Below are 56,554 nucleotides of genomic sequence, written 5' to 3'. Positions count from 1 at the left end.
CTCCGCGCGACGTCCAGCGGGTCCCCTTGCTCTCCCCGGCGCGCCGGGTCACCAGCGTCACCTCGTCGGCCACCATGAAGCCGGAGTAGAAGCCGACGCCGAACTGGCCGATGAGCCCCTCGGCCCCGGCGGCGTCCTGGGCTTCCCGCAGCTCCTTCAGGAACGTGGCCGTCCCCGAGTTGGCGATGGTGCCGATGAGCTGCCCGACCTCGTCGTACGACATCCCGATGCCGTTGTCCCGCACGGTGAGGGTGCGGGCGTCCTTGTCGATGTCGATCTCGATGTGCAGATCGGTCACGTCGGCGTCGAGCGTGTCGTCCCGCAGCTTTTCGAGGCGGAGCTTGTCCAGCGCGTCGGAGGCGTTGGAGACGAGCTCGCGCAGGAAGACATCCTTGTTCGAGTAGACCGAGTGGATCATCAGCTGGAGCAGCTGACGGGCCTCTACCTGGAACTCAAACGTCTCGGTCGGCATGGTTCGCGACTACCTCACAGGTTCAGTCACCGGAACTGGTCGCAGTCACTGTAAGACACGAGGTCAGCGCGGAGTGCGGCGGTTCGGAAAGGAGCCCTGGGCGGCGGCCGGCCGAGGGGGTCAGGCGAGGTGGGCGAAGACGACCAGGTTCGCGGTGTAGTCCCTGGCCTGACGGTCGTAGGCCCCCGCGCAGGTGATCAGCCGGACCTGGGCCGTGGGGGTGTCGGCGTAGACCCGATTGCTCGGGAAGGTGTCCTTGTCGAACTGCTCCACGCTGTCGACCACGAAGGACGCCTTGCGCCCGTCCGCTCGCAGCACCTGGAAGCGGTCGCCCTTCTCCAGCTCGCTCAGGTTCACGAACACCGCGGCGGACGTCGCCGTGTCCACGTGTCCGGCGATGATCGCCGTGCCCCTCTCGCCGGGAGAGGCGCCTTTGGCGTACCAGCCGACGAGGTTGATGTCGTGGGCCGGCGGGGGTTCGAGCCGGCCCGAGGGGCCGATGGCGAGGTCGGTGAAGGGCGCGTTGACCGAGATCTTGGGGATGAGCAGGCGGATCGGCCGGGACCTCGGCAGGTGCTTGCCCAGGTCTTGCGGGGCGGACGAGGACCGCTCGGCCGCCGGAGCGGACGAGGCGACCGCGGGTGGAGCGTGGGGCGCGCGGTGGGCTTCCGGGGCTGCGTTCCGGCCGTCGGGCAGGGTCACCACCAGCACGACGGCGGCGACCGCGCTCCAGAACGTCGTCACAGCCGTCCGCCGTATCCGCCGTGAGAGCGCGGAACCCTCGTCCGAAGGGACCGGGTCGACATCGGGGGACGGGGGACGGCCGACGGCCATCGGGCACCACCTCATTCGGGCATGACAGCGGACACGACAAAGGGAAGAGGGAGTGAGGGCGGGAGCGGGGCCGCCGCGACGCGCGACGCACGTGCGGCGGCCTCAGCGGCTATGTCGTCGGGCATCGGTCAGGCGACGGTTCCTGAGGCCTTCTTGCGCCGCAGGGCGTAGATGCCGGTGCCCGCGACCGCCAGCGCGGCCAGGCCACCGGCCGTGACACCCGCCGGGTCGGCGAGGCCGCCGCCGCCGGTGTGCATCCCGCCGTGCGGCTTGCCGTGGTCGTCGCCCCACGACTCCTTGCCGTGGTCGCCGCCCCAGGAGTCCTCCTCGTGGTCGCCCTTCCACGAGTCGTCCTTGCCGTGGTCACCTCCCCAGGAGCCCTTGTCGTGGCCGCCGCCCCAGTCGTCCTCGCTGTTCACGAGGGCCAGCGCTCCGCCACCCGTGTGCATCCCGCCACGAGGCTCGTCGTGCTTGCCTTCCTTGCCGGAGCCCTTGTCGTGCTCCTTGTCGTGGCCGCCGCCCCAGTCGTCCTCCTCGTTCACGAGGACCAGCGCTCCGCCGCCCGTGTGAACTCCGCCGCGCGGCTCGTCGTGCTTGCTTTCCTTTCCGTGCTCCTTGCCGTGATCCTTGTCGTGCTCCTTGCCGGAGTCCTCTTCCTGCTTCTTGCTGTGGGAGGACGAGTCTTCCTGGTCCCAGTCACCAGCCGTGATGGCGTAGGCGGCGGGTGTGATCGCCAGTGCGGCCGTGGCCGTCGCGGTGGCGAGCAGCATGCGAACAGAGCGCATAGGTGAGTCCTTCCGTCACGGCCTGGGCGGCTGACGCTTCATCACCACTGGAGCCAGGCCTTGACGTGATCCACCGTCAGCCATGGGTTGCGGACGCACCATTCCGGAGCGTTCACACGGGTTACGACCACACCCCTACGGCCCTGTCCGCACGTCCTCCCGTGTGGATCACCGCCCGGCGAGGTTTACGCCGTCCGGAAGTGGTGAGGCGCGGGGGATGTCCCAGCACATCCGCACAGCCGTCGCTCTTGTCAGACCCGCACGCGAGCGCGTGGGCTTCCCGCGTGGCGCCCAGGGGGCCGTGTGGTGAGCGAAGCCGTACAGACCGCTCCCGCTCGCGTCACGACCCCCTCACCTGGGCCTTCGAAGCAGCGGGACGCGTTCTTCGACAACGCCAAGTACGCGGCGATCGTGTTGGTGGCGGTGGGACACGCGTGGGAGCCGCTGCGGGACGGCAGCCGGACCGTAACCGCCATGTACATGCTCGTGTACGCCTTCCACATGCCGGCCTTCATCGTCGTCTCCGGCTACTTCTCGCGCGGCTTCGACGGCCGCCCGGAGCGGCTGAAACGCCTGGTCACCGGTCTGGTCGTGCCGTATGTGATCTTCGAGACGGCGTACACCCTCTTCACCCGGTGGACCGATCAGGAACCGGACCGCCCGATCAGCCTGCTGGATCCGCTGTATCTGACGTGGTTCCTCGCGGCCCTGTTCCTGTGGCGGCTGACCACCCCGCTGTGGCAGCGGGTGCGCATGCCACTGCCGCTCGCGCTCGCCCTGGCGATGCTGGCCACCCTGTCGCCGTCCATCGGCAAGGACCTCGACCTGCAGCGCACCCTGCAGTTCCTGCCGTACTTCGTGCTGGGTCTGGCCTTGAAGCCGGAGCACTTCCGGCTGGTCCGGCGCCGTGCGGTGCGGATCGCGGCCGTGCCGGTGTTCGCGTGCGCGTTCGTGGTGGCGTACTGGGCGGTGCCGCGGATGACGGGCGGCTGGTTCTACCACCGTGACAGCGCCGAGGCACTGGGCGCGCCCGCGTGGTACGGGGTCGTGATGACGCCGGTGCTGTTCGCCTGCTCGCTGGTCCTCGTGGCCTGCTTCCTCGCCTGGGTGCCCGGGCGGCGGATGTGGTGCACCGCGCTGGGCGCGGGCACCCTGTACGGCTATCTGCTGCACGGCTTCGTCGCGCAGGGTTCCAAGTACTGGGGCTGGTACGACCCCGCCTGGATCCACGAGCCGCTGGGCGCGGTCGTCGTGACCGTCGTCGCCGCGGTGGTCGTGACCGTGCTGTGCACCCCGCCCGTGCGGCGCGCCCTGCGATTCGTGGTGGAGCCGGAGCTCGGGTGGCTGTTCAAGCCTCGCGGACCAGCCCGGCAACGTGCGTGATGACCGTGTCGAGGATGTCCTTCCAGGCGCCCTCGTCGCCGAGCACGAGGTGGTTGAGGGTCAGCCCGTCGGTCATGGCGGCCAGGTAGCGGGCCAGGGTGGGGGCGGGTACGCGCAGCCGCAGGCCCATGGTCTGCCGCAGCTGGTCGATGAGGTCGGCGTACGTCTCGGCGTACAGCTCGTACTGCCGTCGGGCCAGGTGCTCGAATCCGGGCTGGCGCAGGGCGTACTGGGTCAGCTCGTAGGTGAGCATGTGCTCGTCGGGGTGGGCGCGGACGTGGTCCCAGTACGCCTGGAAACCGGCCCGGATGGTCTCCTCCAGGGTGTCCCGGGGCCGTATCGCCTCCTTCACCAGCGTCACGTAGTGCTCGGTGATGGTGGTGATGACGGACTCGATCAGCTCCTGCTTGGAGTCGAAGCAGTAGTGGAAGACGCTCAGCGAGACGCCCGCCTCGGCGGCGATGGACCGGGTCGTCGTCCTGGGGACGCCGTCCCGGGCCATCGCCCTGATGGCCGCCTCGGTGAGCTGTCGCCGCCGCTCGGCGGACGGCAACCGTGCCATGGAGCCCCTCTCGTGGGTGTCAGCTGCTGTGGACGCCGACCTCGTAGAGGGAGTAGCCCCAGTCGGTGCCGCGGTCCAGCCCCTGGATGCGTACGTATCTGGCCGGTGTGCCGGTGAACCTGGCCGTGTCCAGGCCGCCGTCGCCGGAGGTCGTGGACCAGACGGTCCTCCAGTTCGCGCCGTCGGTGGAGAGGTCGATGCGGTACGACTTGCCGTACGCCCGCTCCCAGTCGAGGGTGACCCGCTTGACCAGCTGGGTGGACCCGAGGTCGAGCCGGTACCACTGGTCGTCGCTCCAGTCGCTCGCCCAGCGGGTGCCGCCGTCGCCGTCCACGGCGCGCTGCGGCTGGTAGCTGGTGAACAGGCTCCACTCGGACGAACTCGCCGACGCGGTGGCGCCGCGCGCGAGATTGACGCCGGCCTTGTGGTTCTCCGCGGCCGCCCAGGTGCCGAGGTAGGACTCGGCGCCGCGGAAGAGGTCGTCCACCGTGTCCTGGCCGCCGACGCGGCGGATGTCCTCGATCCAGTCCGGGACGAGGCCGTAGTGCGCGGCGCCGTCGGTGTTCAGGTCCCAGGTGCGCTCGCCGGTGGTCTGCCGGTCGATGACGGAGCCGCCGTCGACGCTCTTGAAGGGGTACGTCACCTTGTTGGGGGCGTCCGCACCGCGCGGGCCCGGCCAGCCGCCGACGCCGTTCATGTCGGTGCCGTAGCCGTAGCCGACGCCGTACTTGTCGCGCAGGGCCTCCGTGCGCTTCGCCTCCGCGACGAAGCCCTCGGAGCCGTGCATGTACTGGGCGATGAAGCCGCCGAGGCCGTAGACCCGTTCGGTCCAGTTCAGGTCCATCCAGCTGTGCGAGGAGAGCACGCCGGGGTACGACTCGGCCTCGAAGATGTCGAGTGCGCGGCCGGTGGCCTTGACGCTCATGTGGTCGATCTCGAGCATCATCTTGCGCTTCATCATGCCCCGCACGGCGTACTCACCGAGTTCGGTGAGCCCGCGGACGTTGCACTGGGCGTCCGAGCTGTACGAGGGGACCTCCACGCCCGCAGGGAGCTTCCCCTCGGCTTCGGCCGCCGAGGCGTTGCCGATGGGGTTGTCGTGCTGGGGGCCGGTGCACTTCTCGGTCTTCCAGAAGGTGCCGGTCGACAGGAACTGGCCCACGTTGATGGCCGTTCCGAGGGTGCCCGAGTCGAAGCGGACGCCGCACAGGGCGTTGTCGAACTTGTGGCACAGGAACATGCTGCGCACGCCCAGCGCGTACAGCTCGTCCAGCCCCTTGTCGATGTCCTCCTTGCTGCACTGCGGGATGTCGAGGATCTGCTTGCAGCCGAACGGCTCGGAGGTCTCGACGCCGAGAATGACCGCCAGCTTGCCCTGCTCGATGACCTGACGGGCCTGCGCGCTGTCGGTGACGACGCGGAACCAGCCCTTGCCGGTGCCGCCGTACATCTTGTCGATGAAGGCCTGCATGTCGTACGTCAGCTTGGCCTGCAGCCGGATGGAGGTCATCTCGTCGCAGCTGCGGTCCTTGAAGAAGTACACGGAGCAGATCACGCCGTTGGTGACGAGGTCGTTGACCAGCACCCGCTGGCCGCCGCGCCAGGCCCGCTCGATCCAGGCGTAGTAGTTCTGCTGGTGGGTCAGCGAGTCGTGCGCGGGCCAGTCCTTGAAGGTGGGCCAGCCGACCGGGTCGTGCTTGCCGTCACCGCCCTTGGTGATGAAGTCGAAGACCGCGAGCGAGCCGTCGGGGTAATGCTCCGGGCAGTCCTTGAGGGCATCGGCCACGCCCTGCTCGGAGAACGCCTTTCCGCAGATCAGACGGCCGCCGAAGGCCTCGTTGGAGAGGATGTGGTCGTGGGCGTCGACGAAGCCGCGCACCTCGCCCTTGGCGTTGGTGCCGGTGAAGGGCTCGCCCGTGACGTTGATCTGCGAATCCGGCGCGGGGCGTGCGGTCGGCTCCCACCAGTTGGTTCCGGCCGCCGAGCTGGGGGTCGGGCCCAGGGCGACGGACAGCACGAGAAGGAGGAGCGACACAACGGTGACGTTCTTGCGTCTGCGGTACGGGCGTCCGGCACTGGTCACGGCCCATGTCCCTCGGTCGGCGGGATGGCGGGGTCGGCTTGTCATGACCTCGCAATATGTGCGACGAGGATGGCCACTGGCGCATGCCGAGTCAAGAGTCCGGGACAGATGACCTACTGGCCGGTACTGGACGCAGTACTGACGGGGACTCCGCTGGGGAGTCCGGTGGGGGCTGCCTTCACGCCGCGTGGGTGACCCGGATTTTCGACTGGCCGTGCGGCAGTTCCTCCCAGTCCGTCATGAAGCGGGCCCGCAGGCCGTGCTTCTCGGCCAGGGCCACGAGGGTCTCGGTGCGGTAGTAGAAGTCCTCCCGCAGGACGTGGTGTTCCTCGCCCTCCGTGCGGTCGAAGGTGAAGTCGAACCAGCCGCCCGGGGCGAGCACCCGGCCGACGTGGGCCAGGCACTCCTCGATCACCGGGAGCGGCGAGTGCGAGAAGACGCTGTGTGCGTGGACGACGTCGAAGTGGGCGTCGGGCAGGAACCGCAGCGTCAGGTCGGGCACCGGGGTCAGCGTGGGGAGCCGCTGCTGCAGGCCCATCTCCACGATGGTGTCCTGCGCGGCGAAGAGGATGTCGGGCGAGATGTCGATGCCGTAGTAGTGACCGGGGTCGAGGTGGCGGATGAACCGCCAGCCGCCCCGCAGGTTGCCGCAGCCGATCTCCAGCATCCGGTGCTCGGGGCGCAGCCCGTGCCCGACGAGATAGTCGAACTGCATCGCCCCGAGCGCCAGCCACCGCGCGCGACTGTGACTGCCGACTGCGGCATCGGGGTCCGTGCGGGTGTCGGAGCGCATCACGGCGCGGTAGTAGGAGACATGGTCCGGGTGGCGGCGGCGCAGCCACAGGTCCCGGGCGGTGCGGGCCAGATGGCGGGGCACGCGGTCGGGGTGGCGCAGGGCGTAGGCGAGGCGATGGCCGAGGGCCGCGCGGTTGGCGGTGAGGTTCTTGGCCGGCATGGGCATCGTGCCTTCCTGCGGACATCGTGCCTTCCTGGAGCGGGACCCTCGGCGGGCGAACACCGTGCTGGACAACGCCACGTGCAGGGCCGTACCACCGAGGATGCTCAACGGGGCGTTGCGGCGCCACAGGTGCAGGCCGACGGTTGGCCCCGACTGCTCCGGCCGCGTCGCCGCTGCCGACCACGCCGGCCGCAACGCACTCCTCACCGGCATTCCCTGCAGCGGGGCATCCTGGAACCCGGATGCCGATCGCCTGTGCACTCACCGTTCTCGCCGCCGCGAACCTGCTGAACAACTGGCTCGCGCGCAGCCCCGTCCTGTACGTGGTCGTCTGCGTCGGCGCGACGGCCGTTCTGCTGCTCCTCGCCCGCTGGGACGGTCTCTCCCGGGCCGACCTGGGGCTCGACGCGGCGGGGTTGCGGCGGGGACTGCGGTGGGCTCCCGGCCTGGCGGGGATCGTGCTCCTGGTCCTGCTGCTCCTTGTGGCCGTTCCGGCCGGGCGCGAGGCGTTCCAGGACTCCAGGGCGGCGGGCCTGTCCGCGGGACGGCTGCTGTGGGTTGCGCTGGTGCGGGTGCCGTTCGGGACCGTGCTGCTGGAGGAGACCGCCTTCCGGGGCGTGCTGTGGGCGATGATCCGGCGCCGGCGCGGGACGGTATGGGCCACCGCCGGGTCGTCGCTGCTGTTCGGGCTGTGGCACCTGCTGCCGTCCCGCGGCGTCAACCGCTCCAACGCCGCCGTCGGCTCGGTCTTCGGCGACGGCCCGGCCGGCGTGGCCCGACCGTGGCCGTGGCGATCGCGGCCACGGCCGCCGCCGGGGTCGTCCTGTGCGAACTGCGCCGCCGCTCCGGCAGCCTGTTGGCGCCGATGGCCCTGCACTGGGCGGTCAACGGCTTCGGTTACGCATGCGCCTGGGCGGCGGCCCGCTGGTGGCTCGGCGACTGAAGCACCGGGCGGGCCACCGCAGCGGGCCTCAGAAGTTGATCATGTGGCCCGCGAGGCCGTGGACCGCTTCCTTGACCGCCTCGCCGAGGGTCGGGTGGGCATGGACGTTGCGGGCGACCTCATGCACGGTCAGGTCCCACTGCTGGGCCAGGGTCAGCTCGGGCAGCAGTTCGGTGACGTCCGGGCCGATGAGGTGGCCGCCGATCAGTTCGCCGTACCGCGCGTCGCTGATCAGCTTCACGAAGCCGGTGGCGTCGCCCAGACCGTGCGACTTGCCGTTCGCGGTGAACGGGAACTTCGCCACCTGCACGTCGTAGCCCAACTCCCGGGCCTGGGCCTCGGTGTAGCCGAAGCTGGCGATCTGCGGCTGGCAGTAGGTGGCGCGCGGGATCATCGCGTAATCCAGCTCCATCGTCTCGGCGTCCGCGATGGTCTCGGCGGCGACGATGCCCATCGCCTCGGCGGCGTGCGCGAGCATCAGCTTCGCCGTCACGTCGCCGATGGCGAAGATGTGCGGCACGGAGGTACGGCAGCGGCCGTCGACGTCGATCGCGCCGCGCTCGGTGACGGCCACGCCGGTCCGGTCCAGGCCGTAGCCCTCGACATTGGGCTGGAAACCGATCGCCTGCAGCACCTTGTCGGCCTCCAGGACCTGCTGCGAGCCGTCCTTGGCGGTGACGGTGACACGGACCTGCGGGCCGGACTCGTCGATGGCGTCGACGCGGGTGGCGGTCATCACGTCGATGCCCAACCGGCGGTACTGCTTGGCGAGTTCGGTGGAGACCTCCGCGTCCTCCAGCGGGGTCATCCGGTCCAGGAACTCGACGATGGTGACCTTCACGCCGTAGTTGTGGAGCACATAGGCGAACTCGACGCCGATCGCCCCGGCGCCCGCGATGACGATGGACTGCGGCAGCTCCTCGGCCAGGATCTGCTCCTCGAACGTCACCACACGCGCGCTGCGCCGGGTGCCCGGCAGCAGTTTCGGCGTGGCTCCGGTGGCGATGATGCAGTGGTCGAAGCCGATGGTGCGGGTGTTGCCCTCGTAGTCGGTGACCTGGAGGGTGTGCGGGTCGAGGAAGGTGCCGCGGCCGTCGTACTCGGTGATCTTGTTCTTCTTCATCAGGTAGTGGACGCCCTTGACCCGGCCGTCGGCGACCTTGCGGCTGCGGCGGAACGCCTCGCCGTAGTCGAAGCTGACCTGCCCGTCCACCTTGATGCCGAAGGTCTTCGCCTCGCGTGTGAAGATGTGCGCCAGTTCGGCGTTGCGCAGCAGGGCCTTGCTGGGAATGCAGCCCACGTTCAGGCAGACGCCGCCCCAGTACTTCTCCTCCACGACCGCCACCCGCTTGCCCAGCTGGGCGGCGCGGATGGCGGCGACGTAGCCGCCCGGGCCCGCGCCGAGGACCACGACATCGAAGCGCTCGTCCTGCTCGACCATGGAACGTCTTCCTTCCTGAGGGCGTCGTCCTGCTCTGCCGGAGCCGGACTCCGTCAGGGAACGGGGTCCGGCTTCTTCCAGCATGACCGCATCGACGGGATCTTGTGGCGATGCGGGAGAGTGACGGTGATCTCAGGTCGGCCGCGCTCGCTCGGTCAGCCGAGGCAGAGGACGTTGAGCACGCACAGCTGCGCCGGCGAGGTCTCCTCGGGCGCGGGGGCCGTCTGCGAGGGAGACGTCGCCGAGTCCGAGCCGTCCGTCGGCGTCGGGGTGGGAGTCGCCGTCTGCTGCTGCCCGGCCGACGTGCCACCGCTGTCGCCCGTGCTCGTTCCGCCGGACGCCGAGGTGCCGGTCTGCGCCTGCGGGGGCGTCGCCGCCGTCGTGAGCGGAGTGCCGGCCGCGTCCGGTCGGGTGAACTGCCGCGTGGTGCGCGGCGCGGTGTCGGACTCCCGGCGCCCGGTGTCGGACTCCCCACGCCCGGCGTCGGTCGGGGAGGGCTGCGACGTCCGCGTGTCGGTGCGCGAGGTCTTGTGGGTGTCCGGCGGGGTGGACGCCGGGCGGGTGAGCTCCGACTCCTGTTGCGGGAGCCCCACGTTCGGCCGTTCCGGGGCGGTGGCCGCCTGGGCCTTGTCCACGGCGCCCCGGTTCATCGCCGAGACGGTCAGTCCGCCGCCGACCAGTGCGACGGCGGTCGCGACCACGGCCCTGCGCTGGTTCTTCTTCCAGCGGGCGCGCTGGCGACGCCGTGCCGCCCGGCCCTCCGGCACGGCGGGTACGCCGTCCAGATCGGCGGACGGCTCGGCGGGAGCCTCTTCGGTGCCGGCCGACGACGGCGCCGTCTCGTCCCGGAAGTAGCCGTCGTACCAGGTGTCCTCGGCGGTCGGCTCCCACGCCGGTGTTCCGGTGTCGGCCGCGCCGGGCGCCGCCGACATGGCGGGACCCGCGACCGCGGAGGGAGCGATGTCCGGGGCGTAGGCGCCGCACCCGGGGCACACGAGGGCCCCGTTGAGATGCCGACGGCACGAGGAGCAGTAGTCCATCTGTGGTCTTTCTGGGTTGCTGCGCCTTCGGCCCGTGCGGCCGCGGCCTGGTCACATTCGTATAAACAGTTGAGCGGTCAAACGCTAACGAGCCTTTGGAGCGGCTGTGTGCAGTCCATGTGATGCTTCTGCGCAGATGTCCCAGGAAGCGCGTGGGGACCATGACCGGCTCACAGGTCACAGCAGCCCTCGCGGCGCATACGGCGGCTCACCTCCAGCCACTCCTCGGCCACCCGCCGCTCCGTCCCGGCGTCGAAGGCGTCCAATGCGCCGAAGGAGGCGACCAGTTCGGCCCGCTCGAACGGGACGCCGCCGCGCAGGACCGCCACCGTGCGGATCAGCGTGGCGAAGTCGGTGAACGGGTCGCCGTCCACGACCGTGAGGTCGGCGAGCTTGCCCTCCTCCACGGTGCCCAGGTCGGCGTCGGCGCCGAAGACGCGCGCGGGCAACAGCGTGGCGGTGTGCAGCGCCTCGGCCGGTGACAGGCCGGCGGCGTGCAGGGCGCGCAGGGCCAGGTGCAGATGCAGTCCGACCGGGACGAGCGGCTGGTCCGTGCCGAGGGCGACCAGGCCGCCGCCCGCGAGGATCCGCCGGTAGACGTCCGTCTCCCGGGCCAGCGTGGCCAGTTGGGCGTCGGTGGGCGGTTGTGCGGCCTGCCGGCGGACGAGCGCGGTGTCCCACGGCGGCATGAGGACGGTGACGCGCGGGTCGTCCGCGAGCGCGGGGTCGGCGCCGAGGAGGGCCCCTGCCGTGAAGGGCGTGGCGACGAGGTGGAAGTCGGTGGCGGTGTAGATCTCCACGACGTCCTGGCAGGCACGCCCCGCCGCGGAGGTCGCGTGCCCGAACTCCAGGCGCTGCGTGGCCTGCAGATGGGTCGTCAGGTCCTGCCCCACCTGCACGCCCGGCGTGCACAGATGGCTGCCGCTGCGCACCCCGAGCCGCTCGTGCCCGAACTGAGCGGCCTCCTTCATCACCCAGCCCGGAGCCCGTACGTACGTCTTCACGAAGTCCCAGTCCAGCGCGGCCCCGCGGGCCAGCGAACGGCGCAGTCCCTCGCGGGTGCGGTGGGCACGGCCCATGCTGTAGGCGACCCGCGCCCCGTCGAGCAGTTCGCCGGTGGTCAGCAGCCGGGGTCCGGCGAGGGCCCCGGCGGCGACCGCTTCCCGGATGCGGGCCTGCTCGTAGGCGAAGCCGCCCAGTGAGACGGCCGTCGTGATGCCGTACGCGAGTTGGAGCGCGGTCTGGCGGCCGCCGTACGTGGACTGCCAGGGGTGGGTGTGCGCGTCCCACAGGCCCGGGATCACCGTGCGGTCGCTCGCGTCGATGCGGCGTGCGGCCGGGCGGCGGCCGGCGCGGTGCGGGGCCACCTCCGCGATCCGGCCGGCGCGGATCACGACGTCGATGTCCTCGCGGACGTCAGGACCGGTGCCGTCCCAGAAGCGGCCCGCGTGCACGACCGTGTCGGCCGGGCGCGGTCTGCGGTGGTCCAGCGGGATGCGGACGGTACGGGTCCGGCCGGTGCCGATGTCCATCAGGCGCAGGGTGCCCGCCGAAAGGTAGAGCAGGGTGCGGGCGTCGGCGGACCAGGACGGATGATCGGCGGGCTCGGTGGTGAGCGGGCGGGGCTCGCCGTCCGGGGTGCCGTCGGACCGGACCGGCAGCAGCCACAGGGCCGACTCGGCGACCACGGCCATCCAGCGGCCGTCCGGGGACCAGACGGGCCCGGAGTCGTAGCGGTCGGAGAGGGAGGTGTGGGGGGCGAGGGCATGCAGGGCGGCGGCTGTGGTGGTCGTGTCGACGACCCGGATGAGGTTGTAGCCCTCACGGAAACGCTGGTTGAGGCGGTTGCGGTCGCACAACGCCACATACCGGCCGTCGGGCGACCAGCTGGGGCGTCCGGGCAGCCCGCCCGCCCCGAGCGGCGCGGCGAGGACCTGTTCGCCGCCGCCGGGCAGGTCGCGCACCACGAGGTTGCCGGACATGTCCAGGCAGGCCAGCCGCGTCCCGTCGGGCGAGAGGGCGGGGAAGACACGGCCGCCCTCGGCGAGCACGGTCTCCTCGCCGGAGCCGAGGTCACGGCGTCGTACGGCGAACAGCCCGTCCCGGTCGTCGGCGTACACCAGCGCCGTCCCGTCGGGCGTCCAGGCCGGCGCCGACACATAGCGGGTGGTGGGGACTTGGAGGACCCTGCGGGGTGGGCGGCCGCCCGTCGTGCCGCCGATCCACAGCGCGTTGAGCGCGGCGAAGGCGACGCGGCGGCCGTCCGGTGACAGGGCGGGCAGGTGCAGGGCGCGGACGGGGCGGGTGCCGGCGCCCTCGAAGTCGTACGCCTTTCCGCGGTAGCGCGGGCGGCGCACGGGCAGCGCGGCCGTGAACGGGATCTCCTCGCTGCCGCCCGGGGCCCGCGGGTCGAGCAGGCGGAAGTGTCCGTCGACGTTGAGGAGCAGCCGCTCGTCGTCCGTCCAGCGGGGCGGCGCGGGGAGGAGGTCGCCCGCCACGGCGACCGGTTCCCCGTCCACCACGAGGGTGCAGGATGCCGCGGGCGAGGCCGTGGTGCGCAGGTGGGCCAGACGCCCGGCGGGCGAGACGGCGGGGGTCATGAGCTGGGCGCCGGAGTCGTCGGTGCGCTCGGTGGTGACCGGGCCCGAGCCGTCGGCGGCCACCGACGCGACGGTGGCCGCGCGGAGGCCGCCCGTCGCGGTGACGGCGGCGCGCACGAACAGCACGCGCTCCCCGTCCGGCGACCACGCCGGGTCGAAGTCCTCCCAGCGGGCGTCCTGGCCGGGGCCCTGCTGTCCGGGGCGCCCGGTGAGCCGGGTCAGCGCGCCGGTACGCACGTCCACGGTCCAGATCCGGTACGGCGCACCGGTCACGGTGTCGCCGCCGCGCTCGGAGGCGAACGCGATCCGGGTGCCGTCCGGCGACCAGGCCGGACCCCGGTCGTCCCACGGCCCGTCGGTGAGCTGCCGCAGCCCGGTGCCGTCGGGCCGCAGCGTCCAGAGGTGGAAGCCTCCGCCGCGGTACGCACAGACGACGAGGCGGCTGCCGTCAGGCGAGAACTGGGGACGCGTCGGTTCGAGGCCGGGCGAGGTGAGGGGAACGGCGGTGCCGCCCTTTCGCGGAATGGACCAGAGCACGTTCTGCACCTCCGCGACCAGCCGGTCACCGGACGGGGCGAGGGTCGCGGATCCGCCGGTCGCGGCGGTGAGGGTCAGCGTGTCCGTACCGGAGGCGGCGGCCACGCCCGGCGCACTGGCGGTGCCGAACGCCGTCGCGGTGACGCCGGCGGTGGCGGTGGCCTGGAGGAATCCGCGGCGGGAAAGCGGGCCGAGGCGGAAGGGCGCGGCGGTGTCTTCGGTGTCCAAGGAGGCTCCCAGTGCGCGGAGTTGGCGGATCGGACGGGAGAGACCACTGGGGGCAACGTACGGGGCGAAGCGCGGTTACGGATCCCGCCGCGGCGTTTCTCGGCCGATCTCGGCCACTCGGCGCATCCGGTGTGCCGTATCCCGGTCCGGGTGCAGCGCCTGCGAACGTGCGGGGACGCCGGTACGCTCTCGATCATGGCTGGTGAACGTGACCTGCAGAAATTGCTGAACGGCATGCGCCCGGAGCTGAACCCTGGCCGCTATGTGTTCACCACGGTCGAGGGTCGCGTCCCCTCCGGCGTCACCCCGGTGGTCACGGTCGCCGAACCGGAGGGCCTCACCGTGGTCGCACGGCAGCAGGAGGCCGACGCGGCGGGGATGGCCTACGACTATGTGGCGGGCTGGATCACGCTGCGCGTCCACTCGGCGCTGGAGGCGGTGGGCCTGACCGCGGCCGTCTCGCGAGAGCTCGCCGACGCCGGCCTGAGCTGCAACGTGGTGGCCGGCTTCCATCACGACCACCTGTTCGTGCCGGCCGAGGACGCCGACCGGGCGGTGGCCGTCCTGGAGGACTTGGCGCGCCGCTCCGCCTGAGGCCGGACCGGAAAGATCAGACCAGAAAGAGCAGTTGGACGGCGACGAGGACGTCGATGACGCCGCACCACTCGGCGAACGTACGGGAGACGACCTTGTCGAGCCTCAGGTGCACGAAGTCCCATACGCCGTGGAAGAACCAGCCGGCCGCCAGCAGATGGCGGCCCAGGTCCGGGTCCACCGCCAGCCCGGCCAGCGCGAGCCCGCAGAAGACGAGCGCGCCGACGGCCTGCACACCGAACGCGGCCCGCCCGTGGGGTGTTCCGCGGACGGCTCCCCAGGCCAGGAGGACCAGCGCCAGGGCGACGAGAGCCGTCGAGGGGGCGACCACGTCCTGGAAGGGGAGAGCGAACACGGCCACCAGCCCGGCCCCGAGCACCGGCCAGGTGGCCTGCGGCTTACCGATCTGGTTGACGACCAGATAGATCAGAGGCAGCAACGGCAGGGTCTCGCCGAAGCCACCGACCGCGTCCGCCACGTCCTGCGAGCCGGATGCGGTCACGTTGAGGGCGACGACCGCGACGGCCAGCGCCGTGGGCCAGCGCCGCTTGAGCATCGCGGCCGGGTGGGGCCGGTCGGCGGCGGGGTGGGAGGCAGAGCTGGACATGGGGCGTCTCCTGGTCGACTGGTGGGGGCCCCGACTGCTGGACTGGTCGGGAAGGGCTGTGGTGACATCTCCAACCTGCTGTGCGGAGCAGCCCACCAGTAGTGCCGAATCCCCCTGTACGCGCGTGGCGTTGTCACGTTCGCGGATGACATTTGTCATGCGGCCTGGTCCACAATGACCGGGTGGGGGACGGGGCGATCGAGCGTGACGCGGCGGGGCTGAGGAGCTTCCGTCGCTATACGTGGTGGACCGTGCCGGGCATGACCGTGTGTGTCCTGGCCTTCTTCGTCGGCGAGTGGGTCCTCGACGGCGACGTCCCGCTGTGGGCCCGCGGCCCGGCCGCCGCCGCGCTGGCGGTCGAGGTGTGGGCGAGCGTGGCCCTGCTGAGCCGGCGCCTGGCGCTCCTGCCGGTGCCGGACGCACTCCCCGGCCGACTTCCCCTGGGCGGGCTGATCGCCGCCGTCGGGGCCGGAGTCGTGCTCGCGGCCTTCCCTCTCGCCCTGCGCGACTACGGGCTGTGGCCGGTCGCGCCCGCCCTGGTGGTGGCGATCGTCGCCACGTACCTCCCGCCGCGCCGCAGACGACTGCTGATCGCGGGCGCGGTCGTCCTCGCACCGCTGCCCGGGGGCCTGGTCAGCCTGGTCGAGGGAGACGGGGAGGTGGCGTACGCCGCACTGTTCCCGGCCGGGCTGGTCGCCTTCACGGCCTGGGTGACGCTCGGCCCTCTGTGGGCCTGGGACACCGCGCGGCGGCTGGACGAGGCACGGCGGCTGGAGGCTGAGCTGGCGGTCAAGGAGGAGCGGCTGCGGTTCGCCGCCGACCTGCACGACATCCAGGGCCACCACCTGCAAGTCATCGCGCTGAAGAGCGAGTTGGCGGAACGGCTCGTCGAGGTGGACCCGGCGCGCGCCGCCGCGGAGCTGAAGGAGATACGGCGGCTGGCGGCGGACGCCCTGAGCGACACCCGGGCCGTGGTGCAGGGGTACCGGCGTACGTCCCTGGACGACGAGATCGGCAATGCGACGCGGGTGCTGGCCGCGGCCGGCATCGACGCGAAAATGACCCTTGATCCCGCCGCCGTGGCCGCCGGCCTCACCGACTCCGTCCGGCACCTCCTCGGTCTGGTGATGCGGGAGGCCACCACGAACGTGCTCCGGCACAGCCGGGCAGGTCAAGCCGAGGTCGACTACCGGATCGCCGACGGGCGCGCCTGCCTGCGGGTGAGCAACGACGGCGCAGGGGAGCACCCCGCCGCTCCGGACGGCACGGGACTGCGCACGCTCGCCGAGCGGCTGGGGGCGGCGGGCGGCGAACTGACGTGGCGCCGGGACGGTGACCGGTTCGAGGTCGCGGCCGCGCTGCCCGCGCCCTCACCGGAGCCGAAGCAGCCGCCGGAATCAGCGGAGCCGAAGCAATCGACGGAGTCCCCAGAGCCGTCACGACCGCAGACATCACCGCTGTCGCCGAACCCCGCGGACGGAGCCGCCCGATGATCCGCCTGATGATCGCCGACGACGAGGACCTGCTCAGAAGCGCCCTCGCCGCCCTGCTCGCGCTGGAACAGGACCTCACCGTCGTCGCCGAGGCGGCCACCTCCACCGAGGCCGTGCGGCTGGCCCGCGAGCACCGCCCCGACATCGCCGTCCTCGACCTGGAGATGCCGCCCGCCGACGGACTGCGGGCCGCCGAGGAGATCCGGGCCGAACTGCCCACCCGGATCGTCCTGGTGACCCGGCACGCCCGCCCCGCCGTCCTGCGCCGGGCCCTGGCCGCCGGCGTACGTGGCTTCGTGCCCAAGACGACCCCGGCGGCCCGGCTGGCCGAGATCATCCGTGACATCGCCGCCGGCCGCCGCTATGTGGACCCGGACATCGCCGCGTCCGCGCTGACCGAGGACGACTGCCCCCTCACCGACCGCGAACTGGAGGTCCTGCGCGCCGCCCGCACCGGCGCGTCGATCGCGGACATCGCCACCGAGGTCCACCTGGCCTCCGGCACCGTCCGCAACTACCTCTCCTCCGCGATGTCCAAGCTGGGCGTCCCGACCCGGCATGCGGCCGCCCATCGGGCCTGGGAGCAGGGCTGGATCTGACAGCGCTGCCTGCTGTCACTCGTCCGTGGGACGCGGTCGGCGAACCCCCGCAGGCGCCGTTCGCCCGCCCCGAGAATCCGGCCATGGGGACTGGTTGGCGGACTCGGCGGGTCGGCGCGCTCTATCTCGCCCTGTCGATCGGCGGCATGGCCGGGGCGGTGTTCATCGCCGTCCGCTTCGACCTGCGGATGGCTGAGACGGTGGCCGCGCTGCTTCCGTCCGTGGGCGGCATGTACCTGTCCTGGGCGACCTTGCGCGTCGACCGGGGCGAGCGGGCCGAGGGCGACGACCTGGCCCGGATCGCCGACCGTCTGGCGGTGGCCGTGCGGCAGCAATGGGAAGCCGAGGCAAGGGTGCGGCGCCTGAACGACCCCTATCCGCTGCCGGTCTGCTGGCAGGCGGCCGATTCCCGCTTCGGCGAAGCCTGGGCCTTCCTACGGGAGTTGGCCGGCGATCTGTCGGCTCCACGCTCCGGCTGGGCCTCAGGACCGGACGGTCTGAGCGGCACCGGCGGGCAGATCACGCAGGTGTTCCTGGAGCGGGTGCCGACCCGCCGTCTGCTGATTCTGGGCAACCCCGGCAGCGGCAAGACGATGCTGCTGATCCGCCTGCTGCTGGCCCTCACCGCCGAACGCGCACAAGGCGGCCCCGTCCCGGTGCTGTTCTCGCTCGCCTCGTGGAACCCCGCCGAACAGACCCTGGATTCCTGGCTGGTGGAACAACTCGCCCGTGACTACAGCGGTCTCGGCGATCCGGAGGCGGGGCACGCCGACCGCGCCGGCCGGGCCGGTGCCGCCCGGTCCTTGCTGGAACACCGACTGATCCTGCCGATCCTCGACGGCTTCGACGAAATCCCCTCGCAGTGCCGCGCGATGGCACTGGACGCGATCAACACGGCGCTGCCGCCCGGGCGCCCCGTCGTACTGACCAGCCGCCTGACGGAGTACGGCGACACGCTCGCCCCGGCCCACGGAGTGCCGGTCAAGCTCAGCGGCGCGGCCGCCGTGGAACTGCTTCCCCTCAAGGCCCCGGACATCGCCGCGTACCTGCAACGGGACGCAGGCGGCCAGGACACCGCGGCCGCGCGCTGGGACCCCGTGGTCCGTCTGCTCGGCACCGAAGCGCCCGTGGCCCGTGCGCTCACGAGCCCGCTGATGCTGTTCCTGGCCCGGACGGTCTACAACCCCCGCCCGGGCGAGCAGAACACGGCCCTCCCCCGCCCCGCCGACCTGACCGACCGGATTCGCTTCCCCGACACCACCGCCGTGCGCACACACCTCTTCGACGCGTACGTCACGGCCGCCTACCGACCCCACCCGAGGTACCCGTGCCGCTGGTCCGCCCAGCAGGCCGAACACGCCCTGCGCTGTCTCGCCCGCCGTCTGCACGACAGCACCGACCTGGCCTGGTGGCAGCTCCGCCGGGCGTTGCCGCCACGGTTCGCCCAAGTGGCGACGGGGGCCGCCCTCGGCGTCGTGGCATGGGCCGCCGCCACCGGCACGGGCAGGCTCACGGCGCTCCTCGCGGGCCTCGACTCCGGCTGGCTGACGGGCCCGCCCGCGGCCATCGTCGGGGGCCTCGCCGGAGGGATCGCGGGCGGCATCGGCTGCGGCCTCGTGGCCGGCGTGACCGGAGGTGCCGCCGAGGGCCTGACTCATGCGCTGGCCACCGGCCAGCTCCAGTGGCCGGCGGCCACCACGGCCAACGGGCTCGCGTACGGCTTCGCCGGCGGCGTCGTCGGCGCGCTGGCCGGCAGACTCGCCTCCCCCGGGCCCCGGCCCCGTCGCACCTGGGACCGTCGCATGTGCGCCCTCGGCCTCCTCACCGGGGCCACTCTCTTCTTCTCCTACCGCCTCAACCACGACCCGACGACCGCGGCCGTGGGCGCCCTGGCCGCAAGCGCGGTGTACGCGTTGGCGGGGGGAGCACTCGGCGACCGGTCGTCCCGCCTCTCCGCACGCCGCCCGAGCCCCGTCCCGACGGTCCGCGCACGGTGGGCCTGGGACTGGCGGGGCTTCTCGACGGGCCTGGCCGGCGGCTGCGCCATCGGCGCCACCCACTGGGCCGTGCTCAGACTCCAGTCGTCCGTGGCGGGCACGGCCGCGTACCCCGTCTCCACAGCACTCACCTTCTCGTGTGCCTTCGGCCTCACGGTGGGCATCGCCCACGGCCTCACCGGAAAACCGGCCGATCTCACCACCCCGACCGGTCCGGTCGGCCTCCTGCGGCAGGACCGGAGGACCTTCGCCCGGATGTGGCTCGCCGTGGGCCTGGCGACCGCCGCGGCGTTCACCGCCAGCTACGGCATCGACCACATCGTCCAGGGCGGTCTCTCCTACGGCCTGGGTCGCGGCACCACGGACGGCAGGCCCATCTCGATGACCCCGGCGCACATCCTCGACCGGGGCCTGGCCTACGGTGTCAGCGTCGGCCTGGCGTCGGCGCTCCGCCAGAACGCCTGGTGGTACTACACCCTCACCCGCCACCACCTGGCGGCACACCACCGCCTTCCCCGGGACCTGACGGCCTTCCTCGCCGACGCCCACGAACGCCGCGGCGTCCTACGGCAGACAGGGGCCGTCTACCAGTTCCGGCACATCGACCTCCAGCGCCATCTCGCAGCACCGGAGCGGCCCCTCAGGGGGCTTCCAACAAGTCGTCGTAGCCAGGCGGCGGAGAGGTCGGGTCGTCGTACATGAGCTTCAAACCGCGGGCCCATTGCGCCTCTTCCCTGGAGGCGGCCAGCTCCCTGCGCAGCGCCAGCACCATGCTGGGCAGCTCAGCGGCACCGGTCAGGGCTTCCACTGCGCTGTGAACGCCGCTGTGGAACGCATCGGGGGCCACCGTGGCTGCGTCCCTGCCACGGCGCCACAGGACGATGGGATGGCCTGTCTGCCAGAGGGCGCGGAGCGCTGCGTCGTCGCTGTGGGAAAGGACGGGGAGCGTTTCTCGCGGCAGAGCACGCAGTGAGGCCAGGTCGTGGACACGTGGGTCGAGTACCTTCGGGACTGGTGGACGGCGGTGCAAGGTGTCCCAGCGCTCGAGACGTTCGTCGTCCCATCTGCTGACCTCCCCCATCCCCAACGGCTCCCATGGGCGTTCGCCGCACCGGACGACGACCGGGCGGGTGGCGCCCAGCGTCATCGCGCCGGCGGAGTCCAGCCGCCACGCGTCGACGTCCATCGACAGCAGGTCCGCGGGGAGGACGACTTCCAGGGTGGCCGGCCGATCAGGTGCGTCGCACCACCGGAACGCCTCCGCCAGCGGGGCTGCGACGCGGGCGTGCAGCTCAGCCCGAGGGACCATGTCGCCTTCAGCGAGGCGTAGCGGTGCCTCATCCCTCTGGCGGACTGAAACCGACCAATCGCAGCGGTCCGGCTCCCAGCCCCGGGAGAGAACCTCGAGCAAGGCGGTTTGCCGGGGCTCGCGCACACGAAGTCGCCCGTGGTACTCCTCCGCCAGCATCTGCCGGACGGCCCGAGGCAGTCCTGTTCGATCAGCGAGGTCCCTCGTCCATGCCCACAGCTTCCCTTCGACTCCGCCGCTCGCGGGGGCACTTTCCTGCGCGGTGGCGACGCTCACGGCGTAGCGCAGGACGGCTTCCAGCCGGCCGACGCCCGGAGCGTCGTACAACAGGCCGAGCCCGTCGCGCCAGGCCCGAGGCGCCAAGGTGTACCAGCGGTTCTCGGCCAGCACCCGGACGAGGCGCTCCACGCTCGCGGGGCTCGCCGGCGGCGGGACTTCCGCCAACAGGCCCAGGAGTTCGATGCGCTGGTCGGGGGTGAGGACGCGGCCGGCCGCCCCGATGTCGCCGAGAACGTCGCGCCAAGTGTCGTTCTCCGAGTCCTCGCGGCGGCGGGCTGCGTGATGACGGTCGTGGGCGCGAACAACATGCTGGTACAGGTCCCCGGATTCACGCCGCAGTTCTGTCACGGGCACCACGAGGTCTGCCGCCTCGCCCCGGCGGTGGACGCCGAGGACGCCGATCACCTCGCCCCTGGACACATCGACGACCGGGCCGCCGGCGGCGCTCCGGTACGGCGCGGCACCGTGCCCCAGGAGCAGCGCGGCTCCGGCGCCGATCCGGCCCCGGACCCCACAGCGTCCGCTCACCCCCACCTCACCGTCCTGGCCGCGGATGCGGCCTGCAAAGGCCACCTCGTCCGGGGGAAGCTCCAACGTCCGTTCGGTGAGCCAGACGCAGGTGTGTGCGGGGGGTTCCGACAGGCGGACAAGGGCGAGTCCGGAGACCGACACGTTGCCGTACCTGGCTGCGGGCTGCGTCCATTCCACGGTGCCGTCGAAGAGCTGACCACCGTGACCGACCCGGACCTCGGGTCGTGCCCCGTCCGGCACGACCTCGGCAGTCGTGAGCACCCAGCCCGGTGCGACGAAGAAGCCACTGCAGAACGGCGGCGATCCGTCCTCGTCCGGGTAAACGCTCACCGTAGCCGCTCTGGCAAGCGCGATGACCCGTCCCGCTCCACTACGGCGTACCGGACCGCTTTCGCTCGCCGTCCTTTCTTCCCTAGGCGGCGCCGCGACCGCCTCGGTCAGGGCCTCCGAAAGCGCCCTGTGCTCCTCACCGAAGCTCGCCAGCACCTCGGCTGCCACGCGGGCGAACGGGGCGCTGTCGGCCGGGATGCGCCAGTCGCCGTCCGCGTCGGCCGAGGGGACGAGTGCCCGGAAGCTGAGGCTGCCCCCGAATCGCCGGGCGACCTTGCCGGACACCTGGCTGAGTACGTCCAGCACGGTCAGCGACTCACGCCTTGTCAGCGTGCCGAGCAGCACCTCGCGCACCCCCGGCCGGAAGTCGTACAGCAACAGGTCGGGATCGTCGTCGCGGCCGAAGTCGCCCTCCACCGGGACGATCAGCCCGGAGAGGAAGACCTCGGCCAGGTGCGCGGAGTTCGACCCGGGCATCATCGCGCCCTGGACCAGCCGCATGACGGGCAGTACCAGTGGGGTCGCGGCGAGATACCCGGCCAGCTCGAACGCGCCGGCCGATGCCTCGCAGCGGAAGCGCTCGACCAGCTTCTCGGCATCGGCGCCGATGGCCGGCTCGGTGCTCTGTCGGGGCTGTCGTTCGCTCGCTTCCCGGCCGACCGGCATGGCCAGCAGAGGTGTCCAGCCGTCGGCCTTCCCCGCGACCACCTTCGCCCAGGGCTCCACCCAGTCGGGGGCCAGTTCAAGCACGGGAACCCAGCCATGAGCTCGACGACCGCGCTGCCGCGACCGGAAGAGCGCGGTGGCGTTGCCCTGTGCGACCGAGCGGGCCGAGACGGGTTCCGTGGTGAGGCGGGTGCGGTGCCAGAGCCTGTGCGGCAGCGTCTGGAGGACGGCCACCGGCTGGGTCCGCGACCAGCGATGGAGCACCGTGTCGAGGGCGGGGCTGTCCCACTGCGGCCCCATGCCGTCGGTGAGCAGGAGAATGAGCCGACGGCCGGTCGGATCGGCGAGGCGTTCCGGCGCGACGCTGCCCTGCGGCGCTCCGTGCGGCGCGCGCCGCGACCAGGAGAGCCTCGGTGAGCCGCCTACGGTGTCGAGACGCAGGGTGCGCACGACACGGAAGGCGCCGTGCCCTTCGAGCAACGACTGCAGTTCTCCGGCCAGCTGACGCCAGATCACCATCGACGGCCCCGCGTCGATCACGAGGTCGACCTCGAAGTGGCGTTCCTGCCCCGGCTTCCACGTCGGGAGCAGCAGGGCCGTCTCCCCCGCGGCCCGTGCCGTCGCCTCCTCGTCCAACTGCCTTTCGGCTGAGTTCCGTACGCGCTTGAGCGGGCGCAGGGCTCGGGCCAGCGCGCGCATTTGGGCCGACGCTCTCTCGCGGCCCAACCGCACCGGAAGGGCTGCGCGGGTGTTCGTGGGCCGGCCCGTGTCGTCCCGCCCGGGTGGCAGGGCCGCGTGCAGAGGGGGGTCCTCCGGGCTCGGGCCGGGGGCCGGAGCGACGGCGGAGGCCGGTGGTGGTGCAGTCGGTCGCTGCGGCCGCCGTTCCGGCGACGGCGGGCCCGGTACGGGATCGCTGCCGGGCTGTGCCTGGCCGGCAAACCGTGCGATCCACAGCACGTCGGCCAAGTCCTCGGCGGAGGCGTCGGATTCGTCCGCCAGAAGTCGCCTGAGGCTCGCGGCCAGTTCTTCGTCCACCCGTCAGCCTTCGTTGAGCGGGCGCAGGAGGTGGTCGACGACCAGTGCGCGTTCCTCCGGGTCGTTCCAGACGTGCTGTGCTGCCCGTACCGCGTTGAGGAGCTGGTCGCCCGCGAGTTCGGAGCCTTCCTGCTCCTGCCTGCGCAGGAACTCGTCGATCAGTGCCTCCCGCGCCGATGACACGGGACTGTCGGGCTCGGGCAGGTGGGTGGCGAGCAGCCGGGCGAGTTTGTCCCGGTCCGGGCGGCGGATCTCCAGGCGGATGCAGCGCCGCAGGAACGCCGGCGGGAACTCGCGTTCCCCGTTGCTGGTCATGACCACCACGGGAAAGTCGTGACAGCGAACCTGGCCGCGCGTCAGCTCCACCCACCCCTCTGGGTCGGCCGTCATGACCGTGGCCGTGCGCTGGTGCAGCCGGGCGAGTTCGAGGACGGTGAACTCGCCTTCCTCGAAGACATGGAGCAGATCGTTGGGAAAGTCGACATCGCTCTTGTCGATCTCGTCGATGAGCAGCACCCGCGGACGGCTCCACGGGAGCAGGGCCGTGCCCAGCGGACCGAGGCGCAGATAGTGCCCGACGTCCGGCGGTTCGGGTGTCGGTGCCGCGTCGCCGCCCTTCGGCTGCGTGTCCGCGAAGCGTGCGCGCAGTCCGACATCCTGAAGGCGTCCGATCGCGTCGTACTCGTACTGCCCTTCCCGGAGGGTGGTGCGGCTGCTGACGGACCAGCGCAGCACGGGCCCGAGCCGGAGTTCCCTGGCGATGCTGTAGGCAAGTGTCGTCTTGCCGACGCCCGGCGGGCCGGTCACCAGGAGCGGCCGACGCAGCAGAAGCGCCATGTTGACGAGGTGGATCTCCTCGCGTTCCGCCAGGTAGTGGGCGGCGCCGCGGTTCCGCCGTCCACCGGGCGCCGCCTTGCCGTCCGGCGGATCCAGGAGGACCTGGTCCGCCGCGCCGGTGAAGGAGCGCCACGTCGGCGGTGGCGGCAGGCGACGTATGCCGTCATGGGGCTCGGTGGCGCAGCGGTAGATCCACCAGTCGGGCGCCGCGTCCGGCGGCGTCTCCGGTGCCGAGCGGCCTGCTGTGCCCTGCGTGGTCATGCCCCTGATCCCCCCGTCCGTGTGGGCACGCTCAGCGGCCCTTCTCGCTGGACGCAGTCCGGATCGTCCCAGAACAGCGTCAGGTGGTTGTGCATGTCTGACTCGTCGTCACGCGGGGCGCTCCGCCGCCACTGCCGCAGGCGGGCAGGCAGGTCGGCGAACCGGTCCTGCCCGGACTCGCGCAACCGTTCCGCGAGTTCGGTGGGGTCTCCGTGGTCGCGCCGCCAGACCATGAACGGCACGCCCTCGCACACGGCTTCCTGGAGGGCGAGCGCGCACCGGGGGTTGCCGTGGTCGTACGAGAAGGCGAGGGCGATGCCCGCGCTGTCCGGGTGGTCGTCGAGCCAGGTCCTGACCTCGCCGTCCCGCCCGCGCAGATACAGCACGTCCCCGTGCTCTTCGAGGGCGGGGGCTCTCTCCAGTGCCAGCCAGCCGACCAACTGTTCCGGTCCGCACGCCACGCCGGAGTTCCGCAGCACCGTCCATCGGCGTTTCCAGTCGCGGTGCCAGGATCGCTGCCGTATGCGGTCCAGCGATCGCACGACCACCGGGTACTTGTGGCCGAGCAGGTACCCCTGGTCGTCGGTCAGCCAGCGCTCGACGGGATGGGCCAGCAACGACCAGGGCAGGAGGAACTCCACGTGGGCGTGGTCCGCCGCGTCCAGTCCGATGACCAGGTCCTCCCACTCCACCAGGCACGTTCTGCCGCACTGCTGCAGCTCGCGCACGGTGTAGACCCGCTCGCTCCCTCTCCTCAAGGGCCGGCACAGCCCTTCCTCGGTCCAGTCGAACAGGGCGGCCTCCACCGCGTACTCCTGTTGGCCCGGAGCGCTCTCGCTCAGCCGGATCTGCAGAACCCGGCGGTCGGCATGCGGCAACACCGCGGCCGGCCGCCCGGCCAGCCCGGCGCGGACGTCCGGCGGGAGCCCCAGTTCGTCGGCCGCGTGCAGGACGTGACTGCGCAGCACCTCGGCCACATCCTTGGCTGCGGATGCCGCCAGCTCGGCCAGGAAGCGGAGGACGACCGGCGCGGCGTCGTCGAACGCGGCTCCGGTTTCCTTGGCGTCGTTCAGCCTTCGCACCATGCCGGACACGTCTTCGGTCCCCCGCAGACCGGAAGGCTCGCCCGGCAGCAGGGCCCGCCGCAGTGCGTCGTGTGCCGCGACCAGCGGCACCGTCGTCTTCCTCGCGTCGAGATACTCGACGATCGCCCGGAGCCGTGTGCCGGAGAGCCGGCTCTCCGGGGCCAGTTGTGTGACGACCTCGTCCAGTTCCGTCATGGCGAGCTCATCACCCCGCAGAAAACGCAGTGTGTCCGCGAGTGCCCGCAGGGCTCTGTCCCGCTCCTGGGCGCGGTCGATCGCTTGGACCAGCGCGAGAACGCGGTTGCGGGGGTCGGCGTGGTACTGCACGGCGAACCGCCCCAGACGTTTGCCCAGCATGAAGCAGACCTGCCGGAAGAACTGCGGGTCGTCCAGATCGGAGAACGCGCCCAGCGCCCCGCACAGGCGTTCCAGGTCCGCCGCGTTCCAGCCGCGTCGTCTGCCCTGGCCGTCGTCGCCGCAGACCCCCGCCTGCGCGCTCTTCACCGGTGTGCTCCGATGAGCTCTCGCAGTTCGGTGGTGGCCGCCTCGTCGGGGCGCAGGGCCGTGATCGCGTCACGGAAGGCCGCGAGGGCACCCCGGGCGTCGCGGTGCGAACGGCAGCGTTCGACGATTTCCACCAGGTGGTCCCGAGGATGTTCCTTGTACGCGGCCGAGAAACCGCTGCCGGGCGACAGGGTACGGCGCATCTGGCTGACGATCGTGCGTCGGAAGGCGGGGTCCTCCATGTCCGGGATCCGTTCGGCGACCGCTACCACGGCGAACGTGTCCGGGAAGATGTAGGAGTCGCTCCGGGCGGCGTCCTCGCCCGCTGTCGGGTCGGCTGGGGAAGTGGAATCCGCCGGTTTCGTTCTCGACGGGGGTGGCAGTCGGAGCAGACGCCGCAGCGTCGTGTACGTGCGATGTGTGTGGCTGTCGGGACGAGCAATGCCGAAGTGGTCTCCGGGCAGGACAGCGGCGTCGGGGAACGTGCCGCGTGCGGAGGCCGGAGTGACGATGTTGTCGGTCTCGCCCGCATAGACCGAGAAGGGGATCGGGCACGTGTGCGGCGTCACCTCGCGGGCGTTGACGATGTCCCTCAGAACGGCGCGCTGGGTGTCGGCCACCTGCTCGTCGAGCGGGCGCAGCTCACGCTCCTGCGGGTTGTTCCGCACCAGGCGACGGCGCAGGGACAGGGCGATCTCCGAGCCGTTGTTCGGACACGCCAGCATCACGACCCGGTCGATGCGGGCCAGATCGTTTCCTCGTCCTTCGGCCGTCATTCTGGCCAGGTGGCGCTGCACGACGAGGCCGCCCTGGCTGTGCGAGACCAGCACCAGACGGCTGAACGGGCGCGCCTCGGTGTCGAGGAACTCCTTGAGGCTGTCCGCGATGGTGTCGAAGCCCGGTATCCGGCGACGTGCGTCGAGCGTCCACAGGCTCGTGGAGTAGGCGAAGGGAAGTGTGCCGACGAAGGCGAGACCCTCGTCCGAGCCGATGAGCCTGCACAGTGGCTCCCACATCTCCGAGGAGGAGTTGAACCCGTGGACGAGCACAACTCCCAGGCCAGTTGCCCCCACTCCTGCCCCTCCGCCGCATGAGCTTCGTGCTGACAAGCTACCCAGTTCGGCGGGCGCGCGTACGGAAAACCGCTTTCGTCCCGGTCGGACCCGCCCACCGGGACGCCGTCACCGCACCACCGGGCCCGGCTTCCTCGGCGCGCGCTCCGCCCCGGACGCCGCCGCCCTGAGGATGCGGCGGAAGGTGGAGCACTCCATGTGGCTCGGTGCGGGACAGGCCGCGGCGTGCCGCAGGGAGTCCCGCAGGACGCCCAGCTCGCGGATCCGCCTGTCCAGTTCCTCCGCCTTGGTCGCGAGCAACTGCCGGTCGATGTCCGGCTGTCCGTCCGGTGCGAACATGCCCGCGATCTGGTCGAGCGAGAACCCGGCGGTGCGTCCCAGGGCGATCAGCGCCAGGCGCTCCAGTACGCCGGGATCGTACTGACGGCGCAGGCCCCGTCGGCCGATCGGGGCGATCAGCCCCTTTTCCTCGTAGTACCGCAGCGTCGAGGCGGGAACCCCGGCGCGGCGCGCCACCTCGGCGATGTCCAGGTCCGTCATCCTCTTGACCTCAAGTCGGCTTGAAGTCGCACGCTGTCATCCCGGCCCGGTCAAAAGCAACCCCAGGAGGCGATCATGAATGTCCCGCACGGGACCGATGACGAACAGGCGGCCCGGTGGAACGCGCTCGCCGGACATGCATGGGTCGAGATGCAGCCGGTGCTGGACGGGATGTTCCAACCGTTCGAAGACCTGCTCGTCGAGGCGGTGACCCCCGCGCCCGGCAGCCGGGTGCTCGATGTCGGCTGTGGCACGGGCGGCACCACGCTGGCCGTCGCGCGGCGGCTCGGCGCGGTGGGTCACTGCGTCGGGGTCGACATCTCCGAGCCGATGATCACCGTTGCCCGGGCGCGCGCCGAGCGGGAGGGCACACCGGCCACCTTCCTCCACGCCGACGCACAGGATCACGCCTTCGAACCGGCCGCCTTCGACGCGGTGATCTCACGCTTCGGCGTCATGTTCTTCCACGACCCCGTCCGGGCCTTCGCGAATCTTCGGCGCGCCGTCAAGGACAACGCCCGGCTCCGGTTCATCGCTTGGCGCAGCGCCGAGGAGAACCCGTTCATGACGACGGCCGAGCGCGCCGCGGCACCGCTTCTGCCGGATCTTCCCGCCCGTCGAGCGGACGGGCCGGGACAGTTCGCCTTCGCGGACTCGGGCACGGTCAGGCACGTTCTGGAGAAGAGCGGATGGACCGGGATCGACATCCGGCCGGTCGACGTGGAGTGCACCCTGCCGGAGAGCGAGTTGGTCCGATACTTCACCCGGCTCGGTCCGCTGGGTCAGGTGCTGCCCGAGACGGACGAGCGCACCCGCGCACGGGTCGTCGAGACGGTCCGCGCGGCGTTCGACACCTTTGTGCAGGGCGCCGAAGTCCGTTACACCGCGGCCTGTTGGCTGGTCGACGCCCGGGCGGACGCCCCTGCCGAGACGCGAAACTTTCGCGTTTCCGGCACCCCTTCCTGAGCGCGATCGACAGGACGCATAGTGAGGGAGCGGTGCAACGGGGTCGGCCACTGGAACGGTGATTCAACGACATGACGCAGAAGAAAGCCCTGGTGGTCCGAGGCGGTTGGGAGGGGCATCAGCCGGTCCGGGCCACGGAGCTGTTCCTGCCGTTCCTGCGCGGCAACGGGTACGCCGTCCGCGTCGAGGAGTCGACCGACGTCTATGCCGACGCCGACGAGATGGCCGCCACCGATCTCGTCGTGCAGTGCGTGACGATGTCGGAGATCAGCGCCGAGCAACTCGCGGGACTGACCGCGGCGGTCGAGGCCGGCACCGGCTTCACCGGCTGGCACGGCGGCATCGCCGACTCGTTTCGCGCCTCCTCCGACTATCTCCACCTGGTGGGAGGGCAGTTCGCGACCCACCCGGGCAAGGAGCCCTGCGAACGCCGGGGTGTCCAGGAGGACAACTACCTGCCGTACGCCGTCACCATCACGGAGCCGGGCCGCGAGCACCCCGTCACGGCGGGCATCGAGGACTTCGAGCTGCACACCGAGCAGTACTGGGTGCTGCACGACGACCTGATCGACGTCCTGGCCACCACGACCCATCCCGCCCGGCCGTGGCAGCCCTGGCACCGCCCGGTCACCTCGCCGGCGGTGTGGACCCGCAGCTGGGGTGCCGGGCGCATCGTGGTGACCACGCCGGGGCACAGCCTCGACGTGCTGGAGAACCCGAACGTCCGCACCATCATCGAAAGGGGCATGCTGTGGGCGACGCGCACCGCATCGGCGTCGTAGGTCTCGGGGTCATCTCCCGCGCATACCTGGACACGCTCGTCGGCCATCCCGCCGTACGGATCACCGCGGTCGCCGACCTCGACGCCTCCCGGTCGGCCGCGGTCGCCGCCGAGGTCCCCGGCGTGAAGGCGCTGACCGTCGAGGAGTTGCTGAGCAGCCCGGACGTCGACACGGTGCTGAACCTCACCGTGCCCGCGGCCCACGCCGAGATCGCTCTGGGCGCGATCGGCCACGGGAAGAACGTCTACGGGGAGAAGCCGCTGGCCGCCGCCTTCCCCGACGCCCGGGCCGTGTTGGCGGCCGCCGCGAAGGCCGGCGTCGGTGTCGGGTGCGCGCCGGACACCGTGCTGGGCACCGGCATCCAGACGGCTCGGGCGGCGGTGGGGGCGGGAAGCATCGGGCGGCCGCTGTTCGCCTCGGCCGTGATGGTCACTCCGGGGCACGAACGCTGGCATCCGCATCCCGACTTCTACTACGCCGCCGGGGGCGGGCCGCTGCTGGACATGGGGCCGTACTACCTGGCGTCCCTGGTCCACCTCCTGGGCCCGGTGCGGGCCGTGATCGGGGCGGCCAGCCGGCTGCGCGCCGAACGCGTCATCGGTTCCGGCCCGCGCGCGGGCGAGCGGATACCGGTGGAGGTGGACAGTCATGTCTCCGGGGTGCTCGAGCACGTGGACGGGACCCTGACGACGATCACGACCAGCTTCGACGGGGTGGCCGCCACCGCCGCGCCGATCGAGGTGCACGGCGACGCGGGAACCCTGGCGGTTCCGGATCCGAACCACTTCGACGGCGAGGTGCGGCTCTTCGAACTCGGCGGCGCGCAGTGGCGGCCGCTCCCGCCGTCCGCCGGCTATGCCGACGGCGCACGGGGCGTCGGCCTGCTCGACTTCATCGCCGCCGACGGGCAGCGGGCGGCCCGCGCGAACGGTGACCTCGCCCTGCACGTGCTGGAGACGATGAGCGCGCTCCTGCGGTCGTCGGCCGAGGGGCGGCGCATCGAGCTGACGACGTCGGCGCAGCCGCCCGTCCCCGTTCCGCTGACGGCCGCCGAGGAGTGGCGGGGCGCCGCCGCCGGCCGGGCCGCATAGCGCTGAGGGGCGGGTCAGTCCACGTCCCACGTGTGCGCGGGGGCGTTCAGGTGCATGTAGTCCATGTACGTCCTGGTCATCAGCCGAAGCGCCTCGGCCCGGTCGGCGGTGCCGCCCTTCTCCAGGTGGTGGACCGTCTCCGCCTGCCACAGGGCGCCGTTGCGGGCGGCGACGCAGCGCTGCTCGACGATGCCCAGCAGGGGTTCGCGCCATGCCGCGTCCAGGCCGGCCAGCTCCAGACCCCGGTGGGCCAGCGGCAGCAGGCGCCGCAACACCAGTTCCGTGACCGGCACTTCGCCCATGCCGGGCCAGTACAGGCGGGCCTCGATGCCGTCGCGGGCGGCGGTGTGGAGGTTCTCCTCGGCCACCGAGAAGGACATCCGCGTCCAGATCGGCCGGTCCTCGTCGACCAGGGCGCGGGTGAGGCCGTAGTACAGGGCACCGTTGGCGATGATGTCGGCCACGGTGGGGCCGGCGGGCAGGACCCGGTTCTCGATGCGCAGATGGGGGCCGCTGTCGGTGACGGCGTAGACGGGGCGGTTCCAGCGGTAGATCGTGCCGTTGTGCAGCGTCAGTTCGCCCAGCTGCGGCACGTCGCCCCGGTCGAGCGCCTCCTGCGGGTCCTCGTCGTCGCACAGCGGCAGCAGCGCCGGGTAGTAGCGCACGTTCTCCTCGAACAGGTCGAAGACGCTGGTGATCCACCGCTCCCCGAACCACACCCGGGGCCGTACGCCCTGGGCCTTGATCTCCTGGGGGCGGGTGTCGGTGGCCTGCTCGAACAGCGGGATACGGGTCTCGCGCCACAGTTCTCTGCCGAAGAGGAAGGGCGAGTTCGCCGCGAGGGCGATCTGCACGGCCGCGACGGCCTGGGCGGCGTTCCAGTAGTCCGCGAAGTCCTTCGGCGAGACCTGGAGGTGGAACTGGGTGCTGGTGCAGGCGGCCTCGGGGGTGATGGTGTCGGCGTACGTCGACAGGCGCTCCACGCCGTCCACCGAGATCCGCAGGTCCTCGCCGCGGGCCGCGAAGATCTGCTCGTTGAGCAGCCGGTAGCGCGGATCGCCGGACAGGGCGGCTTCGTCGACGTGCGACTCCCCCAGGGTCGGCAGGATGCCGATCATGATGAGGTGCGCGCCCACGTCCGAGGCGCGTTCCTCGGCGTGGTTGAGCGCGTCGCGGATCGCCTGCTCCCAGGCGCCGGGGCCGCCGGTGGTCAGCTCCCGGGGCGGGATGTTGATCTCCAGGTTGAAGCGGCCCAGCTCGCTGGACCAGGCGGGGTCGGCGATCGCCTGGAGGACCTCGGTGCTCCGCATCGCCGGCAGCCCGTCGTCGTCCACCAGATTGAGCTCGATCTCCAGCCCGACGCGGGGACGCTCGCTCTCGAACGCCGACTCGCGCAGCATCTGCGCCAGCACATCCAGGCAGGTGTGCATCTTCTCGCGGTACCGGCGGCGATCCTCCCGCGTGAACACCAGGGCCGGCACGTCACGTCCCATGCGCCCTCCCGAGTTCCCTCGGCGGATACCTCTCGTCCCAGGGTGGCACTTCGGGCGGCGTGCGGACAGTCAGGCACCGCAGCGGCACGGCCCCGTCGAGACGCGACGGGCACCCTCCCCTTGCTCCGCCTGCTGCACTCCGCCTAGCCTGACTTTGTGCCGCTAATAAACAAATCCCGATCGCACACCGCCGTGCCGGGCAACCGCAGCACCCTGACCCGTCTCCGCGCCGCCCTGACCACCTTCTTCGCCCTCGACGGCTTCCTGTTCGCCGGCTGGGTCGTCCGTATCCCCGCCATCAAGGAGCAGACCGGCGCCTCCGCCGGCACCCTCGGTCTCGCCCTCCTGGGCGTCTCCGCGGGCGCGGTGCTCACCATGACGCTCACCGGCCGGCTCTGCCGCCGCTACGGCACCCACCAGGTCACCGTCGTCTGTGCGGTCCTGCTCTCCCTCAGCGTCGCCCTGCCCCCGCTCACCCACTCCGCACCCGCCCTCGGCGCCGTACTCCTCCTTTTCGGCGCCGCCTACGGAAGCATCAACGTCGCCTTCAACAGCGCCGCCGTGGACCTGGTCGCCGCCCTGCGCCGACCCGTCATGCCCAGCTTCCACGCGGCCTTCAGCCTGGGCGGCATGGTCGGCGCGGGCCTCGGCGGGCTGGTCGCGGAGGCCCTCTCCCCGACCCGGCATCTGCTGGGCCTGGCCGTGATCGGGCTCCTGGTGACGTGCGTGGCGGGCCGTACGCTGCTGCGCCACGAACCGCCGGTCGCCGCGGACCCCGTACCCACCGCGAGCGCCGCCCCGCGCCGCATGGAGCCCGGGACCCGCGGACTGGTGGTCGTCTTCGGCCTGATCGCCCTGTGCACGGCCTACGGCGAAGGCGCCATGGCCGACTGGGGCGCCCTGCACCTCGAACAGGACCTGCACGCCTCGCCCGGCGTCGCCGCCGTCGGCTACTCCTGCTTCGCGCTGGCCATGACCGCCGGCCGCCTCACCGGTACGGCTCTCCTCGAACGGCTCGGCCACGGCCGTACCGTCATCGCGGGCGGCGCCACCGCGGCGTGCGGGATGCTGCTCGGCTCGCTCGCGCCCTTCCTCTGGGCGGCGCTGCTCGGCTTCGCGGTCACCGGGCTCGGTCTCGCCAACCTCTTCCCCGTGGCCGTCGAACGCGCGGGCACCCTCGCCGGACCCAGCGGCGTCGCCGTCGCCTCGACCCTCGGCTACAGCGGCATGCTCCTCGGCCCGCCCGCCATCGGCTTCATGGCCGACTGGCTCTCGCTGCCCCTCGCCCTCACCAGCGTCGCCGTCCTGGCGGCGATCGCCACGCTCATCGGGATCGCCACGCGACGTACGGCACCGAACTGAGCGTGCGCCGCACGCACCGGCAGGTCCCTTGGACCGCGCTTCATCCGCCACACTCACCCCATGGAGACAGCCGACTTCGTTCGAACCCTGGACCGCGAGGGTCTGCTGCTGGCCACGGCCGCCGAACAGGCCGGGGCCGGCGCCGAGGTGCCGACGTGCCCGGACTGGCGGGTGCGGGATCTGGTGCGGCACACCGGGATGGTGCACCGTTGGGCGGCGGCGTTCGTCGCCGAGAAGCACACCTCCCCCCACCCCGACGGCGGGCTGCCCGACCTCGACGGCGCCGAGCTGTTCGCCTGGTTCCGCCAGGGGCACCGCCACCTGGTCGACACGCTCGCGCACGCCCCCGCCGACGTGCAGTGCTGGCACTTCCTGCCGGCCCCGTCGCCCCTCGCCTTCTGGGCACGCAGGCAGGCCCACGAGACGACCGTGCACCGCTACGACGCGGAGACGGCACGCGGCGGGACGCCGAGCGCGATCGACCCCGGCTTCGCGGCGGACGGCATCGACGAGTTGCTGTGCGCCTTCCACGCCCGTTCCAGGAGCCGCGTGCGCAGTGCCGAGCCGCGGGTCCTGCGGGTGCGGGCGACCGATGCGGACGGCGCCGTGTGGACCGTACGGCTGTCCCCAGAGCCGCCCGTGACCGCACGGGACGAGGCGGGAGAGGCCGACTGCGAGATCGCCGGCCCGGCCGGGCAGCTGTACCTGTCGCTGTGGAACCGCGTGCCCTTTCCGCAGGTGACCGGCGACGCCTCGGTCGCCGCGCTGTGGCGGGAGAACTCCGCGGTCACCTGGAGCTGAGCGCGGCGCGTACGCCGCTCAGTTCGTGAGCATCCTCGTCAGCACCGCGCGCTGCACCGGCAGCACCGCACCGTGCAGCGTGCGCCCCTTCGCCGTGAGCGCCACCTTCACACCGCGCCGGTCCTCCGCGCACATGCCCCGCTCGACGAGCCCGTCCTTCTCCAGTCGGGCGATCAGCCGCGACAGCGCGCTCTGGCTGAGATGGACGCGCTCGGAGATCTCTTGGACGCGGTACGCGCAGGAACCGTCCGCCAGCACGTCGAGGACCTCGAAGTCGCTGGCGCACAGGCCGTGTTGGTTGAGGGCGCGATCGAGTTCGCACTGCGTGCGCGCATGCAGCGCCAGGATGTCCCGCCACTGGTCCACGAGTGCCTGTTCGGCCTTCTTCGCCGCCATGGGCGCACCGTAGCAGAGATCCGCGATTATTGCATCGGAATTAAATGCGCTTGCATTCGATGCATACGCATGTAGTGTTCTGGGTCATGACCTCTCCGCTCACCCGCCCCTCCTCCGAGGACCGTTGGACGCCCCGCCTGTGGGGCACGCTGCTGGTGCTGTGCGCCGCGATGTTCCTGGACGCGCTGGACGTGTCGATGGTCGGCGTCGCCCTGCCGTCCATCGGCGCCGACCTGGGCCTGTCCACCTCGACCCTGCAGTGGATCGTCAGCGGCTACATCCTGGGCTACGGCGGTCTGCTGCTCCTCGGCGGACGGACCGCCGACCTGCTGGGCCGGCGCCAGGTGTTCCTGGTGGCCCTCGCCGTCTTCGCGTTCGCCTCGCTGCTCGGCGGCCTCGTCGACTCGGGGCCGCTGCTGATCGCCAGCCGCTTCGTCAAGGGCCTCGCCGCGGCCTTCACCGCGCCCGCCGGCCTGTCCATCATCACCACGACCTTCGCCGAGGGCCCGGTACGCAACCGCGCGCTCTCGATCTACACCACCTGCGGTGCCACCGGCTACTCGATGGGGCTCGTCTTCTCGGGCCTGCTCACCGAGGCCAGCTGGCGCTTCACCATGCTGCTTCCGGCACCCGTCGCACTGATCGCCCTGCTCGTGGGCCTGAAGCTGCTGCCGCGCAGCGAGCGCGAGCGGGCGGAGGGCGGATACGACATCCCCGGCGCCGTCCTCGGCACCGCCTCGATGCTGCTGCTCGTCTTCACCGTCGTCCAGGCACCCGAGGTGGGCTGGGGCTCCGCTCGCACGATCCTGTCCTTCGCCGCCGTCGCCGTTCTGCTGACCGCCTTCGTCGCCGTCGAGCGGCGCAGCCCGAGCCCGCTGATCCGACTGGGCGTGCTGCGCTCGGGAGCCCAAGTGCGGGCGCAGCTGGGCGCGTTGACGTTCGTCGGCAGCTACATCGGGTTCCAGTTCCTGGTCACGCTCTATATGCAGCAGCTGCTCGGCTGGTCGGCCCTGCACACCGCACTGGCCTTCCTGCCGGCAGGCGCGCTCGTGGCGCTGTCGGCGACGAAGGTCGGCGCGATCATCGACCGGTTCGGCACGGCTCGGCTGATCGCGATCGGCTTCACGCTGCTGGTCGTCGGCTACCTGCTCTTCCTGCGCATCGACCTCGACCCGGTCTACGCGGCGGTGATCCTGCCCACCATGCTGCTGGTCGGCTCGGGCTTCGCCCTGACCTTCCCCTCGCTCAACGTCCAGGCCACCAACGGCGTCGACGAACACGAGCAAGGCATGGTCTCGGGCCTGCTCAACACCTCGGTCCAGGTGGGCGGCGCGCTCTTCCTGGCCGTCGTGACCGCGGTCCTGACGGCCCATACACCCGAGGAGCCCGCCTCCCCGCAGGCCGTCCTCGACAGCTACATGCCCGCTCTGGTCGTGACCACGGGCATCGCGGTGGCGGGGCTTCTGATCGCCCTCACCGGACTGCGCGCCCGCCGCAAGCAACAGATCGTCGTGGTCGCCAAGTCCCTTTCCCAGGAGGCGGAGCGCGTCACCGTACGCGACTAGGGGGCCGTCTCCAGCGTGCGCCCGGCGGGGCTCGCTTGCTCCGCCGGGCGCACGGCTGTGAAACTCGCCGTATGAGCACATACGGGGGACGGCGCAGTCAGGCCGAGCGGGATGCGATGACCGTCGAGATCGGGTACGCGCTGTGCAGCGCGGCGTTCGCGGCGGCACTGCTGTTCGGGGCCGCGGCGGGACCGGCGTTCGCCTTCGAGCTGTCGGCCGGGGCGCGGAGCACGCTCGTCGGCGCCGGGGCGACCGCGGCCGCCGTGCTGTTCGTCGCCCGCGTCGTCAGCGTGCTGGTCCGCTTCGGCAAGCGCGAAGTCGCCGGGGACGGGGCGGCTCAGCCCAGCCAGCCCGGGCGTACCAGTCCCGACTCGTAGGCCAGGACGACGAGTTGGGCCCGGTCCCGGGCGCCGAGCTTCACCATCGTACGGCTGACGTGGGTCTTCGCGGTGAGGGGGCTCACCACCAGGCGGCGGGCGATCTCCTCGTTGGACAGTCCGATGCCGACCAACGCCATGACCTCCCGCTCGCGCTCGGTGAGGTGGGCGAGGGAGCCGGCGGCCGCGGGCTCCTTGGAGCGGGCGGCGAACTCGGCGATCAGCCGCCGGGTCACCCCCGGCGACAGCAGCGCGTCGCCCTCGACCACCGCCCGTACGGCGCGCAGGAGTTCCTCGGGCTCGGTGTCCTTGACCAGGAAGCCGGAGGCGCCCGAGCGGATGGCCTCGAAGACGTACTCGTCGAGTTCGAAGGTGGTCAGCATGACGACCTTCACGCCCTCCAGGGCGTCGTCCTCGGTGATGCGGCGGGTCGCGGCGAGGCCGTCCAGGAGCGGCATGCGGATGTCCATCAGGACGATGTCGGGCCGCAGTTCGCGCACCTTGCGCAGCGCCTCCTCGCCGTCGGCGGCCTCCCCCGCGACCTCGATGTCGGGCTGGGCGTCGAGCAACGCCCGGAAGCCGGCCCGCACCAGTGACTGATCGTCGGCGAGCAGTACGCGGATCACCGGTCCTCCTTGGTCTCGGCAGGGCCCTTCAGCGGCAGGACGGCGAGCACTCGGAACCCGCCGTCGGCCCGTGGGCCCGCCTCGATCGTGCCACCCAGCGCGGCCGCCCGCTCCCGCATTCCGGCCAACCCGTTGCCGCTGCCGCCCGCGTCGGCGCCGGTCGCCGGACCGTCGTCGTCGATGCGCAACCGTAGCGTCGCCGCGTCCTCGTGATCGAGCCGCACGCGTGCGTGCCGCGAGCCCGAGTGGCGTACGACATTGGTGAGGGCCTCCTGGACGATGCGGAAGGCGGCGAGGTCCGTGCCGGGCGGGAGGCGGGGCGGCTCGCCCTCGACCTCCACGGTGAGGCCCGCGCTCGCCGCCTGCCGCACCAGTTCGGGCAGCCGGTCGAGGCCGGGTGCCGGGGTGCGGGGCGCGTCGCCGGGGGTGCGCAGCGTGTCGAGGACCTGGCGGACCTCGCCGAGCGCCTCCTTGCTCTTGGCCTTGATGGTGGTCAGCGCCGTGCGCGCCTGTTCGGGGTCGGTGTCGAGGAGGGCGAGGCCGACGCCCGCCTGGACATTGATCACGCTGATGCTGTGCGCGAGGACGTCGTGCAGTTCGCGGGCGATCCGCAGCCGTTCCTCGTCGGCACGCCGCCGCGCCGCCTGCGCCCGCTCCGCCCGCTCCCGTGCCCACTGCTCGCGCCGCGTCTTCGCCAGCTCCGACACCGCCACGATCGCCGCGACCCAGGCCGCGATCACACCCTCCTGCTCCCAGGGGGCCGCCGAGTCGCCGGACGGCGGCAGCCACTGGTAGAGCCAGTGCGCCACCAGGGCGTGCCCGACCCAGAACACCCCGACGGCCGCCCAGGCGGCCCTGCGATGTCCGGTGACGATGGCGTTGAAGCAGGCCACGGCCAGGGCCACGAAGACCGGCCCGTACGGGTATCCGGCGCCGAGGTAGACCGTGGCCGCCACCGCCGTACCGAAGACGACGGCCACCGGATACCGCTTGCGCCACAGCAGCAGTCCCGCCGCCACGAACAGCAGCACACGGGCGAAGGGGTCGAGGTCCGCCCTGCCCTCCTGCGCCTGGGCGGCGAAGTTCGAGCCGGCCAGCACGAAGGCCGTGATCAGCACGGTGGAGCGCCAGGGCCAGCGGGGGGCGTGCTCCTGGTCGTCGTCCCACCGGTTCCACCACGGCGGCCCGTGCCGCCACCACATCGGCGGTCCGCCGGCCCGGCGTTCCTGCTGCTCGTCCATGTCCGCCACGCTAGACGCGACGGCCGCCGGGCGGCGTCACCCGCGCGTGGTGATCACAGGTACTCCCCGCGGAGTACGTCCACGAACTGATCCGGCTGGTCGCGGCGCACCCTCATTGCGCCTCGCCCCTCAGGCCCACTCCCCGGGCGAGTTGAGCCACCGCATGCCGGAAGAACGCCTCCCGGTCCTCCACGACCCGGTTGAACTGCCCGAACAGCTCGAACCCGACGAGCCCGTACAGCTGGGCCCAGGAGGCGACGAGGGCCGTCACGGTCTCGGGAGGCAGGTCGGCCGCGAGGTCGGCCGCCATCCGCTCGGCCTCGGGCCGCAGGTCTGCGGAAAGCTGGGGCCGGGTGAGGCCGGGGCCGTGGTGGGCGTCGCGCGCGATGCCGATGAGCAGGAGGCCGACGCGGGAGGCGGCCGGGACGGTGGTGTCGGGGGCGGTGTAACCGGGCACGGGCGAGCCGTAGATCAGCGCGTACTCGTGCGGATGCGCCAGCGCCCAGGCCCGCACGGCCTCGCACACCGTGATCCAGCGCCGCACCGGCCCGGCCTCGGCGACCTCGTGGTGCGCGGCCTCGGCGGCCTCGCCGAGGGAGTTGTAGGCGTCGATGATGAGTGCGGTCAGCAGGTCGTCCCGACTGGGGAAGTAGCGGTAGAGCGCGGAGGAGACCATGCCGAGCTCGCGGGCCACGGCGCGCAGCGAGAGCTTGGCGGCGCCGTCGGCCGCGAGCTGTCTGCGGGCCGCATCTTTGATGGCCGCGGTGACTTCGATGCGGGCTCGGGCGCGGACGCCGTGCGTCGTGCTGTTCATGCGGACCAGTGTTCCATGAAATCAGAGCAGTGCACACAAACGAGAGCACCGCTCTTGCAATCGACCGCCGGCCTCGGGCACACTGTCACCAAGCGAGCGAGAGCAGTGCTCACAAAAGAGAGCGACGCTCCGCCTGGAGGAGGGGGTTCCCATGTCCACGCACGTCCAGAAGCCCGGCTGGTTCACCGTCAACGTGTTCAACCGCATCGTGGCCTGGATGACCCGCCGCGGCCTCAGCGTCTGGGGCTCCCGGGTGCTGGCGGTCCGCGGCCGCAAGAGCGGCCAGTGGCGGACCACCCCCGTGAACCTGCTGACCGTCGACGGACAGCAGTACCTCGTCGCCCCGCGCGGTCACGTCCAGTGGACGCACAACATGCGCGCGGCCGGCGGCGGTGAGCTGCACCTCGGCAAGCGTGTGGAGGTGTTCACGGCGACCGAGGTGGCCGACGACGACAAGGTCCCGCTCCTGCGCGCCTACCTCAAGCGCTGGAAGGCCGAGGTCGGCGTCTTCTTCAAGGGAGTCGGCCCCGACTCGCCCGACGCCGACCTGCGCCGAATCGCCCCCGACCACCCGGTGTTCCGGATCACGGTGCAGAACTGACGCCGTCACCCGTCGACGGCCGGCGGTCCAGCGCGGTCAGGGCGCGCTGGGCCATGGGATGAGTACGGACGATCTCACCGAGGGACGTCGCGCCCCGCGTGATGTCCATGAACGCCTTCCAGGCCGGCCGGAACCCGGTCAGCGCCGCATGGAAGAGCCCGGGACGGCGCTCGAACACCATCAGCAGCCGCTTGCCGACGCTCATCTCGACACCGAGGCCCGCCTTGACCGCGAAGGCGTAGTTCAGGGCCTGGCGCCGGGTGTCCACCGCGTCGTGCGCCTCGGCGATCCGTACCGCCCACTCCCCCGCGAGCCGACCCGACCGCAGCGCGAACGAGATTCCCTCGCGCGTCCACGGCTCCAGCAGGCCCGCCGCGTCACCGCACACCAGCACGCGCCCGCGCGACAGCGGCGAGTCGTCGGCGCGGCAGCGCGTCAAGTGGCCGGAGGAGACGCTCGGTTCGAACCCGGCGAGCCCGAGCCGCCCGATGAACTCCTCCAAGTACCGCTTGGTGGCGGCCCCTTCACCCCGCGCCGAGATCACCCCGACCGTGAGCGTGTCCCCCTTCGGGAACACCCAGCCGTAACTGCCGGGAATCGGCCCCCAGTCGATGAGGACCCGCCCCTTCCAGTCCTCGGCGACCGTCTCCGGCACCGGGATCTCCGCCTCCAGGCCGAGATCCACCTGGTCGAGCTTCACCCCGACGTGTGCTCCTATACGGCTCGCGCTGCCGTCCGCGCCGACGACGGCCCGCGCGAGCAGCGTCTCGCCGCCCTGCAGGACGACGGCGACCGTGCGCCGGTCCGGCACCGCCGAGCCGTGCTGCTCGACGCGCTGCACGGTGACGCCCGTACGCAGCTCGGCGCCCGCCTTCTGCGCGTGCTCGACCAGCTGCTGGTCGAACTCGGGCCGGTTGATCAGCCCGAACAGCATCTGCTTGGAGCGACGGGTCCGGGTGAAGCGGCCGTTGTTCGAGAACGTCACCGCGTGCACCCGGTCCCGGAAGGGCACGTCGAAGCCGGGCGGGAGCGCGTCGCGCGAGGGGCCGATGATGCCGCCGCCGCAGGTCTTGTAGCGCGGCAGCTCCGCCTTCTCCAGCAACAGCACGCGGCGCCCGGACACCGCCGCCGCATACGCGGCCGAGGCTCCCGCGGGTCCCGCGCCCACCACGACGACGTCCCACACCCGCTGCACGTCGTCCGCCGAAGAGTTCTCGCTGCTCACGATGGTCTACTGCTCCCGATCAAGCCGCCGTCTGCTGCTGTCCCCCGCATCCTACGGCGGGCATCGTCGCAGCCCGCTGTGGGAGGATCACAGCACTCATACGTACAACGTCGCACCCACAAGGAGCGTGCCCATGTCGTCGATTCCGGTCGCCGAGACCGTCGCCTCGCTGATGCCGCGGGCGAAGGCGGAGCTCACCGAGCTGGTGGCCTTCAGGTCGGTGGCGGACTTCGACCAGTTCCCGAAGAGCGAGAGCGAGGGCGCCGCCCGCTGGGTCGCCGACGCGCTGCGCGCGGAGGGCTTCCAGGACGTGGCCCTGCTCGACACCCCCGACGGCACGCAGTCGGTGTACGGCTACCTGCCGGGGCCCGAGGGCGCGAAGACGGTTCTGCTGTACGCCCACTACGACGTGCAGCCCCCGCTGGACGAGGCCGCCTGGAGCACCCCGCCCTTCGAGCTGACCGAGCGCGACGGCCGCTGGTACGGGCGCGGCGCCGCCGACTGCAAGGGCGGGGTGATCATGCACCTGCTCGCCCTGCGCGCGTTGAAGGCGAACGGCGGCATACCGGTCCACGTCAAGGTGATCGCCGAGGGCTCGGAGGAGATGGGCACGGGCGGTCTGGAGCGGTACGCCGAGGAGCACCCGGACCTGCTGGAGGCCGACACCATCGTGATCGGCGACGCGGGCAACTTCCGCGTCGGCCTGCCGACGGTGACGTCGACCCTGCGCGGCATGACCATGGTGCGCGTGCAGATCGACACGCTCGAAGGCAACCTGCACTCCGGCCAGTTCGGCGGCGCCGCGCCCGACGCGCTGGGCGCGCTGATCCGCGTACTGGACTCGCTGCGCGCGGAAGACGGTTCGACCACGGTGGACGGGCTGACCGTCGAGTCGTCGTGGGAGGGCCTGCAGTACGACGCGGAGCAGTTCCGCCAGGACGCCAAGGTCCTCGACGGCGTCGAGCTGATCGGCTCCGGCACGGTCGCCGACCGCATCTGGGCGCGCCCCGCCGTCACGGTCCTCGGCATCGACTGCCCGCCCGTCGTCGGCGCCACCCCGTCCGTGCAGGCGAGCGCCCGCGCGCTGATCAGCCTCCGGGTGCCACCGGGCGTGGACGCCGCCGAGGCCACCAAGCTGCTCCAGGCCCACATCGAGGCGCACACGCCGTGGGGCGCCCGGGTGCGCACCGAGCAGATCGGTCAGGGCCAGGCGTTCCGCGCCGACACGAGCAGCCCGGCGTACCAGGCGATGGCGGACGCGATGGCGGTGGCCTACCCCGGCCAGGAGATGCAGTACGCCGGCCAGGGCGGCTCCATCCCGCTGTGCAACACCCTCGCCGCCCTCTACCCCCACGCGGAGATCCTCCTCATCGGCCTGAGCGAGCCGGAGGCCCAGATCCACGCGGTGAACGAGAGCGTGTCCCCGCAGGAACTGGAGCGCCTTTCGGTCACCGAGGCGCTGTTCCTGCGTAATTACGCGGCGAGTTGAGAGAAGGGCGGCCCGAGGGGATCCCACGGGCCGCCGCCGACAAGTCCTGCCAGCCCTGCACGCCCTGCATGACCTGCATGACCTGCATGACCTGGGTCAGGACGTCGGAATCCCGGCCTCCAGATAGAGCGCCGCCCCGCGCTCCCGTGCCCGCAGCGCCCAGCGCAGCCGCTCGTAGCGCACCGGCGGCAGCAGATCGGCGGCCTCCTCCTCGGTCACGAAGCGCCAGTCGCGCAGCTCGGGGCCGGGGAGCAGGAGGCGTTCGGCCTCCGTGGAGTCGAGGTGACCGCCGTCGAAGAGGAGGCGCAGGCCGCCGTAACCGGGGGGCGAGGGCCGTTCCCAGTCGACGACGAGCAGCCGCGGTACGTCGTCCAGCCGTATCCCCGTCTCCTCGGCGACCTCGCGCATCCCCGCGCGCGCGGGTGCCTCGCCGGGTTCGACGACACCGCCGGGGAACTCCCAGCCGGGCTTGTAGGTGGGGTCGACGAGCAGCACCCGGTCCTGCTCGTCGAAGAGCAGGACGCCCGAGGCGAGGGTCTCGGCGGTGGGCTCGGGCGTCTGCACGATGTCGCAGACGGGGACCGTACCGCTGCCGACCGCCTCGGCGATCCGGACGGCGGTCTCGTACGGCGTCAGGCCGCCGTTGTCGACCGGGTAGGCGTCCGCGGTGAGCCAGGAGGCGAGTGCGGCGCGGTACGGCTCTATGTGGTCGTAGGACCACTGCCGGATCCGCATCTCGCCGTCGGGCAGATCGGGCGGGACCTCCCGCCCTGCTATTCGCTCCCGCAGGATCGTTTCCGCCGGGGCGAGGAGGACATGCTGGACGGTGATGCGGCGGGCGGCGAGGCCGCCGAAGATCTCGTCGCGGTACTCCTGGCGCAGCAGCGTCATCGGGACCACGAGGGTCCCGCCGAGCTCGGCGAGCAGCGCGGCCGCCGTATCGATCACGAGACGTCGCCAGATCGGCAGGTCCTGGAAGTCACCGACCTCGGTGAGGTGTTTGGGCGGAAGCAGGTGGGTGAGTGCTCCGCCGATGACCTCGGGGTCGAAGAGCGTGCTGTTCGGGATCAGCTCGATCAGTTCGCGTGCGGTGGTGGTCTTCCCCGCACCGAACGCGCCGTTGACCCAGACGATCACGTTTCCCCCTCTTCTGTTGGCCCCCTGTGGCTTGCCCGCTCCACCCTGCCACGGAAACCAGCTCCAGTAGAGAGCGCATGAATCGCATGAATACGGCGCCGGAACCCCGCGGGTGCGGGGATACCGGCGCCGGTTGATCGGTCGAGGGGGCTCGTCAGCGCTTCTTCCCGTGGGGCGCGTTGTTCACGGCCTTGTCGGTTTCGCGGTTGATGGCCCGGCCCACGGTGTTCAGGGCCTGGTCCACGCTGACGCCGGCGAGCTTGGTCTCGCCGCCGGTCAGCTTGGTCTCCGCGCCCGCGCCAGGGAGGCCGGCGCCGGGGAGACCGACGGCGGGGGCCGTGTTGGCGTGCGACGGGGTGACGGCCGCGACGACGAATCCCGTGGCCAAGGAGGCGATGGCGAGCATGCTGCGCTTCTTCATGACCGACTCAACGGAGAAACGCGGCCGGGAGTCACGCCCGACCTCCGGACGATCGGGACAGCGCAGGACGTACCGTCCCGGACCGGCTCCCGTCGGGCCGGCGCAGCCGCACCCGTTGTGCGAGATCCTCGGCCGCAGCCGGCCACCGGTCGTACTCGAAGGTGAATCCCTCGTCGAGCAGCCGGCCGGGCACGACACGTCGGCTCTTGAGCAGCAGCTCGGTGTCGGAGCGCAGCGCGAACGCGCCGATCTCGGCCATCCACTTCGTGGCGGGCAGGCCGACGGGGACGCCCCACGCGGAGCGCAGCGCCCGCATGAACGCACGCTGCGGCAGGGGTTCGGGGGCGGCGAGGTTCACCGGCCCGTGGAGATCCTCCCGGTCGACCAGGAAGTCGACCGCGCGGACGAAGTCGCGGTCGTGGATCCAGGAGACGTACTGTGCGCCACCCGCGACGGGGCCGCCGAGGCCGAGACGTGCCAGGCCGAGCAGAACGTCGAACACGCCGCCTCGGTCGGGGCTCATCACCATGGCGGAGCGCAGGGCGACCTTCCGGGTGTGCGGGGTGCCGGCTTCTTCCTGTGCCCGCTCCCACGCCTTGGCGATCTCGACGCTGTACGCCCAGTAGTCCGGCACACCGGGCTCGTCGCCGCCGATGACGCCCGTCGCCTCGTCATTGGGGGCGTCGTAGCGGTGGGCGTAGAGGGTGGCCGTGCTCATCTGCAGCCAGACCCGGGGCGGCCGGGCGGCTCGTGCGATCGCCTCGCCGACGACCCGGGTGGAGCGCACCCGCGAGTCCATCATGGCCTGCAGATTGGCCGGGGTGTAGCGGCAGCTGACGCTGCGGCCCGCCAGGTTGATCACGATGTCGCTGCCGTCGATCACCGAGGTCCACTGGTCCAATGTCTCACCGTCCCAGCGGACCTCACGGTCACGCGTGGGCCGTCTGGTCAGCACGACCACGTCGTGGCCCGCGGCGCTCAGCGCGCGGTTCAGGATGGTGCCCACCTGCCCGGTTCCCCCGGGGATCACTATCTTCATCGGCTCCCCCATCTCGTGTGCGGACGAGCCTAGCGCAGATATTGAACATGTTCAAAAAGAGGGGGCGTAGTATGACGTGTGCATGCTGTCATCCCACCTTTGCAGGTTCGGAGGAACGTAACGATGCGTCACCTTCACACCCGCACAACCCGCACGAGAGTGGTCGGGGCACTCGCCGCAGGTCTCCTGTGCGCGGCGGGCCTCGTCGCGTCCGCGGCCACCGCGGCCCCTGTCGCACCCACCCTGGACGACGGTCTGGCCCTCACCCCGCCCATGGGCTTCAACAACTGGAACTCCACGCACTGCCGGGCCGAGTTCAACGAGTCCATGGTCAAGGCGGTCGCGGACATCTTCGTCGAGAAGGGCCTCAAGGACGCCGGGTACGAGTACGTCAACCTCGACGACTGCTGGGCCCTGCCCTCCAGGGACGCCAACGGAAAGCTGGTGCCCGACCCGGTCCGCTTCCCGGGCGGTATCAAGGCCGTCGCGGACTACGTCCACTCCAAGGGGCTGAAATTCGGCATCTACACCAGCGCGGGCACCAAGACCTGCAACAGCGCCGGCTTCCCGGGCGCCCTGGGCCATGAGTACAGCGACGCCCAGCAGTTCGCGGACTGGGGTGTGGACTACCTGAAGTACGACAACTGCAACAACCAGGGCGTGGACGCCAAGCTGCGCTACACCACGATGCGCGACGCCCTCGAGGCGACCGGCCGGCCCATCGTCTACAGCATCTGCGAATGGGGCCAGAACAAGCCCTGGGAATGGGCCGCCGACGTCGGCCAACTGTGGCGTACGACCGGCGACATCAGCGACACCTGGGGCTCGATGCTGGCGATCCTCAAGAAGAACCTGCCACTCGCGCCGCACGCCGGTCCCGGCCACTGGAACGACCCCGACATGCTGGAGGTCGGCAACGGCGGCATGACCGGCACGGAGTACCGGTCGCACTTCTCGATGTGGGCGATCATGGCTGCGCCCCTCCTCATCGGCTCCGACCTGCGGTCGGCCTCGCAGGAGACCTTCGACATCCTCGGCAACCGCGAGGTCATCGCGGTCGACCAGGACCCGCTGGGCAAGCAGGGCACGGTGATCTCCTCCGAGGGCGGGCGATGGGTCGTCGCCAAGGAGATGCGGGACGGCAGCCGGGCGGTGGCGCTCTTCAACGAGTCCGGCACCGCCCAGCGGATCAGCACCGGCGCCGCCGCGGTAGGCCTGCCGGCCGCCGACGCGTACACGCTGCGCGACCTGTGGCAGCACCGCAGCTACAACACCGCGGGCACGATCTCGGCGACCGTCCCGGCCCACGGCACGGTCCTCGTGCGGGTCTCCGCGGACCCCGCATGGGCCAAGAATCCGCCCGCCGTCGAACTCGGCCTGGACGGCAGCCCGTTCGTCGAGGCGGGCAAGCCGGCCACACTGACGTCGACGGTCACCGATCTCGGCCGTACGACGGCCCAGCGCGTCTCCGTCAGCCTGTCCGGGCCCGAAGGGTGGGCCGTGAAGGCGACGTCGCCGACCACCTCACCGGCGCTCCCGACGGGCCGCTCCCTGCGCACCCGGTGGACGGTCACCGCGCCGCCGGGGACGCCGACGGGGTCGTACGCCCTGACGCTCAAGGCCGGTTACCGCTCACCGACCGGAGTCCGCGTGGACAGTGTGGTGCCACTGACCGTCTCCGTCGCCGTGCCGCCACCCTCGGGGACGTCCGGGCTCGGTGACCTCCCCTGGCTCTCGGCCACCAACGGCTGGGGTCCCGTCGAGCGCAACACCAGCAACGGGGAGAGCGCCGCGGGCGACGGCCGTCCGATCACCCTCGGCGGCGTGGTGTACGGCAAGGGGCTGGGAGTCCATGCGGAGAGCGCCGTGGAGTACTACACGGGCGGCGCCTGCGAGACGGTCACGGCCGATGTCGGTGTCGACGACGAGAAGGGCGCCGACGGCACCGTCGCCTTCGAGATCTGGGCCGACGGCACGAAGGCAGCCTCGACCGGCACCCTCACCAACGCGATGCCGGCCCAGCCGATCAGGGCCGACGTGAGCGGCGCCCGGATCGTCCGGCTCGTGGTGAGCGACGGCGGCGACGGCATCGACTCGGATCACGCGGACTGGGGGGACGTACGGGTGAGTTGCTGAGTGACGGGGCCCTGCGGCGCTCCCGACGCCGGTCGGTGAAATCAGCCCGTCCGGCGTTTGAGGACAAGGCCCCTTCCGGGCCGAGGGGGGGGTTCGGGGGCGCAGCCCCCGGGATGGGACGGGTAAGGGCGGCGGGGGCGAGATCGCTCGCCGGCAACACGCACCGTGCCCCCGGCCGAGCCGAGGCGCGTCCGCGGGAGCCGGGGGAACGTTCCTCCTCAGCCCCGAAGACGCCCCGCGTCTCAGACCCTCGCCGCGTCGGTCCTCCCCGCCAGCGCCGCCGCCGCGGCCCCGACCAGCCCCGCATCCGTGCCCATCTGGGCCGGCGTGATCGTCAGGCGCTGCACGAAGGACAGGGTGGCGTAGTCGTGGAGCGCCTTGCGCAGCGGTGTGAAGAGCACGTCGCCCGCCTTGCCCACTCCCCCGCCGATCACCGCGATGTCGATCTCGACGAGGGTCGCGGTGGCCGCGATCCCGGCCGCCAGGGCCTGCGCGGCGCGCTCGAAGGAGGCCACGGCGACCGGGTCGCCGTCGCGCGCGGCGGCGGCCACCGCGGCGGCGGACGTGTCGCCGTCCGGGCCGGGTCGCCAGCCGTTCTCCAGGGCCCGCCGTGCGATGTTGGGCCCGCTGGCGATGCGCTCCACGCAGCCGCGCGAACCGCACGGGCACGGGTCGCCGTCCAGCTCGACGCTGATGTGACCGATGTGGCCGGCGTTGCCGGTCGGGCCGGGGTGCAGGCGGCCGTTGAGGACCAGGCCGCCGCCGACGCCCGTGGAGACGACCATGCACAGCGCGTTGTCATGGCCCCGCGCCGCCCCCTGCCAGTGCTCGGCCGCCGTGATGGCCACACCGTCGCCGATCAGCTCCACGGGCAGTCCGCCCGCCGCCTCCCGGACCCGCCGGACCAGCGGATAGTCCCGCCAGCCGGGCACGTTCACCGGACTGACCGTGCCCGCCGAGGCGTCCACCGGGCCCGCGCTGCCGATGCCGAGGGCCGCGGCCCGCTCCCACAGCGGCGACGCGGTGAGCTCCCCGACGACCTCCTCCACGGCCCGCATCACCGTCTCGCCGTCCTCCCGTGCCGGCGTCGCGCGCTGGGCCCGGACCACGATCCGGCCGTGACCGTCCACCAGCGCTCCGGCGATCTTCGTACCGCCGATGTCGAGCGCAGCCACGAGGTCGGTGTGCATCAGTGTCAGTTCTCCCCGTCAACCATTCGGATCTCCCCGTCAACCACGGGAAATGGGCGAGCCGGTCTCGCGGTGGGGGCGCAGGCCGGAGATTGCGGTGGACAGTGTCCCCTGGATCTGACAACGTTGTCCAGGGTCTATTGTCGACGCCACATCCTCATACAAACCCATGGACCGACGCATCCCCGTGGACGACAGGACAGGACACCGCATCGTGCCCGAGACCATCCGCCGATCCGACCGCCTTGCCGACGGCCTCTCCGGAACGCGCTACGGCAACCGTCCGACCATGAAGGACGTCGCGGCGCGTGCCGGAGTCGGTCTGAAGACCGTCTCGCGCGTGGTCAATGGGGAGCCGGGAGTCACCCCGGAGACGGAGCGCCGCGTCCAGGAGGCCATCGACGCGCTGGGCTTCCGCCGCAACGACAGCGCGCGGGTGCTGCGCAAGGGCCGTACGGCGAGCATCGGCCTGGTCCTGGAGGATCTCGCGGACCCGTTCTACGGTCCGCTGAGCCGGGCGGTCGAGGAGGTCGCCCGGGCGCACGGCGCGCTGCTCATCAACGGCTCCAGCGCCGAGGACCCGGACCGCGAGCAGGAGCTGGCGCTGGCGCTGTGCGCGCGGCGGGTGGACGGGCTGGTGATCATTCCGGCCGGTGACGACCACCGGTACCTGGAGCCCGAGCTCAAGGCGGGCGTCGCCACCGTCTTCGTCGACCGTCCGGCGGGCAGGATCGATGCCGACTGCGTCCTGTCCGACAACTACGGCGGTGCCCGCGGCGGCGTCGCCCATCTCATCGCCCACGGCCACCGCCGGATCGGTTTCATCGGCGACATGCCCCGCATCCACACGGCCGCAGAGCGGCTGCGCGGCTATCGCGCCGCCTTGGAGGACGCGGGCATACCGGTGGAGGACGCCTGGATGTCCCTGGGGGTCACCGATCCGGAGCGGGTGCGCCGGGCGGCCGAGGCGATGCTCTCCGGCCCCTCCCCCGTCACCGCGATCTTCGCGGGCAACAACCGGGTGACGGTCACCGTGGTCCGTGTCCTCGCCGAGCAGACCCGTGGCGTCGCCCTCGTCGGCTTCGACGACATCGAACTCGCCGACCTGCTGCAGCCCGGCGTCACCGTCGTCGCGCAGGACGCGGCGGCGATCGGCCGCACCGCCGCCGAGCGCCTGTTCCGCCAGCTGGACGGCACCCTGGTCACCCCGGAACGCATCGAGCTGCCGACGCGGCTGATCACCCGGGGCTCGGGCGAGCTGCCGCCGGCGGACTGAGCGGCCCGTGGAGGACCGCACCCTGCAGGCGCAGGGCCTGGCCGAGGCACCGCGCGAGCATCCCCTGCTCTACCCCGGCGCCTGGCCCGAGGACTCCGGCCTCCTCGACGGAAACCGACTGCTGCCCCTCGACCGGCTGGTGTACGACGACCGCGTGCCGGTTCTCGCGGTCGGCTCCAACGCCTGTCCGGGCCAACTCCGGCACAAGATGGCCGAGTTCGGGATCACGGCTCCCATTCCGATGGTGAAGGCTCGGGTCACGGGCATCGAGGTCGGTGTCTCCGCGCATGTGAGCCGTATGGGATACGTGTCTGCCTCCCCCTTCCACGCACCCGTTGCCGTACGGGAGTTGTTCCTCATCTGGCTCGATGCCGAGCAACTGGCGGTCGTCGACGCGAGCGAGGGAGTGCCGCTGCCGAACGGCAACTACCACCGCGCCTGGCTGGCCGCGCCCGGGGTCCGGATCGTTCTGGCGGACGGCACGGCGCTTGCGGGTGCCTTCGCGTATGTCAACCGCCATGGGGTGCTGCACAACGGGAACGGTGGGCCGCGCACCCACCCCGGTCAGCGGGCCCTGCTCATCGAACTCCTCGGGACCTCGGCCCGTTTGAGGGAGCTGTTCGGCGTCACACCCGAGGAATTCGTCGCGCGGGCGCGTGGTGACGCGCTGCTGTGCGCGCGGGGCACCCGGTTGTTGGCGGAGGAGAAGCTGGTGACGGCCTCCGGCCTGGAGAGGTACGTCCGGGTTCAGCAGACCGGGAGTCCGGGCACCGGCTCGTCGTTGTTGCCGCCCTCGATGTAGACGTCGCTGATGAAGACGTTCGTGTTGCCGCTGTCGTCGTCCGTTCTGGCCCACCAGACGTTGGTCCACTGGCCGTCGGTCTCACGGCGGCCCAGATTCTGCTGGCAGTAGAAGTAGTTGGTGCCCGCGTTGAGGACGCCGACCTCGGTGCCGGAGGCGGTGTAGGACTTGGCGGTCTTCCAGACCTGGCAGTTGTACTTGCCGCCGCCGATGGAGGAACAGGACGCGCCGGGTGCGGTGCTTGCGCCCCCGCCCGTGGTTCCGCCCCCGCCTGTGGTTCCTCCACCGCCCGTCGTGCCGCCGTCGCCGGAACCGCCGCCCGTGCTGCCCCCGTTGGTGCCGCCCCCGCCCGAGGTCCCGGTCGGGGACGAGGTGGTGGGCCGGTCCGAGGGCTCGCTTCCCGCCGTGCGGCCCGGCGACTTGCTCGCGCGGGGGGACTTCGCGTCGTCGCCCTTCTCGGTCAGGCCGGCCTCGCCCGACCGGTCGGCGTCAGGGCTGCCGGTCGCCGGGGCGGACGTGGCCGTGGAGGTGACGGACGAAGTGTCCTGCGCCGCGTCCTTGGCGTCGTCCGTGGTGTTCAGCAGGGCGACGGTGACCCCGCTCGCCGCGAGGACGACGGTCACGGCCGCGGCGGCGAGCAGGGCGCGTCCCTTGCGCCGGGAGGAGCTGCCGGAGGACGTGGACATGGGGCCGGTGGTACCCAGGTCGTGCGGCTGCGGGTTCGGGCCGCCGAAGCCCTGCGGAGGCCCGCCGTACGGCCCCGGCGCACTGGCGTACGGCGACGCCGCCGGCTGCCCGGGGAGCGCGCCGGGTCCGTGTCCTGCCGGAGCGGCATGGCCGGCGGAGGCGAACCCCTGCGCCGGCGGTGTGCTCCCTTCAGGAGTCGCAGGGCCGTTCGCGCGCTGCCCCGCGGTCCCGAAGACCGGTGCCCCGGGCAGGTCCGAGGCGGGCACGCCCTGCCCCGGCGTGTCCCCGCCCTGAGCGCTCGGCGCGCCCTGTGGCCCGCCGTACGCCTGCCCGGCGGGCGCCGTGGGGACGCTGCGCTCCGTCTCGTCCCGCACGGGCCCGGAGCCGTCCGGCCCGCGCAGCGCCGCCGTCGGCGCCTCCGAGCCGTCCTGGTCCGCCACCGCCTGGAGGAGTTCCCGCGCCTCTTCGGCCTCGGGACGGGACTCGGGCCGCTTGTCCATGAGCCGTTGGAGGACGGGGCCGAGCGGCCCGGCGTTGCGGGGCTCCGGCAGGGGTTCGGAGACGATCGCGGTGAGCGTGGAGAAGGTCGACGTACGGCGGAAGGGCGCGGAGCCCTCCACCGCCGCGTACAGGGTGGCGCCCAGGGCCCAGACGTCCGAGGAAGGGCCCGGATCGGCGCCCTGGGCGCGCTCGGGGGCCATGTAGTCCAGGGAGCCGACGAGATGGCCGGTGCGGGTCAGATGGGTGGCCGAGCCGTCGCCCGGGTCGTCCATCGTCGCGATGCCGAAGTCGGTGAGAACGACGCGGCCGGAGGTCTCCAGCAGGATGTTGCCGGGCTTGACGTCGCGGTGCAGGACGCCGGCCCGGTGGGCGGCGGCCAGCGCGTCCATGACCTTGGCGCCGAGTGCGGCCGCCTCACGCGGATCGAGGGTGCCGCGCTCGCGCAGGACTGCTTCCAGGGAGGGGCCGTCGACCAGCTCCATGACGATGAGCGGGCGTCCGTCGACCTCCGCGACATCGTGAATGGCCACCACGCCGGGGTGCCGGACCCGGGCCGCGGCCCGGGCCTCGCGCTGCATCCGCAGCCGCAGATCCGCGAGTTCGGGACCGTCGGCGTCGCTGTAGGTGCGCAGTTCCTTGACGGCGACCTCACGGCCCAGGACCTCGTCGACGGCTCTCCAGACGACGCCCATGCCGCCCCGCCCGAGTTGGGCCACGACCCGATAGCGGCCGGCCAGCAGCCGACCGGCCTCGTCCGCCTGTCCGTACTCCCCCGAAGACACCGCTGCCCCGTTTCTGTGACACGTCTTTGCGTCCGTACAGACTACGGGGCGGCAGTGACAACACCAGCCGCTGCGGGCCGTTGTGACCGGCCCGCTACTTGGCGGAGACCGTCAGGTCGCCGCGCCGGGGCGCCGCGAATCCCTCCAGATCGGCACGGGTCAGACCGGTCAGCCGGGCGACCTCGGCGATGTCGAGGGCACCGCAGTCCAGGCCGCGCAGCAGGTAGCCGCTGAGGGCCTTGGCGGTGGCGGGCTCGTCCATGACGTCGCCGCCCGCCCGGTTGGCGTACCGGGCGAGGCGGGCGGCCGCCTGCTCGAAGCCCTCGCGGTAGAAGGAGAAGACGGCCGCGTACCGGGTCGGGATGTGGCCGGGGTGCATGTCCCAGCCCTGGTAGTAGGCGCGCGACAGGGCCCGGCGCGTCAGGCCGTAGTGCAGTCGCCAGGCGTCGTGGACCTTCTCGGTCGGGCCGACCGGCAGGACGTTCGTCGAGCCGTCCGAGACGCGTACGCCGGTGCCGGCCGCCGCGACCTGCATGATCGCCTTGGCGTGGTCGGCGGCCGGGTGGTCGCTGGCCTGGTAGGCGGCGGAGACACCGAGGCAGGCGCTGTAGTCGAAGGTGCCGTAGTGCAGGCCCGTGGCGCGTCCCTCTGCGGCCTGGATCATACGGGCGACGGTGGCGGTGCCGTCGGTGGCCAGGATGGACTGGCTCGTCTCGATCTGGATCTCGAAGCCGATCCGCCCGGGTTCGAGCCCGCGCGCCTTCTCGAAGGCCTCAAGGAGCCGCACCATGGCGGTGACCTGCTCGGGGTACGTCACCTTCGGCAGGGTGAGCACCAGCCCGTCGGGCAGACCGCCGGCCTCCATCAGGCCGGTGAGGAAGATGTCGAGGGTGCGGATGCCCCGGTCGCGTACCGGCGCCTCCATGCACTTCATGCGGATGCCCATGTACGGGGCCGCCGTGCCGTTCTCGTACGCCTCGGCGATCAGCCGTGCCGCGCGGGCGGCCGCCTCGTCCTCCTCGGCGTCCGGGCGGGGGCCGTAGCCGTCCTCGAAGTCGACGCGCAGGTCCTCGATGGGCTCGCGCTCCAGCTTGGCCCGCACGCGCGCGTGGACGGGCTCGGCGAGTTCGTCGGACAGGCCGAGGACGGCGGCGAAGGAGGTGGCGTCCGGGGCGTGTTCGTCGAGGAGCGCGAGGGCCTTCTCGCCCCAGGAGCGGATGGTGTCGGCGGCGAAGACGTCGCCGGGGACGTAGACGGTGTGGACGGGCTGGCGGGTGCCGGGGTCTCCGGGGTAGCGACGCTCCAGCTCGGCGTCGACCGGCGCGAGGGAGGCGCTGATCTCCTCGCTGACGGCGCCCGCGAGGCTCGTCGCCACCTTCTCCTGCTGGCCCTGACCCATCCCACATCCTCCTGATTTCCGCTATCCGAAATCAACATTCCGTAGAACGAAGTTATCCGGGGACCTTCCGCTGGTCAACACCGTGTCCACGGGGAGCCACTCCCCCATCTCGCCATGTTCACGCCCATCTCAGGACGCGGTATCACACTCCCATACGCACGCCTCGCACGACTCGTCCGGCAGTTCCCAGCGAAGGAGCCCCAGTGCCGAACCACAGCCGAGTCACGCGCCGTCTGGGCCTGAAGGCCGCGTTGGCCACGGCGGTCACCGCACCCCTCTCCAGTACAGCACTGCCCACGTCCGCCGCCTCGGCGGGCGAGCGCCCGTCCCGCCGCCACCTCCAGGTGATGTCCTTCAACCTGCGCTTCGCGAGCACCACGGAGCCCAACAGCTGGGCCGTGCGCAGACCGGTGATGCGCGAGCTGCTGCGCCGCGAGGCCCCGCACGTCATCGGAACCCAGGAGGGCGTCTTCGCGCAGCTGCTCGACATCGACTCCGACCTCGGCCCGCGCTACGACTGGGTGGGAACCGGCCGACTCCACGGCAGCCGGGACGAGTCCATGGCGGTCTTCTACGACTCCCGCCGCCTGCGCCCGACCGAGTACGACCACTTCTGGCTCTCCGACACGCCGGGCGTGATCGGCTCCAACACCTGGGGCGCGGCCTTCCCCCGCATGGTCACCTGGGTCCGCTTCCGCGATCTGGCCGACGGCGGAGGAGAGTTCTACGTCCTCAACACCCACTTCGATCATGTGAGCAGGCGCGCGCGTGAACTCAGCGCCTTGCTCATCGCCGATCGGATCGCCGGCTTCGACCGCTCGTTACCGGTCGTGGTGACCGGGGACTTCAATGTCGCCGCCCACGAGGACACGGCGTACGACACGCTGCTCGGCGCCGGCCTCGTCGACACCTGGGACACCGCACGTGAGCGCAGCGCGCTGTATGCGACCTTCCACGGCTACAAGCCGCTGACGCCGAACGGCGACCGCATCGACTGGATCCTGACCACACCCGGCGTCACGACGCACCGGGCGACGATCAACACGTTCTCCGACGGCGGCCAGTTCCCGAGCGACCATCTGCCCGTGCAGGCGTCGCTGAGCCTGGGATGAGGAGCCCGGCACGAGCCGAGGCCCCCGTGACCGCCAGGACGGTCACGGGGGCCTCGATGCGCCCGGTTCGGGATCAGCCCTTGCGGGTCTTGATCTCCTCGGTGAGCTGCGGGACGACGTCGAAGAGGTCGCCGACCACGCCGAAGTCGACCAGCTCGAAGATCGGGGCCTCGGCGTCCTTGTTGATCGCCACGATCGTCTTCGAGGTCTGCATACCGGCCCGGTGCTGGATCGCGCCCGAGATACCGGAGGCGATGTACAGCTGCGGGGACACGCTCTTACCGGTCTGGCCGACCTGGTTGGTGTGCGGGTACCAGCCCGCGTCCACCGCGGCACGCGAGGCACCGACGGCCGCACCGAGCGAGTCGGCGAGGGCCTCGATGATCGCGAAGTTCTCCGCGCCGTTGACGCCACGGCCACCGGAGACCACGATCGCGGCCTCGGTCAGCTCCGGACGGCCCGTCGACTCACGCGGCGTACGGCCGGTGACCTTGGTGCCGGTGGCCGCGGCCGAGAAGGTGACGGACAGGGCCTCGACGCTGCCTGCGGCCGGGGCGGCCTCCACGGCGGCCGAGTTCGGCTTGACCGTGATGACCGGGGTGCCCTTGGAGACACGGGACTTGGTGGTGAACGAGGCGGCGAAGACCGACTGGGTGGCCACCGGGCCCTCGTCGCCGGCCTCCAGGTCGACGGCGTCGGTGATGATGCCGGAGCCGATGCGCAGCGCCAGACGCGCGGCGATCTCCTTGCCCTCCGCGGAGGAGGGGACGAGGACGGCGGCCGGGGACACGGCCTCGACCGCGGCCTGCAGGGCGTCGACCTTCGGCACGACCAGGTAGTCGGCGTACTCGGACGCCTCGTGGGTGAGGACCTTGACCGCGCCGTGCTCGGCGAGGGTCGCGGCGGTGTCACCGGCGCCGTTGCCCAGCGCGACGGCCACGGGCTCGCCGACACGGCGGGCCAGGGTCAGCAGCTCCAGGGTGGGCTTGCGGACGGCACCGTCCACGTGGTCGACGTAGACGAGAACTTCAGCCATGGGAATGCTCTCCTGCGAATTGCGAAGTCTGAAGGGCGGTAAGGGGATCGAGCCTCGGGAGAGGTCCCTTTAGATGAACTTCTGGCTCGCGAGGAACTCAGCGAGCTGCTTGCCGCCCTCGCCCTCGTCCTTGACGATCGTGCCGGCGGTGCGGGCCGGGCGCTCGGCCGCGGCGTCCACGACGGTGTAGGCACCCTCGAGACCGACCTCTTCGGCCTCGATGTCCAGGTCGGACAGGTCCCAGGACTCCACCGGCTTCTTCTTGGCGGCCATGATGCCCTTGAAGGACGGGTAGCGCGCCTCGCCCGACTGGTCGGTGACCGACACGACGGCCGGCAGAGAGGCCTCGAGCTGCTCGGAGGCGGCGTCGCCGTCCCGGCGGCCCTTGACGGTGCCGTCCTCGACGGAGACCTCGGACAGCAGGGTGACCTGCGGGACGCCCAGACGCTCGGCGAGCAGGGCCGGTACGACGCCCATGGTGCCGTCGGTGGAGGCCATGCCGGAGATGACCAGGTCGTAGCCGGCCTTCTCGATCGCCTTGGCCAGCACCAGGGAGGTGCCGATGGCGTCGGTGCCGTGCAGGTCGTCGTCCTCGACGTGG

48 protein-coding genes and 1 pseudogene (2 of these 49 running past the window's edge) are annotated in these 56,554 nt (G+C 71.8%); 20 read left to right on the top strand and 29 right to left on the bottom strand.

Features of this window, described 5'->3' with window-relative positions; all coding sequences use genetic code 11:
• The 3 genes from htpG to ACIBU0_RS41280 form a co-directional block, all read right to left on the bottom strand.
• Positions 1 to 472, bottom strand: the 5' end (the start) of a protein-coding gene (gene htpG / locus ACIBU0_RS41290) for a molecular chaperone HtpG (RefSeq protein WP_398829228.1). It extends 1,427 nt beyond the left edge of the window; the window shows 472 of its 1,899 coding nt (coding positions 1-472); the start codon lies at positions 470 to 472; its stop codon lies beyond the left edge, outside the window.
• 120 nt (positions 473 to 592) lie between these two features.
• The gene (locus ACIBU0_RS41285; RefSeq protein ID WP_398829225.1) at positions 593 to 1,306 is read right to left on the bottom strand and encodes a class F sortase; all 714 of its coding nucleotides are present in this window, start codon (positions 1,304 to 1,306) and stop codon (positions 593 to 595) included.
• 128 nt (positions 1,307 to 1,434) lie between these two features.
• Positions 1,435 to 2,091, bottom strand: a complete 657-nt coding sequence (locus tag ACIBU0_RS41280; protein WP_398829222.1) for a hypothetical protein — start codon at positions 2,089 to 2,091, stop codon at positions 1,435 to 1,437.
• 303 nt (positions 2,092 to 2,394) lie between these two features.
• On the opposite strand from ACIBU0_RS41280, the gene ACIBU0_RS41275 reads away from it, so the two are divergent.
• Complete coding sequence (locus ACIBU0_RS41275; protein ID WP_398829219.1) at positions 2,395 to 3,474, top strand: acyltransferase family protein; 1,080 nt, start codon at positions 2,395 to 2,397, stop codon at positions 3,472 to 3,474.
• On the opposite strand, the gene ACIBU0_RS41270 is transcribed toward ACIBU0_RS41275, so the two are convergent.
• The 3 genes from ACIBU0_RS41270 to ACIBU0_RS41260 form a co-directional block, all read right to left on the bottom strand.
• Complete coding sequence (locus ACIBU0_RS41270) at positions 3,440 to 4,036, bottom strand: TetR/AcrR family transcriptional regulator (protein ID WP_398829216.1); 597 nt, start codon at positions 4,034 to 4,036, stop codon at positions 3,440 to 3,442. The two genes, ACIBU0_RS41275 and ACIBU0_RS41270, sit on opposite strands and share 35 nt — an antisense overlap.
• 19 nt (positions 4,037 to 4,055) lie before the next feature.
• Complete coding sequence (locus ACIBU0_RS41265; protein WP_398829213.1) at positions 4,056 to 6,119, bottom strand: discoidin domain-containing protein; 2,064 nt, start codon at positions 6,117 to 6,119, stop codon at positions 4,056 to 4,058.
• A gap of 178 nt (positions 6,120 to 6,297) precedes the next feature.
• Positions 6,298 to 7,074: a class I SAM-dependent methyltransferase gene (locus ACIBU0_RS41260; RefSeq protein WP_398829322.1), complete on the bottom strand. Its 777-nt coding sequence runs from the start codon at positions 7,072 to 7,074 to the stop codon at positions 6,298 to 6,300.
• A 245-nt stretch (positions 7,075 to 7,319) separates the two neighbouring features.
• Between ACIBU0_RS41260 and ACIBU0_RS41255 the strand changes: the two are divergent.
• A pseudogene (locus ACIBU0_RS41255) lies at positions 7,320 to 7,724 on the top strand (CPBP family intramembrane glutamate endopeptidase); the annotation flags it as partial.
• A gap of 134 nt (positions 7,725 to 7,858) precedes the next feature.
• Complete coding sequence (locus tag ACIBU0_RS41250; RefSeq protein ID WP_398829210.1) at positions 7,859 to 8,020, top strand: type II CAAX prenyl endopeptidase Rce1 family protein; 162 nt, start codon at positions 7,859 to 7,861, stop codon at positions 8,018 to 8,020.
• Positions 8,021 to 8,048: 28 nt separating this feature from the next.
• On the opposite strand, the gene lpdA is transcribed toward ACIBU0_RS41250, so the two are convergent.
• The 3 genes from lpdA to ACIBU0_RS41235 all read right to left on the bottom strand — a co-directional run bounded on the left by lpdA (position 8,049) and on the right by ACIBU0_RS41235 (position 13,866).
• Positions 8,049 to 9,461 (bottom strand): dihydrolipoyl dehydrogenase, encoded by a 1,413-nt coding sequence (gene lpdA / locus ACIBU0_RS41245; protein ID WP_398829208.1) that lies wholly within the window; start codon positions 9,459 to 9,461, stop codon positions 8,049 to 8,051.
• Positions 9,462 to 9,616: 155 nt separating this feature from the next.
• Positions 9,617 to 10,501 (bottom strand): hypothetical protein, encoded by an 885-nt coding sequence (locus tag ACIBU0_RS41240; RefSeq protein ID WP_398829206.1) that lies wholly within the window; start codon positions 10,499 to 10,501, stop codon positions 9,617 to 9,619.
• Positions 10,502 to 10,671: 170 nt separating this feature from the next.
• Positions 10,672 to 13,866 carry an amidohydrolase family protein gene (locus ACIBU0_RS41235; protein WP_398829204.1) on the bottom strand — a complete coding sequence of 1,065 codons (3,195 nt, stop codon included), beginning with the start codon at positions 13,864 to 13,866 and terminating at the stop codon, positions 10,672 to 10,674.
• 195 nt (positions 13,867 to 14,061) lie between these two features.
• Here ACIBU0_RS41235 and ACIBU0_RS41230 point away from each other — a divergent pair, with 195 nt between their 5' ends.
• The gene (locus ACIBU0_RS41230; protein ID WP_398829201.1) at positions 14,062 to 14,460 is read left to right on the top strand and encodes an ACT domain-containing protein; all 399 of its coding nucleotides are present in this window, start codon (positions 14,062 to 14,064) and stop codon (positions 14,458 to 14,460) included.
• Positions 14,461 to 14,476: 16 nt separating this feature from the next.
• Here the strand turns inward: ACIBU0_RS41230 and ACIBU0_RS41225 are convergent, their stop codons facing one another.
• Entirely contained in the window at positions 14,477 to 15,067 is a 591-nt protein-coding gene (locus ACIBU0_RS41225; protein WP_398829199.1) for a hypothetical protein, read from the bottom strand.
• Between the two features lie 260 nt (positions 15,068 to 15,327).
• Here ACIBU0_RS41225 and ACIBU0_RS41220 point away from each other — a divergent pair, with 260 nt between their 5' ends.
• The 3 genes from ACIBU0_RS41220 to ACIBU0_RS41210 all read left to right on the top strand — a co-directional run bounded on the left by ACIBU0_RS41220 (position 15,328) and on the right by ACIBU0_RS41210 (position 19,858).
• The gene (locus ACIBU0_RS41220; protein ID WP_398829197.1) at positions 15,328 to 16,560 is read left to right on the top strand and encodes a sensor histidine kinase; all 1,233 of its coding nucleotides are present in this window, start codon (positions 15,328 to 15,330) and stop codon (positions 16,558 to 16,560) included.
• Entirely contained in the window at positions 16,557 to 17,159 is a 603-nt protein-coding gene (locus tag ACIBU0_RS41215) for a DNA-binding response regulator (RefSeq protein ID WP_398829194.1), read from the top strand. The genes ACIBU0_RS41220 and ACIBU0_RS41215 overlap by 4 nt, the downstream gene beginning before the upstream one ends.
• 83 nt (positions 17,160 to 17,242) lie before the next feature.
• Complete coding sequence (locus ACIBU0_RS41210) at positions 17,243 to 19,858, top strand: NACHT domain-containing protein (protein ID WP_398829191.1); 2,616 nt, start codon at positions 17,243 to 17,245, stop codon at positions 19,856 to 19,858.
• Here ACIBU0_RS41210 and ACIBU0_RS41205 read toward each other — a convergent pair.
• The 5 genes from ACIBU0_RS41205 to ACIBU0_RS41185 form a co-directional block, all read right to left on the bottom strand.
• On the bottom strand, positions 19,797 to 23,306 hold the full coding sequence (locus tag ACIBU0_RS41205) for an SAV_2336 N-terminal domain-related protein (RefSeq protein ID WP_398829189.1): 3,510 nt from the start codon (positions 23,304 to 23,306) through the stop codon (positions 19,797 to 19,799). The two genes, ACIBU0_RS41210 and ACIBU0_RS41205, sit on opposite strands and share 62 nt — an antisense overlap.
• Positions 23,307 to 23,309: 3 nt before the next feature.
• On the bottom strand, positions 23,310 to 24,404 hold the full coding sequence (locus ACIBU0_RS41200; protein ID WP_398829186.1) for an AAA family ATPase: 1,095 nt from the start codon (positions 24,402 to 24,404) through the stop codon (positions 23,310 to 23,312).
• Positions 24,401 to 25,993, bottom strand: a complete 1,593-nt coding sequence (locus ACIBU0_RS41195) for a hypothetical protein (protein WP_398829183.1) — start codon at positions 25,991 to 25,993, stop codon at positions 24,401 to 24,403. Before ACIBU0_RS41195 ends, ACIBU0_RS41200 begins: the two co-directional genes overlap by 4 nt.
• Positions 25,990 to 27,066: an alpha/beta fold hydrolase gene (locus ACIBU0_RS41190; protein ID WP_398829180.1), complete on the bottom strand. Its 1,077-nt coding sequence runs from the start codon at positions 27,064 to 27,066 to the stop codon at positions 25,990 to 25,992. Before ACIBU0_RS41190 ends, ACIBU0_RS41195 begins: the two co-directional genes overlap by 4 nt.
• Positions 27,067 to 27,174: 108 nt before the next feature.
• Positions 27,175 to 27,606 (bottom strand): helix-turn-helix domain-containing protein, encoded by a 432-nt coding sequence (locus ACIBU0_RS41185; RefSeq protein WP_398829178.1) that lies wholly within the window; start codon positions 27,604 to 27,606, stop codon positions 27,175 to 27,177.
• Positions 27,607 to 27,681: 75 nt separating this feature from the next.
• Between ACIBU0_RS41185 and ACIBU0_RS41180 the strand changes: the two genes are divergently transcribed.
• The 3 genes from ACIBU0_RS41180 to ACIBU0_RS41170 all read left to right on the top strand — a co-directional run bounded on the left by ACIBU0_RS41180 (position 27,682) and on the right by ACIBU0_RS41170 (position 30,445).
• Complete coding sequence (locus ACIBU0_RS41180) at positions 27,682 to 28,572, top strand: class I SAM-dependent methyltransferase (RefSeq protein WP_398829176.1); 891 nt, start codon at positions 27,682 to 27,684, stop codon at positions 28,570 to 28,572.
• A 71-nt stretch (positions 28,573 to 28,643) separates the two neighbouring features.
• On the top strand, positions 28,644 to 29,354 hold the full coding sequence (locus ACIBU0_RS41175; protein ID WP_398829174.1) for a ThuA domain-containing protein: 711 nt from the start codon (positions 28,644 to 28,646) through the stop codon (positions 29,352 to 29,354).
• A complete protein-coding gene (locus ACIBU0_RS41170) occupies positions 29,324 to 30,445 on the top strand; it encodes a Gfo/Idh/MocA family protein (protein WP_398829171.1) in 1,122 nt (373 codons plus the stop codon). Before ACIBU0_RS41175 ends, ACIBU0_RS41170 begins: the two co-directional genes overlap by 31 nt.
• 14 nt (positions 30,446 to 30,459) lie before the next feature.
• Here ACIBU0_RS41170 and ACIBU0_RS41165 read toward each other — a convergent pair whose 3' ends face one another.
• A complete protein-coding gene (locus ACIBU0_RS41165) occupies positions 30,460 to 31,938 on the bottom strand; it encodes a glutamate-cysteine ligase family protein (RefSeq protein WP_398829168.1) in 1,479 nt (492 codons plus the stop codon).
• A gap of 192 nt (positions 31,939 to 32,130) precedes the next feature.
• Between ACIBU0_RS41165 and ACIBU0_RS41160 the strand changes: the two genes are divergently transcribed.
• Together ACIBU0_RS41160 and ACIBU0_RS41155 are read left to right on the top strand one after the other, a co-directional pair.
• Complete coding sequence (locus tag ACIBU0_RS41160; protein WP_398829166.1) at positions 32,131 to 33,300, top strand: MFS transporter; 1,170 nt, start codon at positions 32,131 to 32,133, stop codon at positions 33,298 to 33,300.
• Between the two features lie 60 nt (positions 33,301 to 33,360).
• Complete coding sequence (locus tag ACIBU0_RS41155) at positions 33,361 to 34,101, top strand: maleylpyruvate isomerase family mycothiol-dependent enzyme (RefSeq protein WP_398829163.1); 741 nt, start codon at positions 33,361 to 33,363, stop codon at positions 34,099 to 34,101.
• Between the two features lie 18 nt (positions 34,102 to 34,119).
• Here ACIBU0_RS41155 and ACIBU0_RS41150 read toward each other — a convergent pair whose 3' ends face one another.
• Positions 34,120 to 34,497, bottom strand: a complete 378-nt coding sequence (locus tag ACIBU0_RS41150) for a MarR family winged helix-turn-helix transcriptional regulator (protein ID WP_398829160.1) — start codon at positions 34,495 to 34,497, stop codon at positions 34,120 to 34,122.
• An 86-nt stretch (positions 34,498 to 34,583) separates the two neighbouring features.
• On the opposite strand from ACIBU0_RS41150, the gene ACIBU0_RS41145 reads away from it, so the two are divergent.
• Together ACIBU0_RS41145 and ACIBU0_RS41140 are read left to right on the top strand one after the other, a co-directional pair.
• A complete protein-coding gene (locus ACIBU0_RS41145) occupies positions 34,584 to 36,062 on the top strand; it encodes an MFS transporter (RefSeq protein WP_398829158.1) in 1,479 nt (492 codons plus the stop codon).
• A 71-nt stretch (positions 36,063 to 36,133) separates the two neighbouring features.
• On the top strand, positions 36,134 to 36,439 hold the full coding sequence (locus ACIBU0_RS41140) for a DUF6332 family protein (protein WP_398829156.1): 306 nt from the start codon (positions 36,134 to 36,136) through the stop codon (positions 36,437 to 36,439).
• Here ACIBU0_RS41140 and ACIBU0_RS41135 read toward each other — a convergent pair.
• The 3 genes from ACIBU0_RS41135 to ACIBU0_RS41125 all read right to left on the bottom strand — a co-directional run bounded on the left by ACIBU0_RS41135 (position 36,400) and on the right by ACIBU0_RS41125 (position 39,120).
• Positions 36,400 to 37,065: a response regulator gene (locus tag ACIBU0_RS41135; RefSeq protein WP_398829154.1), complete on the bottom strand. Its 666-nt coding sequence runs from the start codon at positions 37,063 to 37,065 to the stop codon at positions 36,400 to 36,402. The two genes, ACIBU0_RS41140 and ACIBU0_RS41135, sit on opposite strands and share 40 nt — an antisense overlap.
• Positions 37,062 to 38,306: a sensor histidine kinase gene (locus ACIBU0_RS41130; protein WP_398829151.1), complete on the bottom strand. Its 1,245-nt coding sequence runs from the start codon at positions 38,304 to 38,306 to the stop codon at positions 37,062 to 37,064. Before ACIBU0_RS41130 ends, ACIBU0_RS41135 begins: the two co-directional genes overlap by 4 nt.
• Before the next feature lie 112 nt (positions 38,307 to 38,418).
• Positions 38,419 to 39,120: a TetR/AcrR family transcriptional regulator gene (locus ACIBU0_RS41125; protein ID WP_398829149.1), complete on the bottom strand. Its 702-nt coding sequence runs from the start codon at positions 39,118 to 39,120 to the stop codon at positions 38,419 to 38,421.
• 151 nt (positions 39,121 to 39,271) lie between these two features.
• On the opposite strand from ACIBU0_RS41125, the gene ACIBU0_RS41120 reads away from it, so the two are divergent.
• The gene (locus ACIBU0_RS41120) at positions 39,272 to 39,721 is read left to right on the top strand and encodes a nitroreductase family deazaflavin-dependent oxidoreductase (protein ID WP_398829147.1); all 450 of its coding nucleotides are present in this window, start codon (positions 39,272 to 39,274) and stop codon (positions 39,719 to 39,721) included.
• On the opposite strand, the gene ACIBU0_RS41115 is transcribed toward ACIBU0_RS41120, so the two are convergent.
• Entirely contained in the window at positions 39,705 to 40,946 is a 1,242-nt protein-coding gene (locus ACIBU0_RS41115) for a geranylgeranyl reductase family protein (protein WP_398829146.1), read from the bottom strand. The two genes, ACIBU0_RS41120 and ACIBU0_RS41115, sit on opposite strands and share 17 nt — an antisense overlap.
• A 133-nt stretch (positions 40,947 to 41,079) precedes the next feature.
• On the opposite strand from ACIBU0_RS41115, the gene ACIBU0_RS41110 reads away from it, so the two are divergent.
• On the top strand, positions 41,080 to 42,435 hold the full coding sequence (locus ACIBU0_RS41110) for a dipeptidase (protein WP_398829144.1): 1,356 nt from the start codon (positions 41,080 to 41,082) through the stop codon (positions 42,433 to 42,435).
• 96 nt (positions 42,436 to 42,531) lie between these two features.
• On the opposite strand, the gene ACIBU0_RS41105 is transcribed toward ACIBU0_RS41110, so the two are convergent.
• The 3 genes from ACIBU0_RS41105 to ACIBU0_RS41095 form a co-directional block, all read right to left on the bottom strand.
• A complete protein-coding gene (locus ACIBU0_RS41105) occupies positions 42,532 to 43,572 on the bottom strand; it encodes an NUDIX domain-containing protein (protein WP_398829142.1) in 1,041 nt (346 codons plus the stop codon).
• A 154-nt stretch (positions 43,573 to 43,726) separates the two neighbouring features.
• On the bottom strand, positions 43,727 to 43,993 hold the full coding sequence (locus ACIBU0_RS41100) for a hypothetical protein (RefSeq protein WP_398829140.1): 267 nt from the start codon (positions 43,991 to 43,993) through the stop codon (positions 43,727 to 43,729).
• A 31-nt stretch (positions 43,994 to 44,024) separates the two neighbouring features.
• Positions 44,025 to 45,032, bottom strand: coding sequence for a TIGR01777 family oxidoreductase (locus ACIBU0_RS41095; RefSeq protein WP_398829137.1), 1,008 nt, complete (start codon positions 45,030 to 45,032; stop codon positions 44,025 to 44,027).
• Positions 45,033 to 45,155: 123 nt separating this feature from the next.
• On the opposite strand from ACIBU0_RS41095, the gene ACIBU0_RS41090 reads away from it, so the two are divergent.
• The gene (locus ACIBU0_RS41090; protein WP_398829134.1) at positions 45,156 to 47,168 is read left to right on the top strand and encodes an NPCBM/NEW2 domain-containing protein; all 2,013 of its coding nucleotides are present in this window, start codon (positions 45,156 to 45,158) and stop codon (positions 47,166 to 47,168) included.
• A 242-nt stretch (positions 47,169 to 47,410) separates the two neighbouring features.
• Here the strand turns inward: ACIBU0_RS41090 and ACIBU0_RS41085 are convergent, their stop codons facing one another.
• A complete protein-coding gene (locus ACIBU0_RS41085; protein ID WP_398829132.1) occupies positions 47,411 to 48,358 on the bottom strand; it encodes an ROK family protein in 948 nt (315 codons plus the stop codon).
• A gap of 169 nt (positions 48,359 to 48,527) precedes the next feature.
• Between ACIBU0_RS41085 and ACIBU0_RS41080 the strand changes: the two genes are divergently transcribed.
• Complete coding sequence (locus ACIBU0_RS41080) at positions 48,528 to 49,634, top strand: LacI family DNA-binding transcriptional regulator (protein ID WP_398829130.1); 1,107 nt, start codon at positions 48,528 to 48,530, stop codon at positions 49,632 to 49,634.
• Between the two features lie 7 nt (positions 49,635 to 49,641).
• Positions 49,642 to 50,436 (top strand): hypothetical protein, encoded by a 795-nt coding sequence (locus ACIBU0_RS41075; RefSeq protein WP_398829127.1) that lies wholly within the window; start codon positions 49,642 to 49,644, stop codon positions 50,434 to 50,436.
• Here ACIBU0_RS41075 and ACIBU0_RS41070 read toward each other — a convergent pair.
• Together ACIBU0_RS41070 and ACIBU0_RS41065 are read right to left on the bottom strand one after the other, a co-directional pair.
• Complete coding sequence (locus ACIBU0_RS41070; protein WP_398829125.1) at positions 50,382 to 52,406, bottom strand: protein kinase; 2,025 nt, start codon at positions 52,404 to 52,406, stop codon at positions 50,382 to 50,384. The genes ACIBU0_RS41075 and ACIBU0_RS41070 overlap by 55 nt on opposite strands.
• A 94-nt stretch (positions 52,407 to 52,500) precedes the next feature.
• Complete coding sequence (locus tag ACIBU0_RS41065; protein WP_398829122.1) at positions 52,501 to 53,805, bottom strand: DUF6986 family protein; 1,305 nt, start codon at positions 53,803 to 53,805, stop codon at positions 52,501 to 52,503.
• A gap of 203 nt (positions 53,806 to 54,008) precedes the next feature.
• On the opposite strand from ACIBU0_RS41065, the gene ACIBU0_RS41060 reads away from it, so the two are divergent.
• On the top strand, positions 54,009 to 54,917 hold the full coding sequence (locus ACIBU0_RS41060; RefSeq protein ID WP_398829120.1) for an endonuclease/exonuclease/phosphatase family protein: 909 nt from the start codon (positions 54,009 to 54,011) through the stop codon (positions 54,915 to 54,917).
• 73 nt (positions 54,918 to 54,990) lie between these two features.
• On the opposite strand, the gene ACIBU0_RS41055 is transcribed toward ACIBU0_RS41060, so the two are convergent.
• Positions 54,991 to 55,953: an electron transfer flavoprotein subunit alpha/FixB family protein gene (locus tag ACIBU0_RS41055; protein WP_398829117.1), complete on the bottom strand. Its 963-nt coding sequence runs from the start codon at positions 55,951 to 55,953 to the stop codon at positions 54,991 to 54,993.
• 69 nt (positions 55,954 to 56,022) lie between these two features.
• On the bottom strand, positions 56,023 to 56,554 hold the 3' portion of the coding sequence (locus tag ACIBU0_RS41050; RefSeq protein WP_398829115.1) for an electron transfer flavoprotein subunit beta/FixA family protein. It continues 257 nt past the right edge of the window; the window shows 532 of its 789 coding nt (coding positions 258-789); the start codon falls outside the window, past its right edge — the gene reads right to left on this strand; its stop codon occupies positions 56,023 to 56,025.

Origin of the sequence: Streptomyces sp. NPDC049627, assembly GCF_044465645.1 — a bacterium.
Taxonomy (GTDB): domain Bacteria; phylum Actinomycetota; class Actinomycetes; order Streptomycetales; family Streptomycetaceae; genus Streptomyces.
Note: the sequence above shows the minus strand (reverse complement) of the source record. Positions and strands in the feature narration are given on the sequence as shown.

Coding starts and splice junctions, on each gene's coding strand:
- ACIBU0_RS41055 (WP_398829117.1), bottom strand. CDS start 55,953: ATGGCTGAAGTTCTCGTCTACGTCGACCACGTGGACGGTGCCGTCCGC.
- ACIBU0_RS41120 (WP_398829147.1), top strand. CDS start 39,272: ATGTCCACGCACGTCCAGAAGCCCGGCTGGTTCACCGTCAACGTGTTC.
- lpdA (WP_398829208.1), bottom strand. CDS start 9,461: ATGGTCGAGCAGGACGAGCGCTTCGATGTCGTGGTCCTCGGCGCGGGC.
- ACIBU0_RS41175 (WP_398829174.1), top strand. CDS start 28,644: ATGACGCAGAAGAAAGCCCTGGTGGTCCGAGGCGGTTGGGAGGGGCAT.
- ACIBU0_RS41185 (WP_398829178.1), bottom strand. CDS start 27,606: ATGACGGACCTGGACATCGCCGAGGTGGCGCGCCGCGCCGGGGTTCCC.
- ACIBU0_RS41155 (WP_398829163.1), top strand. CDS start 33,361: ATGGAGACAGCCGACTTCGTTCGAACCCTGGACCGCGAGGGTCTGCTG.
- ACIBU0_RS41260 (WP_398829322.1), bottom strand. CDS start 7,074: ATGCCGGCCAAGAACCTCACCGCCAACCGCGCGGCCCTCGGCCATCGC.
- ACIBU0_RS41130 (WP_398829151.1), bottom strand. CDS start 38,306: ATGGACGAGCAGCAGGAACGCCGGGCCGGCGGACCGCCGATGTGGTGG.
- ACIBU0_RS41270 (WP_398829216.1), bottom strand. CDS start 4,036: ATGGCACGGTTGCCGTCCGCCGAGCGGCGGCGACAGCTCACCGAGGCG.
- ACIBU0_RS41285 (WP_398829225.1), bottom strand. CDS start 1,306: ATGGCCGTCGGCCGTCCCCCGTCCCCCGATGTCGACCCGGTCCCTTCG.
- ACIBU0_RS41150 (WP_398829160.1), bottom strand. CDS start 34,497: ATGGCGGCGAAGAAGGCCGAACAGGCACTCGTGGACCAGTGGCGGGAC.
- ACIBU0_RS41125 (WP_398829149.1), bottom strand. CDS start 39,120: ATGAACAGCACGACGCACGGCGTCCGCGCCCGAGCCCGCATCGAAGTC.
- ACIBU0_RS41215 (WP_398829194.1), top strand. CDS start 16,557: ATGATCCGCCTGATGATCGCCGACGACGAGGACCTGCTCAGAAGCGCC.
- ACIBU0_RS41280 (WP_398829222.1), bottom strand. CDS start 2,091: ATGCGCTCTGTTCGCATGCTGCTCGCCACCGCGACGGCCACGGCCGCA.
- ACIBU0_RS41220 (WP_398829197.1), top strand. CDS start 15,328: ATGACCGTGTGTGTCCTGGCCTTCTTCGTCGGCGAGTGGGTCCTCGAC.
- ACIBU0_RS41065 (WP_398829122.1), bottom strand. CDS start 53,805: ATGGGTCAGGGCCAGCAGGAGAAGGTGGCGACGAGCCTCGCGGGCGCC.
- ACIBU0_RS41140 (WP_398829156.1), top strand. CDS start 36,134: ATGAGCACATACGGGGGACGGCGCAGTCAGGCCGAGCGGGATGCGATG.
- ACIBU0_RS41240 (WP_398829206.1), bottom strand. CDS start 10,501: ATGGACTACTGCTCCTCGTGCCGTCGGCATCTCAACGGGGCCCTCGTG.
- ACIBU0_RS41145 (WP_398829158.1), top strand. CDS start 34,584: ATGACCTCTCCGCTCACCCGCCCCTCCTCCGAGGACCGTTGGACGCCC.
- ACIBU0_RS41110 (WP_398829144.1), top strand. CDS start 41,080: ATGTCGTCGATTCCGGTCGCCGAGACCGTCGCCTCGCTGATGCCGCGG.
- ACIBU0_RS41180 (WP_398829176.1), top strand. CDS start 27,682: ATGAATGTCCCGCACGGGACCGATGACGAACAGGCGGCCCGGTGGAAC.
- ACIBU0_RS41210 (WP_398829191.1), top strand. CDS start 17,243: ATGGGGACTGGTTGGCGGACTCGGCGGGTCGGCGCGCTCTATCTCGCC.
- ACIBU0_RS41085 (WP_398829132.1), bottom strand. CDS start 48,358: ATGCACACCGACCTCGTGGCTGCGCTCGACATCGGCGGTACGAAGATC.
- ACIBU0_RS41080 (WP_398829130.1), top strand. CDS start 48,528: ATGGACCGACGCATCCCCGTGGACGACAGGACAGGACACCGCATCGTG.
- ACIBU0_RS41100 (WP_398829140.1), bottom strand. CDS start 43,993: ATGAAGAAGCGCAGCATGCTCGCCATCGCCTCCTTGGCCACGGGATTC.
- ACIBU0_RS41090 (WP_398829134.1), top strand. CDS start 45,156: ATGCGTCACCTTCACACCCGCACAACCCGCACGAGAGTGGTCGGGGCA.
- ACIBU0_RS41200 (WP_398829186.1), bottom strand. CDS start 24,404: ATGACCACGCAGGGCACAGCAGGCCGCTCGGCACCGGAGACGCCGCCG.
- ACIBU0_RS41230 (WP_398829201.1), top strand. CDS start 14,062: ATGGCTGGTGAACGTGACCTGCAGAAATTGCTGAACGGCATGCGCCCG.
- ACIBU0_RS41165 (WP_398829168.1), bottom strand. CDS start 31,938: ATGGGACGTGACGTGCCGGCCCTGGTGTTCACGCGGGAGGATCGCCGC.
- ACIBU0_RS41095 (WP_398829137.1), bottom strand. CDS start 45,032: ATGAAGATAGTGATCCCCGGGGGAACCGGGCAGGTGGGCACCATCCTG.
- ACIBU0_RS41225 (WP_398829199.1), bottom strand. CDS start 15,067: ATGTCCAGCTCTGCCTCCCACCCCGCCGCCGACCGGCCCCACCCGGCC.